The sequence below is a fragment of the Mycobacterium sp. PS03-16 genome (assembly GCF_004570325.1).
Taxonomy (GTDB): Bacteria; Actinomycetota; Actinomycetes; order Mycobacteriales; family Mycobacteriaceae; genus Mycobacterium.
In genome coordinates, this window is the sequence record NZ_SPQO01000001.1 from 223233 (window position 1) to 279509 (window position 56277).

54 protein-coding genes, 1 pseudogene and 1 riboswitch (2 of these 56 running past the window's edge) are annotated in these 56277 nt (G+C 69.6%); of the genes and pseudogenes, 20 read left to right on the plus strand and 35 right to left on the minus strand.

What is annotated here, in order from left to right; translation table 11 throughout:
• Positions 1 to 989: pseudogene (locus tag E4P42_RS01060) on the minus strand (ADP-ribosylglycohydrolase family protein); its annotated part reaches 436 nt to the left of the window's first position; the annotation flags it as partial.
• A gap of 69 nt (positions 990 to 1058) precedes the next feature.
• Here E4P42_RS01060 and E4P42_RS01065 point away from each other — a divergent pair.
• Positions 1059 to 1712 (plus strand): NUDIX domain-containing protein, encoded by a 654-nt coding sequence (locus E4P42_RS01065; RefSeq protein ID WP_135122496.1) that lies wholly within the window; start codon positions 1059 to 1061, stop codon positions 1710 to 1712.
• Between the two features lie 2 nt (positions 1713 to 1714).
• On the opposite strand, the gene E4P42_RS01070 is transcribed toward E4P42_RS01065, so the two are convergent.
• Positions 1715 to 2128, minus strand: a complete 414-nt coding sequence (locus E4P42_RS01070) for a hypothetical protein (protein WP_135122497.1) — start codon at positions 2126 to 2128, stop codon at positions 1715 to 1717.
• Positions 2129 to 2160: 32 nt separating this feature from the next.
• Positions 2161 to 2271, minus strand: a riboswitch (SAM riboswitch).
• 86 nt (positions 2272 to 2357) lie between these two features.
• Between E4P42_RS01070 and E4P42_RS01075 the strand changes: the two genes are divergently transcribed.
• The gene (locus tag E4P42_RS01075; protein ID WP_135122498.1) at positions 2358 to 3878 is read left to right on the plus strand and encodes an SIR2 family protein; all 1521 of its coding nucleotides are present in this window, start codon (positions 2358 to 2360) and stop codon (positions 3876 to 3878) included.
• 150 nt (positions 3879 to 4028) lie between these two features.
• On the opposite strand, the gene E4P42_RS01080 is transcribed toward E4P42_RS01075, so the two are convergent.
• A complete protein-coding gene (locus E4P42_RS01080) occupies positions 4029 to 6353 on the minus strand; it encodes an AAA family ATPase (protein WP_135122499.1) in 2325 nt (774 codons plus the stop codon).
• A gap of 105 nt (positions 6354 to 6458) precedes the next feature.
• Here E4P42_RS01080 and E4P42_RS01085 point away from each other — a divergent pair, with 105 nt between their 5' ends.
• From E4P42_RS01085 to E4P42_RS01095, 3 genes are all read left to right on the plus strand, one after another.
• Positions 6459 to 7139, plus strand: coding sequence for a DUF6766 family protein (locus E4P42_RS01085; protein WP_245233833.1), 681 nt, complete (start codon positions 6459 to 6461; stop codon positions 7137 to 7139).
• A 252-nt stretch (positions 7140 to 7391) separates the two neighbouring features.
• On the plus strand, positions 7392 to 8729 hold the full coding sequence (locus E4P42_RS01090; RefSeq protein WP_135122501.1) for an MFS transporter: 1338 nt from the start codon (positions 7392 to 7394) through the stop codon (positions 8727 to 8729).
• Positions 8730 to 8905: 176 nt separating this feature from the next.
• Positions 8906 to 9397, plus strand: coding sequence for a RidA family protein (locus E4P42_RS01095; RefSeq protein WP_135122502.1), 492 nt, complete (start codon positions 8906 to 8908; stop codon positions 9395 to 9397).
• A gap of 70 nt (positions 9398 to 9467) precedes the next feature.
• Here E4P42_RS01095 and npdG read toward each other — a convergent pair whose 3' ends face one another.
• The gene (npdG, locus tag E4P42_RS01100; RefSeq protein ID WP_135122503.1) at positions 9468 to 10208 is read right to left on the minus strand and encodes an NADPH-dependent F420 reductase; all 741 of its coding nucleotides are present in this window, start codon (positions 10206 to 10208) and stop codon (positions 9468 to 9470) included.
• A 143-nt stretch (positions 10209 to 10351) separates the two neighbouring features.
• Between npdG and E4P42_RS01105 the strand changes: the two genes are divergently transcribed.
• Positions 10352 to 12010: a PucR family transcriptional regulator gene (locus E4P42_RS01105; protein ID WP_135122504.1), complete on the plus strand. Its 1659-nt coding sequence runs from the start codon at positions 10352 to 10354 to the stop codon at positions 12008 to 12010.
• Between the two features lie 5 nt (positions 12011 to 12015).
• Here E4P42_RS01105 and E4P42_RS01110 read toward each other — a convergent pair whose 3' ends face one another.
• The 13 genes from E4P42_RS01110 to E4P42_RS01170 form a co-directional block, all read right to left on the minus strand.
• The gene (locus E4P42_RS01110) at positions 12016 to 15399 is read right to left on the minus strand and encodes a pyruvate carboxylase (protein ID WP_135122505.1); all 3384 of its coding nucleotides are present in this window, start codon (positions 15397 to 15399) and stop codon (positions 12016 to 12018) included.
• Positions 15400 to 15429: 30 nt separating this feature from the next.
• Entirely contained in the window at positions 15430 to 16590 is a 1161-nt protein-coding gene (locus tag E4P42_RS01115) for an XdhC family protein (RefSeq protein ID WP_135122506.1), read from the minus strand.
• A 100-nt stretch (positions 16591 to 16690) separates the two neighbouring features.
• The gene (locus E4P42_RS01120; protein WP_135122507.1) at positions 16691 to 17362 is read right to left on the minus strand and encodes an SRPBCC family protein; all 672 of its coding nucleotides are present in this window, start codon (positions 17360 to 17362) and stop codon (positions 16691 to 16693) included.
• Positions 17359 to 19755: a xanthine dehydrogenase family protein molybdopterin-binding subunit gene (locus tag E4P42_RS01125; RefSeq protein WP_135122508.1), complete on the minus strand. Its 2397-nt coding sequence runs from the start codon at positions 19753 to 19755 to the stop codon at positions 17359 to 17361. Before E4P42_RS01125 ends, E4P42_RS01120 begins: the two co-directional genes overlap by 4 nt.
• A complete protein-coding gene (locus E4P42_RS01130; protein ID WP_135122509.1) occupies positions 19752 to 20255 on the minus strand; it encodes a (2Fe-2S)-binding protein in 504 nt (167 codons plus the stop codon). Before E4P42_RS01130 ends, E4P42_RS01125 begins: the two co-directional genes overlap by 4 nt.
• On the minus strand, positions 20252 to 21145 hold the full coding sequence (locus E4P42_RS01135) for a xanthine dehydrogenase family protein subunit M (RefSeq protein ID WP_245233847.1): 894 nt from the start codon (positions 21143 to 21145) through the stop codon (positions 20252 to 20254). Before E4P42_RS01135 ends, E4P42_RS01130 begins: the two co-directional genes overlap by 4 nt.
• A gap of 2 nt (positions 21146 to 21147) precedes the next feature.
• Positions 21148 to 21978: a CoA-transferase subunit beta gene (locus E4P42_RS01140; RefSeq protein WP_209305660.1), complete on the minus strand. Its 831-nt coding sequence runs from the start codon at positions 21976 to 21978 to the stop codon at positions 21148 to 21150.
• Positions 21975 to 22940 carry a CoA transferase subunit A gene (locus E4P42_RS01145; protein WP_135122511.1) on the minus strand — a complete coding sequence of 322 codons (966 nt, stop codon included), beginning with the start codon at positions 22938 to 22940 and terminating at the stop codon, positions 21975 to 21977. Before E4P42_RS01145 ends, E4P42_RS01140 begins: the two co-directional genes overlap by 4 nt.
• Entirely contained in the window at positions 22937 to 23890 is a 954-nt protein-coding gene (locus E4P42_RS01150) for an LLM class flavin-dependent oxidoreductase (protein WP_135122512.1), read from the minus strand. The genes E4P42_RS01145 and E4P42_RS01150 overlap by 4 nt, the downstream gene beginning before the upstream one ends.
• Positions 23891 to 24011: 121 nt before the next feature.
• Positions 24012 to 24875 (minus strand): biotin-dependent carboxyltransferase family protein, encoded by an 864-nt coding sequence (locus tag E4P42_RS01155; protein ID WP_135122513.1) that lies wholly within the window; start codon positions 24873 to 24875, stop codon positions 24012 to 24014.
• Complete coding sequence (locus E4P42_RS01160; RefSeq protein ID WP_245233834.1) at positions 24872 to 25510, minus strand: allophanate hydrolase subunit 1; 639 nt, start codon at positions 25508 to 25510, stop codon at positions 24872 to 24874. Before E4P42_RS01160 ends, E4P42_RS01155 begins: the two co-directional genes overlap by 4 nt.
• A complete protein-coding gene (locus tag E4P42_RS01165; RefSeq protein WP_135122514.1) occupies positions 25507 to 26268 on the minus strand; it encodes a LamB/YcsF family protein in 762 nt (253 codons plus the stop codon). The genes E4P42_RS01160 and E4P42_RS01165 overlap by 4 nt, the downstream gene beginning before the upstream one ends.
• A gap of 71 nt (positions 26269 to 26339) precedes the next feature.
• The gene (locus E4P42_RS01170) at positions 26340 to 27254 is read right to left on the minus strand and encodes a LysR family transcriptional regulator (protein WP_135122515.1); all 915 of its coding nucleotides are present in this window, start codon (positions 27252 to 27254) and stop codon (positions 26340 to 26342) included.
• A gap of 105 nt (positions 27255 to 27359) precedes the next feature.
• On the opposite strand from E4P42_RS01170, the gene E4P42_RS01175 reads away from it, so the two are divergent.
• On the plus strand, positions 27360 to 28412 hold the full coding sequence (locus E4P42_RS01175; RefSeq protein ID WP_245233835.1) for a pyridoxal-phosphate dependent enzyme: 1053 nt from the start codon (positions 27360 to 27362) through the stop codon (positions 28410 to 28412).
• A 9-nt stretch (positions 28413 to 28421) separates the two neighbouring features.
• On the opposite strand, the gene E4P42_RS01180 is transcribed toward E4P42_RS01175, so the two are convergent.
• The 5 genes from E4P42_RS01180 to E4P42_RS01200 all read right to left on the minus strand — a co-directional run bounded on the left by E4P42_RS01180 (position 28422) and on the right by E4P42_RS01200 (position 33589).
• The gene (locus E4P42_RS01180) at positions 28422 to 29108 is read right to left on the minus strand and encodes an HAD family hydrolase (protein ID WP_135122516.1); all 687 of its coding nucleotides are present in this window, start codon (positions 29106 to 29108) and stop codon (positions 28422 to 28424) included.
• Positions 29109 to 29251: 143 nt separating this feature from the next.
• A complete protein-coding gene (locus E4P42_RS01185) occupies positions 29252 to 30070 on the minus strand; it encodes a mycofactocin-coupled SDR family oxidoreductase (RefSeq protein WP_135122517.1) in 819 nt (272 codons plus the stop codon).
• A gap of 111 nt (positions 30071 to 30181) precedes the next feature.
• Positions 30182 to 31162 (minus strand): DUF2293 domain-containing protein, encoded by a 981-nt coding sequence (locus E4P42_RS01190; protein ID WP_135122518.1) that lies wholly within the window; start codon positions 31160 to 31162, stop codon positions 30182 to 30184.
• Between the two features lie 59 nt (positions 31163 to 31221).
• Positions 31222 to 32460, minus strand: coding sequence for an NRAMP family divalent metal transporter (locus E4P42_RS01195; RefSeq protein WP_135122519.1), 1239 nt, complete (start codon positions 32458 to 32460; stop codon positions 31222 to 31224).
• Positions 32461 to 32617: 157 nt separating this feature from the next.
• On the minus strand, positions 32618 to 33589 hold the full coding sequence (locus tag E4P42_RS01200) for a hypothetical protein (protein WP_135122520.1): 972 nt from the start codon (positions 33587 to 33589) through the stop codon (positions 32618 to 32620).
• Between the two features lie 122 nt (positions 33590 to 33711).
• On the opposite strand from E4P42_RS01200, the gene E4P42_RS27290 reads away from it, so the two are divergent.
• The 3 genes from E4P42_RS27290 to E4P42_RS01210 all read left to right on the plus strand — a co-directional run bounded on the left by E4P42_RS27290 (position 33712) and on the right by E4P42_RS01210 (position 35910).
• Positions 33712 to 34554 (plus strand): hypothetical protein, encoded by an 843-nt coding sequence (locus E4P42_RS27290; protein ID WP_245233836.1) that lies wholly within the window; start codon positions 33712 to 33714, stop codon positions 34552 to 34554.
• A gap of 5 nt (positions 34555 to 34559) precedes the next feature.
• Entirely contained in the window at positions 34560 to 34694 is a 135-nt protein-coding gene (locus tag E4P42_RS27555) for a hypothetical protein (RefSeq protein ID WP_256371139.1), read from the plus strand.
• Positions 34695 to 34770: 76 nt separating this feature from the next.
• Positions 34771 to 35910 carry a hypothetical protein gene (locus E4P42_RS01210; protein WP_209305661.1) on the plus strand — a complete coding sequence of 380 codons (1140 nt, stop codon included), beginning with the start codon at positions 34771 to 34773 and terminating at the stop codon, positions 35908 to 35910.
• A gap of 27 nt (positions 35911 to 35937) precedes the next feature.
• Here the strand turns inward: E4P42_RS01210 and E4P42_RS01215 are convergent, their stop codons facing one another.
• Complete coding sequence (locus E4P42_RS01215) at positions 35938 to 37098, minus strand: MalY/PatB family protein (protein WP_209305662.1); 1161 nt, start codon at positions 37096 to 37098, stop codon at positions 35938 to 35940.
• A complete protein-coding gene (locus E4P42_RS01220) occupies positions 37098 to 37574 on the minus strand; it encodes a DinB family protein (protein WP_135122521.1) in 477 nt (158 codons plus the stop codon). The genes E4P42_RS01215 and E4P42_RS01220 overlap by 1 nt, the downstream gene beginning before the upstream one ends.
• 73 nt (positions 37575 to 37647) lie before the next feature.
• Here E4P42_RS01220 and E4P42_RS01225 point away from each other — a divergent pair, with 73 nt between their 5' ends.
• Positions 37648 to 38193 (plus strand): ABATE domain-containing protein, encoded by a 546-nt coding sequence (locus E4P42_RS01225; protein WP_245233837.1) that lies wholly within the window; start codon positions 37648 to 37650, stop codon positions 38191 to 38193.
• A 179-nt stretch (positions 38194 to 38372) separates the two neighbouring features.
• Positions 38373 to 39746 (plus strand): MFS transporter, encoded by a 1374-nt coding sequence (locus E4P42_RS01230; protein ID WP_135122523.1) that lies wholly within the window; start codon positions 38373 to 38375, stop codon positions 39744 to 39746.
• A 25-nt stretch (positions 39747 to 39771) separates the two neighbouring features.
• On the opposite strand, the gene E4P42_RS01235 is transcribed toward E4P42_RS01230, so the two are convergent.
• Positions 39772 to 40146, minus strand: a complete 375-nt coding sequence (locus E4P42_RS01235) for a hypothetical protein (RefSeq protein ID WP_135122524.1) — start codon at positions 40144 to 40146, stop codon at positions 39772 to 39774.
• Between the two features lie 100 nt (positions 40147 to 40246).
• Between E4P42_RS01235 and E4P42_RS01240 the strand changes: the two genes are divergently transcribed.
• Positions 40247 to 40831 (plus strand): TetR/AcrR family transcriptional regulator, encoded by a 585-nt coding sequence (locus E4P42_RS01240; protein ID WP_135122525.1) that lies wholly within the window; start codon positions 40247 to 40249, stop codon positions 40829 to 40831.
• Between the two features lie 169 nt (positions 40832 to 41000).
• Complete coding sequence (locus E4P42_RS01245) at positions 41001 to 41249, plus strand: hypothetical protein (protein ID WP_135122526.1); 249 nt, start codon at positions 41001 to 41003, stop codon at positions 41247 to 41249.
• Between the two features lie 115 nt (positions 41250 to 41364).
• Here E4P42_RS01245 and E4P42_RS01250 read toward each other — a convergent pair whose 3' ends face one another.
• From E4P42_RS01250 to E4P42_RS01270, 5 genes are all read right to left on the minus strand, one after another.
• Positions 41365 to 44751, minus strand: coding sequence for an ATP-binding protein (locus E4P42_RS01250; RefSeq protein ID WP_135122527.1), 3387 nt, complete (start codon positions 44749 to 44751; stop codon positions 41365 to 41367).
• The gene (locus tag E4P42_RS01255; protein ID WP_135122528.1) at positions 44744 to 45436 is read right to left on the minus strand and encodes a DUF4194 domain-containing protein; all 693 of its coding nucleotides are present in this window, start codon (positions 45434 to 45436) and stop codon (positions 44744 to 44746) included. The genes E4P42_RS01250 and E4P42_RS01255 overlap by 8 nt, the downstream gene beginning before the upstream one ends.
• On the minus strand, positions 45433 to 46902 hold the full coding sequence (locus E4P42_RS01260; RefSeq protein ID WP_135122529.1) for a DUF3375 domain-containing protein: 1470 nt from the start codon (positions 46900 to 46902) through the stop codon (positions 45433 to 45435). The genes E4P42_RS01255 and E4P42_RS01260 overlap by 4 nt, the downstream gene beginning before the upstream one ends.
• Before the next feature lie 71 nt (positions 46903 to 46973).
• Complete coding sequence (locus tag E4P42_RS01265) at positions 46974 to 47381, minus strand: hypothetical protein (RefSeq protein ID WP_135122530.1); 408 nt, start codon at positions 47379 to 47381, stop codon at positions 46974 to 46976.
• Between the two features lie 155 nt (positions 47382 to 47536).
• Positions 47537 to 48406, minus strand: a complete 870-nt coding sequence (locus tag E4P42_RS01270) for an LLM class F420-dependent oxidoreductase (RefSeq protein WP_135122531.1) — start codon at positions 48404 to 48406, stop codon at positions 47537 to 47539.
• Between the two features lie 107 nt (positions 48407 to 48513).
• Between E4P42_RS01270 and E4P42_RS01275 the strand changes: the two genes are divergently transcribed.
• The 3 genes from E4P42_RS01275 to E4P42_RS01285 all read left to right on the plus strand — a co-directional run bounded on the left by E4P42_RS01275 (position 48514) and on the right by E4P42_RS01285 (position 50758).
• Positions 48514 to 49386, plus strand: a complete 873-nt coding sequence (locus tag E4P42_RS01275; RefSeq protein WP_135122532.1) for an alpha/beta fold hydrolase — start codon at positions 48514 to 48516, stop codon at positions 49384 to 49386.
• A 65-nt stretch (positions 49387 to 49451) separates the two neighbouring features.
• Positions 49452 to 50138, plus strand: coding sequence for a TetR/AcrR family transcriptional regulator (locus E4P42_RS01280; RefSeq protein ID WP_135122533.1), 687 nt, complete (start codon positions 49452 to 49454; stop codon positions 50136 to 50138).
• On the plus strand, positions 50135 to 50758 hold the full coding sequence (locus E4P42_RS01285) for a TetR/AcrR family transcriptional regulator (RefSeq protein WP_135122534.1): 624 nt from the start codon (positions 50135 to 50137) through the stop codon (positions 50756 to 50758). The genes E4P42_RS01280 and E4P42_RS01285 overlap by 4 nt, the downstream gene beginning before the upstream one ends.
• 8 nt (positions 50759 to 50766) lie before the next feature.
• Here E4P42_RS01285 and E4P42_RS01290 read toward each other — a convergent pair whose 3' ends face one another.
• Complete coding sequence (locus E4P42_RS01290; RefSeq protein WP_135122535.1) at positions 50767 to 51756, minus strand: SDR family NAD(P)-dependent oxidoreductase; 990 nt, start codon at positions 51754 to 51756, stop codon at positions 50767 to 50769.
• An 82-nt stretch (positions 51757 to 51838) separates the two neighbouring features.
• On the opposite strand from E4P42_RS01290, the gene E4P42_RS01295 reads away from it, so the two are divergent.
• The gene (locus tag E4P42_RS01295) at positions 51839 to 52525 is read left to right on the plus strand and encodes a haloacid dehalogenase type II (protein ID WP_135122536.1); all 687 of its coding nucleotides are present in this window, start codon (positions 51839 to 51841) and stop codon (positions 52523 to 52525) included.
• On the opposite strand, the gene E4P42_RS01300 is transcribed toward E4P42_RS01295, so the two are convergent.
• The 3 genes from E4P42_RS01300 to E4P42_RS01310 form a co-directional block, all read right to left on the minus strand.
• Positions 52509 to 53087, minus strand: a complete 579-nt coding sequence (locus E4P42_RS01300) for a YdcF family protein (RefSeq protein WP_135122537.1) — start codon at positions 53085 to 53087, stop codon at positions 52509 to 52511. The genes E4P42_RS01295 and E4P42_RS01300 overlap by 17 nt on opposite strands.
• Positions 53088 to 53169: 82 nt before the next feature.
• Positions 53170 to 53898, minus strand: coding sequence for a DUF3060 domain-containing protein (locus E4P42_RS01305; protein ID WP_209305663.1), 729 nt, complete (start codon positions 53896 to 53898; stop codon positions 53170 to 53172).
• 39 nt (positions 53899 to 53937) lie between these two features.
• Positions 53938 to 54708 (minus strand): hypothetical protein, encoded by a 771-nt coding sequence (locus E4P42_RS01310; protein ID WP_135122539.1) that lies wholly within the window; start codon positions 54706 to 54708, stop codon positions 53938 to 53940.
• Between the two features lie 85 nt (positions 54709 to 54793).
• On the opposite strand from E4P42_RS01310, the gene E4P42_RS01315 reads away from it, so the two are divergent.
• Both E4P42_RS01315 and E4P42_RS01320 read left to right on the plus strand, forming a co-directional pair.
• Positions 54794 to 55042, plus strand: a complete 249-nt coding sequence (locus tag E4P42_RS01315) for a hypothetical protein (RefSeq protein WP_245233838.1) — start codon at positions 54794 to 54796, stop codon at positions 55040 to 55042.
• Between the two features lie 36 nt (positions 55043 to 55078).
• Positions 55079 to 55534 (plus strand): carboxymuconolactone decarboxylase family protein, encoded by a 456-nt coding sequence (locus E4P42_RS01320; RefSeq protein ID WP_135122540.1) that lies wholly within the window; start codon positions 55079 to 55081, stop codon positions 55532 to 55534.
• Between the two features lie 80 nt (positions 55535 to 55614).
• Here E4P42_RS01320 and E4P42_RS01325 read toward each other — a convergent pair whose 3' ends face one another.
• Positions 55615 to 56277: the 3' portion of a serine/threonine protein kinase gene (locus E4P42_RS01325; protein ID WP_135122541.1), read on the minus strand. Its footprint extends 603 nt past the window's final position; the window shows 663 of its 1266 coding nt (coding positions 604-1266); its start codon lies beyond the right edge, outside the window; the stop codon is at positions 55615 to 55617.

Consider the following 56277-nt stretch of genomic DNA (forward strand, 5'->3'; position numbering starts at 1 on the left):
GCGAAGTCGAAGGGATCCGGTTCACCCTTGCGGTGGATCGCCGACGCCAGGTCGATCAGCCCGCGCGCGGTCATCCCCGGCCACCCGTGCAGCAGCGCCCGCCACTGCACCGGCACCGCCGACGCCCCGTACGCCGCGCCGAGCAGCCCGCCGGCGATCGCCGCGACGGTGTCGGTGTCGTTGCCCGCCCGCACCGCCGCCTCCAGCGCCCGCCGCAGATGGTCCGCGCGGAACACCCCGCGGACCGGATCGTCAACGGGCACCGGCGTGGCGGCGATCGCCGACCACGCGGCCTGCAGCGCGGCCACCACCCAGCCGTTGTTCGCGAACGACGACGGACGACCCGACTCGGCCGCGTCCAGCCGTTCCGACCACAACTTGCGGCGACTCCAGTCGATGTGGCGCAACCCGATTCGTACATCGAGCTCAGAAGCCAGCACCGCGTGGCGGATTGCGCTGCACCACAGCACGCAGGCGTCGCCGGCATCGGGATCGTGGTGGGTCAGCTCGCTCACCGCGCGGGCGGCGTCGACCATGCCGTCCTCGTCGTCAAGGTAGGCGAGCGCCACCGGTGCGGTGCGCATCAGCGAGCCGTTCCCGGCCGTGCGCCCGGTGCGCTCATGCAGCCGGGCCGACTCCGCGCGGGCGCGCGTCGCCGAAATCCCACCCGCGCGGGCGGCGGCGGTGAGCACCGATCGGGTCTGGATTCCGACGTCCTTGGCGCGCAGCGACCACTCGTGCCAACGCGCGACGATCGCGTCCTGGGCGGCCGAGTCGCGCAGGTCGGCGCCGGTCGCGGCGACCTCGGCGATCGCGACCGCCATGGCCGTGTCGTCGGTCCATTCGCCGGGCTCCCACACGCCCCCGCCGACCATCTCCACCGGCAGCTCCGGACCGCGAGCCGGGCCGAACTCATACGGCGCGCCGAGTGCGTCGCCGGCCGCCGTCGCCAGCAGCACGCCTTCGATGCGGTCATTCATCGATGTCATGACATCCCCCTCCGAGCATTTAGCGCGTTTCTGCGCTAATCGAGTATCACTGTACGCTGAGGCACCGACATGAGTCACGAATCGTTCCGGGACGGCAGCGGGCGGACGCTCGCCGACTACCCGCGCCCGTCGGTCGCGGTGGACACCGCGGTGCTGACGTTGGACGCCGACCTCGGGCTGATGGTGCTGCAGGTGCGCCGCAACGAGGGGCCGGGGTGGGCGCTGCCCGGCACGTTCCTGCACGAGGGGGAGCGGCTGGCCGACGCGGTCGACCGATCGCTGCGGGTAAAGGCGAACGTGCGGGGGCTGCGGCCGCGCCAGCTGCAGGTGTTCGACGACCCGGCGCGCGACGACCGTGGGTGGGTGCTGTCGGTCGCGCACGTGCAGGTGGTCCAGAGCGAGCAGCTGGCGTCGCGGTTCGCCGAGACGACGCGGCTGATGCCGGTCGGGCGGCCGGGGCGGCTGCCCTACGACCACGCCGACATCATCGTGCGCGCCGTCGAGCACCTGCGCGCCCGCTACGCCGACGCACCCGATCCGGACCGCCTGCTCGGCGAGGAGTTCACGCTGCGCGAGCTGAGGAGGGCGCACGAGGCGGTGGCCGGCGAGGCGCCGCAGCGCGACACCTTCCGCCGCGCGATGGGGCCGAAGCTCGTCCCGACCGGTGTCACGACGAGCGGCGGCCGGGGCCGTCCCGCCGAGTTGTTCCGACGCGCGGACTGAAATCAGCGTGACGCTTGGTGGCGCGACGCCTGGGCCTGCGCCTCGTCGCGCCAGCCGTCGGCGCGCATGCTGACGCCGGGCCGGTCGATCCACGCGCAGCGCAGGCATGCGGCATGGGCCACCCACTGCACCGCGTCGAGGACGACGCCGGGATGCTGCTCGGGCCAGTGCGCCGGGTCGGGTCCGTAGTACGACTCGTAGAGCTCGCGGAGTGCTTCACGCTGATCCCACAGTCGGCGGACGACGTTGACGCCGGTGGTCATGCGCTTCCAGTACACCCACGACGTGACGCGGCGGGGCGGGAAGAACGCTGCGTAGTAGGGCCCCCACGAGTCGGCGTAGCCGGCGCCCGGTTGCCAGCTGTCCCGGAGGTGAGTTGAAGGGGTGTTCGGGTCGATCGGTCCTGCGTCGGTCATCGGTCTGACGTCTTCCGTCGGCCTCCGCCGTGGAGGCGCTCTTGCCGCACCGGTCGGTGTCGGCCGCTTCGTCATCCGAGCCACCCACGAGCGTGGGGTTGGCGCACCGCCGAGTCGGAGCTTGGCGACGGTGTCTCGTGAAGCGGTTCCAGCCTATCCGCGACGCCCGACAGGTACGCCCGGGCGCGAACCGGCCCGGCGTCACGGCGAACGCGGATACCGTGGACCGGTGACGACCGGGCACCTGTTCGTTGCGCAGGGCGACCTCACGAGGCTGGCCTGCGACAGCATCCTGATCCCGTGCGATTCCGAAGGTAACGTGAATGCGGTCTGGCGGCCGCTGCTGCCGCCGAGCCTCCGGCCGTCGCGGCGCAATCCAGGATGGCTGGTGCTCGACAGCGACCTCGACGACGCGGGCATGGCCAAGCTTCCCGCGGCCGACGGTCGAGCGGTATTCGCTTTCGCCACAGTCGATGTGGACCGCGACGCCACACCGGAGCAGGTTGCCCAGCGGACGTGGGCGGCAGTGGGTCGCGCCGCCACGCGGGTCGAAGCGCATGGCAGGCGGGTCAGGCCGTTGGTGGGGTTGCCCTTGCCCGGCACCGGCCACGGCGGCCTGAGTTCGCATCGCGGGAAGGTCATCGGCGCCCTCCTGGAGCGCTTCCGCAGTTCGCCGGTGAGCGCGGACGTCGCCCTGGTGCTGTCCGACCGGCGCGACTTCGCGGCCGTCCAGGAGCGCCGGAACGACGACGACTGGAGTGACCTGACGGAGGACCTCCGCGGGCACGCCGATCGCCTCGGCGGCTTGGCGGCGCGGCAGGAGCTCGCGCTGTTCATCGGCGCCGGGGTGTCCGTCCCCGTGGGCCTGCCGGACTGGTGGCGCCTCCTCAATGCACTGGCTGAAGAGGCCGGGTTGGAAATTCCGGCCGATGAGAAGGATCAGTACCGGGCGGCGAAGCCGATCGTGGACAAGCTGGGCGCGCGATATCACGAGGCCGTTCGGCGGCAACTGGATACGGACAAGCACGCGGCCGGTCACGCGCTGCTCGCCAACCTGGGTGTCCGCCGGATGGTGACCACGAACTTCGACTGCTGCATGGAGAACGCTCTGGCTCGACCCGTCGGCGAGTTCCGCGTGCTCACTCGCCGGCTGGCGATCGGCGGGGCACCGTGGCTGTTGAAGATCAACGGCGACATTCAGCAACCCGATTCGATCGTGCTGACGAGAGACCAGCTGGGCAAGGATCCGGAAGAGCGGCGCGCCCTGGAGGGTGTCGTGCAGAGTCTGCTGTTGACCAATCACCTGTTGTTCGTCGGCTTCAGCCTCACCGACGACAATTTCCTCGCCCTCGCCAAAGCGGTCTCGAAGGTGCGTCAGCGAGCTCAGGACGAGGCGCCGTCGCTCCCGGGCACAGCCCTGGCTCTCACGGCAGACGGGCTGGAACGGGCAGGCTACAAAGAGCTTCACATGGTGGCGATGAACAAGACGTCACGCGAGGACGGCGCTCGGACGTTGGAAATCTTCCTCGACCGCCTGGTGTGGGCGGCTGCGACTCGAAGTGACCGGGCCAGTGAGTATCTGCTCGACGACCGCTACGCCAGCGGCCTCTCCGATCCCGACTCGAGATTGCGAGACCTGCTCATCGGGCTGGTCAAGAACGCTGGGCCGGAAGTGAGGTCGAGCAGCGGGTGGCAGCAGGTGGCCGACTGCCTGCGTGCGTTGGGAGCCGACGACGAGTTGCTCGGTTAGCGGCGCTCAAACGGGCGCAAGCCGCGCCTGTCGCGAGTGGACTCGGTGGGCGATGGAGCCGAAACTCGTCCCGACGCACCTCGCGAGTGAGCGCTCATGGCTGCGGCGAGTCGCCGATCACGACCATGGCTGCTCTTTCGCGCGCAGCCCTCACCGCCCCGCCAGCCACGCGAAGAACTCCTCCGCGCAGAACACCGGCTTCCCGTACTCCAAAGCCTTGCGCGCCTTGCCCGACTGCGTGCCCACCTCCGCGGTCACCAGCACATCGCAGCGCGTCTTCGACACCGTCTTGACCGGCGTCAGCCCCGCTGCAGCGGCCAGCCGCTCCATCTCCGGCCGCTCCACGATCCGGCCCGAGCTGTCCTGCGCCGTGCCGGTAAAGCAGATCCGCATCCCCGGCGTCAGCGTCGCCGCGATGTCCTCCTCGCCGGAGCACAGCCCCGCCGTGTCTATCGGAACCCCCAGCAGCCGCGACGCCTCCTCCAACCGCGCCGCCACCTCCTTCGGCAGCTGCACTCGCGCCGCCGCGGCCTGCAGCTGATCCGCCACCGACTGCCGCACAGACGCATCCGCGTCCAAGTCCAATGCCACCGACGCCCCCAACAGCACCGCGCCCACGTCACGGCTGATCCGCAGCAGCGCCGACAAGCCCGGCAGGTGGTCGGCCACCGGCGTCGGCTCGTCGGGATCGCGACTCACCAACAATCCGAAAGTCTCAACGGAATCCGGCTCCTCGAACGGCGACGACCCGTCCTCGGCAGGCAGGCCGGACAACGCCGACAACGCCGACCGCGCCCGCTCCAACGCGGTACGCCCCGACACCCGCGCCCGGCGCAGCTCCACACCCAGCGGCATCGCCGTCACGAAACCCAGGCGCTTCAACTCGAAGTCGATCAGCCCCAGCTGCTCGTCGACGTCGCGACCGACCGGAATGCAGCCGGCCAGCATCGGCGCGATCACCGCCCACGCCTCGCGCAGCGTCGGCGCCAGCAGCACATCGGACACCGTGATGCCGAACGCCGTTCGGGCGTCCGCGAGGTCGCGCTGCGGGTTGATCAGCGTCGACACCGCGGTGCCGTCGTCGAACGCCACCGCCAGCTCGACCGGCCGCGGCCGCGACATCCGCCCCTCGTCGCCGACCGCCAACATGCCGATCGCGCAGTACCGCCGCGCGCCGGAACCCCCGGCAGACACCCGCAGGAACCGGGCGATGCGCCGGTCCGTCTTCAGATCCTTCGGCAGCACAGGGCGTTTCAGCACCAACCCGGCCAGCGACGTGCAGCGGCTTAGCGCGACGTAGAGCTGACCGGTGGAGAACATGCCGCCGGTGAGGTCGACGATCACCCGGTCCAGCGTCTGGCCCTGGCTCTTGTGGATCGTGATCGCCCACGCCAGCTTGAACGGCAACTGGGTGTAGGAGCCGATGACCTCGCGGCTCAGCGACGAACCGGACACCACCGGCCGCGTCGCGTCCCACGTGAACGGGGCAACCTCGGCGACCGAGCCGTCGGGGAACTCCACCTCCACCACCGCGCCGTAGCGGTCGTACCCGACGCCGACCACGCGGCCGATGCTGCCGTTGACCCAGCGGTCGCCCTGGTCGTTGTTGAGCATCATCACCTGCGCGCCGACCTTGAACCGCAGCGTCTCCTCGACGGGCGGCTCGAACAGCGACAGGTCCCCGGACGCGCGGGCCTCATGCACCATCTCGTCGCCGGGTAGCCGTTCGAGGTGCTGGCGGTTGCGGGCGGTGACCAGCCGATTAGTCGGCGCCAGCGTCAGCCAGAACTCGTCGTCGGGCGGGACGAACTCGGCGTCGGCGCGGGCATTGAGCTGCTGCTGCGCATGGCCGAGCAGCACACCTTCGCGAATCTCGTTCAGAATCGCGGTCATCCGGTCGTCGCCGAGCTGCCGGAACACCGTCGTCAGTGAGACGGTCGGGAAGTCCTCGCGCCGGAACGACCGGGCGGAGAAGAAGTACGGCGTCTCATACGCAGACGTGAAAAAGCCGGCCTCATGTTCGCTGACCACCGGCGGCAGCTGGTACAGGTCACCGACCAGGACGATCTGCACCCCGCCGAACGGTGCGTCGGGCACGGGGCCGAACCGCTCGAGCGCGGCGGCCACCATATCGAAGACGTCCGCGCGCACCATCGAGGTCTCGTCGATGATCAGCGTCTGCAGCGACGCCAGCGTCTTGGTGAACCGTCCCGGCCGATACGCGCCGTTGCGGATGTCGTCGAGCGTCGTCGTGGTGCGGAACCCGAACAGTCGGTGGATGGTGTAGCCGTCGACGTTGAGCGCGGCGATGCCGGTCGGCGCGACCACCACGACGTTGCGGTCGGTGGCGGCCATGAACCGCCGGATCAGCGTGGACTTGCCGGTGCCTGCCTTACCGGTCAGGAACAGGTGGCGGCCACCGGCCAGGAGGTCCAGCGCGTGGCGGAACTCGTCGGTGAGGACGATGCCGGCCATTGCCGCACTGTAGCGCGGCGCCGGCTCGACACGGCCAGACCGGCGGCACACTCCCGCCGGCCCGAGGTCCCGGCTCACCGCGATCCGGCGGTGAATACTTGGTCGGTGACGCGCGAACCGCCCCGCAACTGGATTCGTGACAACGGCCTGCTGCTTGCCTGCCTCGGCCTGTTCGCGGTGTTCTTCGCCGGCATGATCGTGTCGGGTGCGGCCACCTACAACCAGGAACAGCACGACCACGGGTCACGCGACACCATCTCGGTCGTCGCGTACGTCACGACCGGCCATTTCCTCGAGGCGACGTTCGAGAACTGGGAGTCGGAGTTCCTGCAGATGGGGATGTACGTCGTGTTGACGGCGTTCCTCTACCAGCGGGGCTCGGCCGAGTCCAAGCCGACGGGCAAGCCGGCGCCGCAGGACGCGAATCCGCTCGATGCGCACGTCACCGCGACGACGCCGTGGCCCGTCCGCCGGGGCGGATGGATACTCAAGGTGTACGAGAACTCCTTGGCCATCGCGTTTTTCGCGTTGTTCTTCGCATCCTGGGCGCTGCACGCCATCGGCGGTGTCGCGGCGTACAACGAGGAGGGGGCGCAGCACGGCCAGGCGCCGATCTCGCTGTGGCGGTACCTCACCACCTCGCAGTTCTGGTTCGAGTCGATGCAGAACTGGCAGAGCGAGTTCATCGCGGTGGCGGCGATCGTCGGCCTGTCGATCTTCCTGCGCCAGCGCAGCTCGGCGGAGTCCAAGCCGGTCGCCGATCCGCACCGCGAGACCAGCGCGTGACACTTCAGCGTGCCGATGTGCATGAGCCACGCCAGCAAACCCAGCAGCCACCCGAACCTGCGCGGCTCATCGATCTGGCAAGTTAATCGGACGATGGCGTGTGCCGGATCGGTTGGCATTGTGTGCCAAAGAGATCGCGACGACCTTGTCTCCTCGATACGTGTGCTTACTCACGCGCCGAACCTAGCGTGATGTGTCTCACATCCTCGTCCACTGACATAGCCCCCGAGTCGAGGGACAAGAAAGGTTCCGATGCTCACGCCCGCAAAGAAGGCCACGCTCGGCAGTTTCGTCGGCACGACCATCGAATGGTACGACTTCTTCATCTACGGCACGGCCAGCGCACTGGTCTTCCGCCACGTCTTCTTCCCCGCCCAGGACCCGCTGGTCGGCACCCTGCTCTCATTCGCGACGTTCGGTGTCGCGTTCCTCGCCCGGCCGCTCGGCGGGCTGATCGTCGGCCACTTCGGGGACAAAGTCGGCCGCCGGCCCATGCTCGTCATGACGCTCGTCGTCATGGGCTGCGCCACCGGCGCGATCGGCCTCCTGCCGACCTATGACTCGATCGGCGTCGCGGCGCCACTGATCCTCGTGGCGCTCCGCTTCATCCAGGGACTCTCGGTGGGCGGCGAATACGGCGGCGCCGTCCTCATGACCGTCGAGCATGCGCCCAAACACCGGCGCGGCCTGTACGGCAGCTGGGTGCAGGCGGGCTCGCCGGCCGGACAGATCATCGCCAACGGCGTCTTCTTGATCACCACAGCCGTGATGTCGCAGGAGGCCCTCCTCGCATGGGGCTGGCGCATCCCGTTCCTGGGCAGCTTCCTGCTCGTGGTCGTCGGACTCATCATCCGCCTGAAGGTCGAGGAGAGCCCGGAGTTCAAGAAGATCGAGCGGGGAAACAAGAAGGAGACCAGTCCGCTGGTCAGCGTGCTCCGCAAGTACCGCAAGCAGGTGATCCTGATGGCCGGTGCGTACCTCGTCCACGGCGTGGTCATCTACGGCGCCGCGGTGTACAGCCTCAGCTACGGCACCAACACCCTCGACTTCAGCTACAGCCAGATGCTGCTCCTGATCCTGCTCTGCCAGATCGCCGTGCTGATCATGATCCCGACCTTCGCCCACATCGGGGACAAGGTGGGCATCAAGAAGGTGTTCCTGATCGGCAACGTCGGCATGGGCCTCATGGGCATCCCCTGGGTCATGCTGCTCGACACCGGCAGCTTCGGCCTCGCCCTGCTGGGCTACCTGCTGATCTTCATCCCGTACGCGGCGACCTACGGAACCATGGCGGCCTTCTTCGCCAGCATCTACGACACCCGGGTCGGATACTCCGGTATCTCGATGGGCTACCAGCTCGGCTCCATCTTCGGCAGCGGCCTGACCCCGCTGGCGGCGGCCGCGCTCATCGCGTCGACCGGGACCGTGGTGACGTTCGGTGTCTACATCGGCGTGGCGGCAGTGCTGTCGGTCGCGGCCACCATCTTCCTGACCGCGCACCAGGGTGAGGAGCCTGACACGGTCAAGGCGCCGACCGACGCCGAGGTACCCGTGCCGGTGGCGCAGACGGCGGTGAACCCCAGGACCTGACAGGGCGGGCGCCTCAGCCGCCGGACTGGTCGATCCAGTCCGGCGGCTGACGCGTTTCCAGACCCTGCGCGACAACGGGATTGCTCACTGACACTGCTCAACACGCCGCAGAACTGACTACTGGACCGCCCGGCAGGGTCGCGGGAACCATGGGGGTACCCGACGAAAGGATGACGATGGCTGACGCCTCCGCGACCACTGTTGACCGACACACCAGAACAGTGCAGCGACTCAACGACATCGGGCTGGCGCTGCCGGCGCTCGCGGCGCCGGTCGCCAGCTATGTCCCGGCGGTGCGCACGGCGAACCTCATCTACACCTCGGGTCAGCTTCCGCTCGTGTCGGGGACGTTGGCCCATCGGGGCAAGGTGGGCGCGGACGTGTCCCCGGAGGACGCGGTCGACGCCGCGCGTATCTGTACGTTGAACGCGCTGGCCGCGCTCGCCGCCCTGACCGATCTCGACTCCATCGTCCGCGTGGTGAAGGTCGTCGGATTCGTCGCCTCGGCACCGGGTTTCACCGGACAGCCGGCGGTGATCAACGGGGCCAGCGACCTGCTGGTGTCGGTGTTCGGTGACGCGGGGCAGCACGCGCGCTCAGCAGTGGGCGTCGCGGAACTGCCGCTGAACGCCCCCGTCGAGGTGGAGCTGATCGTCGAAGTAGCGTGACGACATGGAAAGCGCCCCGTGTCGGAACGACACGGGGCGCAGTCCGGCGAGGGTCAGGATGACCCGCGCTTCAGGCAGTGGCCGCCTCGGGCATCGCACGGGCATGCAGATGCGTCACCTGGATCCCGGCGTGGGTCTTGTTGCGGATGTTGATGCCGATCAGCACGGGCGTGAGGCCTTCCAGCAGGCGGCTCATCTCCAAGGGGCCGGCATCGACGACCCGGAGCCCCTCGATACCGTCCAGAGCCTCGGTGACAACGGTTTTCGCGGCCCGATCGCCGCAGATCAGCGTGTCCTGATCGAGCGGGCGGCCCGTATCCCGCAGCACCGCAGCGCTGATGGTGTGCAGTCCGGCGGCCAGCGCGACATGATCGGGGATGGCCGCGCGTGCCTGCTGGGCCGCCGACCCGTGCCACGGCTCGACCAGGTGGGTGGGTCGACCGCCCACCGCGGTGGCGAGCGGAACGGTGGTGTCCAGCAGCACCTGACCGGGCCGCCAGCGGTCCGCCACGCTGCGCAGCACGGGCACGTGGCTGACAAACGGCACGGCGGCGATCACCAGGCGGTCCGCCGCGGTGACGGCGTCCTCGTTCAGACCGCCGATGATCGAGCCGTTGCCGACGAGTTCGCAGGCGTTCGCGGCCGCCCGCCGCGCGCGCTCGGCGTCACGCGAACCGATGCACACGGTGTAGCCGGCGCCGCCCAACCGCAGCGCGAGCCCGAAGCCCAGGTGGCCGGTGCCGCCCAGGATGGAAACCGTCTCGCGCACAGCGCTGTCGATTGCTACGGGGGATGTCAAGCTGTGCGTCACGGCGCGCTCCTCATGCGAATCAGCCCTTACTGATTAAGTGGCCGGGTACAGCCACCGTAGGGTCCACCGACCGCACAAACCCATGGCGAACTCTGCCAAGTATCGCCCCGATTGTTGGCAATAAGCGCTAGGATGGGGAGGTCATGGAAACTCCGAATGCGGTGACGCCGAACGCGAGTGAGGTCCTGACCCTCGGCGAGCTGCTCAACGACGAGGTGCTGGCCGGCGCCGAGCTGGTGGCGGGCGGATCGGGCCTGGACCGGGCGATCAGCGCGGTGAACGTGATGACCGTGCCCGACATCGGCCGATGGGTCCGCAAGGACGAATTCCTCTTGGCCACCGGCTATCCGCTGCCCCGCGACGGTGGGGACCAGGGAAAGCTGCTGGTTGATCTGCACCGCCTCGGAGTCGCGGGGTTCGGCGTCAAACTCGACCGCTACATGCCCGAGCTCAGTCAGGGGATGATCGACGCGGCCGATCAGATCGGGCTCCCGCTGGTCGTGATCCCCGAGTCCATCCGCTTCGATGACATTCTCACCCGGGCGTTCGGCATCATCGTCAACCGCCAGGCCTCGGCGTTGGCGAAAGCCCAAGAGCTGCATCACACTTTCCTGGCCATCACGCTGTCCGGAGGTGGTCTCCTCGAACTCGCCAGCAGCCTGTCCAGCTTCCTCGGCGACGCCTGTGTCGCGATCACCGACCGCCACGGCGCCGTGCTGGCGCACGCCGGTGACCAGACCCTGCTGGCCGGTGTGGAGCTGCTGGAAGCGCAGTCCGCGGACGTGCTGCGGCTGGGGCCGACCGGCTCGCACACCCACGAGGGCACCGGCAGGCGCTGGGCCTCGCGTGAGATCCGCGCCGGCCGTCTGCATCACGGCTTCGTCGTGGCCGTCGAAGCCGATCGGCCGTTCGGCGAGTTCAGCATGGTCGCGGTCGGTCAGGCCGCCATCGTCGCGGCGCTGGAGGTGACCCGTGACCTCGCGGTGCAGGCGGTGGAGCGGCGCTTCTCCTCCAACGCCCTGTTCGAGTTGATCTCCGGCACCGACACCCAGCCGGATGACTACGCGTCACTGGGATCGGGCTTCGGGTGGAATCTGGAGCGCGACATCGTCGTGCTGGTGGGGCGGCGCGAGGGCGCCACCGATGACGCCCAGCCGACCAAACGACGGTCCCGGCTGGCCGACGACCGCGCCATCGAGTTCTGGGCCTCGGCGGTCCGCAGCAGAGACCGCATGGCCGCGGCGGCCGGCCTGGGCTCCGAACTGGTCGCCGTCATCGGCGCCGGTCAGGACACGCTCGCCGTGGCGCGCGCCGTGCAGGACGAGGTCGCGCGGTTCACGCACAGCCAGTACGCCATCGGGATCAGCCGACCGTATCCGGGACCGGCCGGCGTCTCGACCGCCTACCAGGAGGCGCGTACCGCGCTGCGGCTGGGACCTCGCGTGTCGGGGACCGGTGCGGTCACCGCGTACGGCGAGCTCGGTCTGTTCCGGCTGCTCGCCCAGGTCGGTGACGACGAACTGCTGACCTTCGCCGAAGAGACGCTCGGACCCGTGCTGAGCATGAGCGAGCCGGAGCGGTCGGAGATGTTCCAGACTCTGGAGACGTTGATCCAGCACAACATGAACATGGCCGAGGCGGCGCGCAACCTGCACTTCCACTACAACACCCTGCGCTACCGGCTGGCCAAGCTCGAACGGCTCCTCGGCCCGTTCAGCACCAGCACCCCGCTGGCGATCCAGATCGGAATCGCGTTGCAGATCACCGAGATGCAGCGGATCCTCACCCAGCGCCCCCGATAAGCCCCTCAGCTGATCAGCATCAGCAGATCGCCGCCCTCCACGTGGGAGACACCGGGAACCGCGATCCGTTCGACCGTGCCGGCGTGGGGCGCGGTGATGGCGGCTTCCATCTTCATGGCTTCGATGGTGGCGACCGTCTGGCCGGCGCGCACCTCGGCGCCCACCGCCACCCCGACGGTGACGACACCGGCGTACGGCGCGGCGATGTGGTCGGGGTTGGTGCGGTCGGCCTTCTCCAAGGGGGGGGCGACGCTGTCGATGCTGCGGTCGCGCACCAGGACCGGGCGCAGCTGGCCGTTGAGGATGCACAGCACCGTGCGCATCCCGTGTTCGTCGGGATCGGAGATCGCCTCGAGCCCGATCAGCAACTGCACGCCGCGTTCGAGTTCGACCCGGTGTTCCTCACCGTGCCGCAGACCGTAGAAGAACTGGTTGGCGCTCAGCCCCGAGGTGTCACCGAACTCCTCGCGGTGCGCCGCGAATTCCGCTGCCGGACCCGGGAACAGGAGCCGGTTGAGGGTGTCGCGCCGGGCCTGCCCCGGGTGCCGCAGCGCCTCATCGTCTTCGGGTGCCAGCGGCTCCTCGGCCCGGGCGGCTCCCCGCCCGGCGAGCGCCTTGGTGCGCAGCGGTTCGGGCCAACCGCCGGGCGGGTCACCGAGCTCGCCGCGCAGGAAACCGATGACACTGTCGGGGATGTCGTGCCGCGCCGGATCGGCGGCGAAATCGTCCGCCGACACCCCGGCGCCGACCAGTGCCAGGGCCAGATCTCCCACCACCTTGCTCGACGGGGTGACCTTCACCAGTCTGCCGAGGATGCGATCGGCGGCGGCGTAGGTGGATTCGATCTGTTCGAACCTGTCGCCCAGACCCAGGGCGGCGGCCTGCTGTCGCAGGTTCGACAGCTGGCCGCCGGGAATCTCGTGGGTGTACACCCGTCCCGTCGGAGCGGGCAGCCCGGACTCGAACGGTGCGTAGCTCTTTCGCAGCGCTTCCCAGTACGGTTCCAGCTCGCACACCGCCTCCAGGCTGAGTCCCGTGTCGAACGGCGTATGGGCCGTCGCGGCCACGATCGAGGACAACGCAGGTTGGCTGGTGGTACCGGCCAGCGGCGCGGCGGCGCCGTCCACCGCGTTCGCCCCGGCCTGCCATGCCGCCAGGTAGGTCGCCAGCTGTCCACCGGGGGTGTCGTGGGTGTGGATGTGCAGGGGCAGGTCGAACCGCGACCGCAGGGCGGTCACCAGGGTGGCGGCAGCCGGCGGCCGCAGTAGGCCGGCCATGTCCTTGATGGCGAGCACGTGGGCGCCCGCGTCGACGATCTGCTCGGCCAGCTTGAGGTAGTAGTCGAGGGTGTAGAGGTTCTCGTCGGGATCGGAGAGATCACCGGTGTAGGACATGGCGACCTCGGCGACCGCGGTACCCGTGTCCAGCACCGCGTCGATCGCCGGGCGCATGTTCTCGACGTTGTTCAGCGCATCGAAGATCCGGAAGATGTCGATGCCCGTCGCGGCGGCCTCGGCCACGAACGCCTGGGCCACGCGCGGCGGGAAGGACGTGTAGCCGACGGTGTTGCGGCCACGCAGCAGCATCTGCAGGCAGATGTTCGGCATCGCCTCCCGCAACGCGGCGAGACGCTCCCACGGATCTTCTTTGAGGAACCGCAGCGCGACGTCGTAGGTGGCGCCGCCCCAGCACTCCACCGACAGCAGCTGCGGCGTCAGTCGCGCCACATGCGGGGCGACCGCCAACAGGCCCGACGTGCGCACCCGGGTGGCCAGCAGCGACTGGTGCGCGTCTCGGAACGTCGTGTCGGTCACCGCGAGCGACGGCGATTCCCGCAGCCATCGCGCGAAGCCGGCGGGGCCCAGGTCGGTCAGGCGTTGCTTGCTTCCCGCAGGCGGCGGCGCGTCGAGGTCGATCGGGGGCAGTTTGTCGTGCGGGTACACCGTTGTGGGGCGCGGGCCGTGGGGCTGGTTGACCGTCACATCGGCGAGGTAGTTCAGGATCCGGGTGCCCCGGTCGGCATGGGTGCGCGCGGTGAGCAGTTCCGGCCGCTCGTCGATGAACGAGGTGGTGACACGTCCGGCGGCGAAGTCGGCGTCGTCGAGGACGGCCTGCAGGAACGGGATGTTCGTCGACACACCGCGGATCCGGAATTCGGCCAGCGCGCGCCGGGATCGGGACAGCGCGGCAGCGAAATCGCCGCCGCGGCACGTCAATTTGACCAGCATCGAATCGAAGTGCCCGGCGATCTCCGCACCGATGTGGGTGCCGCCGTCCAGGCGGATGCCCGCCCCTCCCGGCGACCGGTACCCGGTGATCCGGCCGGTGTCGGGCTGGAACCCGTCGGCGGGGTTCTCGGTGGTGATACGGCACTGCACGGCGGCGCCGCGGATCGTCAGCGTGTCCTGGTGCAGGCCGATGTCGGGCAGGGTCTGCCCGGATGCGAGACGGAGTTGTGCTGCGACCAGGTCGACGTCGGTGATCTCCTCGGTCACCGTGTGTTCGACCTGGATCCGCGGATTGCACTCGATGAAGACGTACTCGCCGGACCCGTCGAGGAGGAACTCCACGGTGCCCGCGCCGGTGTACCCGATGTGACGCGCGAAAGCGACCGCATCCGAACAGATCCGCTGCCGGAGGTCGTCGTCGAGGTTCGGCGCCGGCGCCATCTCGATGACCTTCTGGTGGCGGCGCTGCACGCTGCAGTCCCGTTCGAACAGGTGCACCACGTCGCCGTGGGAATCGGCGAGGATCTGCACTTCGATGTGGCGGGGGTGGACCACCGCCTCTTCCAGGTAGACGCGGGGATCACCGAAGGCGGAGTCCGCTTCACGCGAGGCCGTTTCGACCGCCTCACGCAGCCCGGTGAGGTCGGCGACCCGCCGCATACCCCGGCCGCCACCGCCGGAGACCGCTTTGACGAACAGGGGGAGTCGCATGGTTTCGCCGGCGGCGACCACCTCGTCGGCCGACGCCGACGGCGCCGACGACGCCAGCACGGGTAACCCCGCCTCGCGGGCGGCGGCGATCGCCCGCGCCTTGTTCCCGGTCAGGTCGAGCACCGAGGGGCTCGGCCCGATGAACGTGATCCCCGCCCCCGCACACGCCGACGCCAATCGCGAACTCTCCGAGAGAAATCCGTACCCCGGATACACCGCGTCGGCGCCGGCGTCGCGGGCCACGCGGATGATCTCGTCCACGGACAGATATGCCCGGACCGGATGGCCGATCTCACCGATCTGATAAGACTCGTCGGCCTTGAGCCGGTGCAGCGAATTGCGGTCCTCGAACGCGTACACCGCGACCGTGTCGATCCCCAGCTCGAACGCGGCGCGAAACGCCCGGATCGCGATTTCGCCGCGGTTGGCGACCAACAGTTTCGACAGCATTCGTGCCTCTCCGATCACTCTTGGCGGCGTCTACCGCAGCGCAGCCGACGTCTGGGCGGCCGATTCGTGGATCGGTCCCGTGATGTCCTTCAGATGGCGGCCGCTGCCGCCCCACCGCCTGGCGATGATCTCGGCGACGATGGACACCGCGGTCTCCTCGGGAGTGCGGGCGCCGAGATCCAGCCCGATGGGGCTGTGCAACCGGTCGAGCTCGTCGTCGGTGAGGCCCTCGTCGCGCAGCCGCTCCAGGCGCTGATGATGCGTCCGCCGCGATCCCATGGCGCCGACGTAGGCGATGTCGGGGATCCGCAACGCCAGCTGCAGCAGCGGCACGTCGAACTTGGGGTCGTGGGTCAGCACGGTCACCACCGTGCGGGCGTCGATCCTGCCGGCCTGGTTCTGGTCGCGCAGGTAGCGGTGCGGCCAGTCGACCACCACCTCGTCGGCGTCCGGGAATCGCGCCCGGGTGGCGAACACCGGTCGCGCATCGCACACGGTCACGTGGTAACCGAGGAACGCACCGGCCCGCGCGACCGCGGCGGCGAAGTCGATGGCGCCGAACACCAGCAGGCGCGGCTTGGGCGCGAATGCCGACACGAACACCCGCATGCCCTCACCGCGCCGCTGGCCGTCGACGCCGTAGGTCAACGTCGCGCTGGTGCCCGCGACCAGCAGGCCGAGGGCGTCGGCGCCGACCGCGTCGTCGGCGCGCGCGGAGCCGAGAGTACCCGTCACAACGGGAGATTCATCCCCATCGGGACGAACAAGCAGGCGCCGGCCGAGCCACGCGGGGTCGGGGTGCTCGATCACCGTGGCGATCGCGACCGGGCGGCCGTCCTCGATGTCGGCGGCGACCTCCGCCAGTTCCGGGAACGTGGTGCGGTCGACCTTCTCGACGTAGACGTCGAGGATGCCGCCGCAGGTGAGGCCCACGGCGAAGGCGTCGTCGTCGGAGACGCCGTAGCGCTGCAGCACCGGCCGCCCGGCGGCGACCACGGACTGCGCCAGGTCGTAGACCGCCCCCTCGACACAGCCTCCCGACACCGATCCGACGGCCCGACCGCCGGGGCCGACCAACATCGAGGCGCCCGGCGGGCGCGGCGCAGAGCGGAACGTCGCGACGACCGTCCCCACCCCGACGCTCTCACCCGCGCGCCACCAGCGGAGCAGCTCGGGCAGCACCTCACGCATCGCTGGTCATCCGGCTCTCATTCCGTGGGGTCGAAGGCGTGCGGGCAGCGTCGAGCTGCGCCGGACGCGGTCGGCGCTCGGCGCGGGGGAGGGACGTCGGTCAGTTGGGGCGCACGCGGGCGGCCAGCCGTTCCAGGAAGCCGGCCAGGCGTTCGCGGGTGACTCCCCAGATCAGCGGCAGCACTTTGATCTCGCCACCGCCGGCGGTGGCGGCCGGACGCGGGCGTGGGGTGGCGCGGGGTGGCAGTTCGGTGGATGTCACCGCCGTGACGCGCGCGTGGCCGTTGCCGGCGGGGGCCCCGGTCGCCGGCGCGGCCGCCGACTGGCCGGGCTGCTCGATCCGGTCGGTGAGCTCGTCGGCGAATGCCGTGAACATCTGGTTCGACACGTCGCGGATCCCGCGGCCCAGCGAGGCGATGCGGCCGGTGAGGTCGATGTCGGAGACGACGTCGATGCGGCTGCCCGTGTCGACGGGTTCGATCTGCAGCGCCACCTGCGCGGCGACCGAACCGGATCCGCGCTTGTCCCGGCCGCTGGCGTTGAGCACCATCCGCCGCGACGACGCGTCGCGTTCGACGATCGACGCCCGCCCGGCGTAGTTCATCTTCAGTGGGCCGATCGCCACCTTCAACACGCCTTCGTAGCGGTCGTCGCCGAGGTCGTCGACGAGTTCGGCGCCCGGCATGCATTCCACGACGGCCGCGGTGTCCTGCAGGAAGTCCCACACCTGATCGGGCGAGGACCGGACCTCGGTCTGGTGTTGGAGCTTCATGCGATCTGTCCCTTCGTGAGTTCCTGATGGCTGGGCTGGTCGAGCAGCGCCAACACCCGCTCGGCGGTGATGGGCAGCTGTTGCGGGCGGCGCCCGATGGCGTCCTCGACGGCGCTGGCGATGGTGGCCGCCGGCGGCCCGATGGGCGGTTCCCCGATTCCACGGGCGTTCAACGGTCCTCTGCCGGAGCCGCTTTCGACGATCGCCACGTCGATGTCGGGCAGATCCATCGAGGTGGGGATCAGGTAATCGGCGAACAGCGACGACAGCGGATGGCCTGCGTCGGTGACACAGTCCTCGGTCATCGCGTAGCCGATGCCCTGGGCGGCACCGCCGATGATCTGGCCGCGCACCCGCGTCGGGTTGATGGCGCGGCCGACGTCGTGGCAGGCGACGTACTTCAGCAGCCGGACGTCACCGGATTCCAGGTCGACCTCGACCTCGGCGGCGTGGGTGCCGAACGTGTAGTCCGGGTAGGTGTGCCCCTGGCCCTTCTGCGGATCGAAGCCGCCGGACCGGGCGCGCCACGTGTGCAGCACCGCGGTGTCCACCCGGGCTTCGTTCGCGGCGCGCACCAGTTCGGGCAGGCTCAGGCCGCGGGCGCCGTCCTCGGTGCGCACCATCCCGTCGACCCAGATCAACGCCTCCTCGGGGACGTTGAGCTCCTCGGCCGCAACGGGAGTCAGCTGGTCGCGCAGCGTGCGGGCCGCCCGCAGGATCGCGTTGCCGGACATGTACAGCTGCCGGGTGGCATAGGTGCCGCCGGCCGGCGGGGTCAGCGCGGTGTCGCCGATGTACACGCTGATGTCGGAGAGCGCGACCCCGAGGATCTCGGAGGCGATCTGGCAGAGGCTGGCCGCCTGCCCGGCGCCGAGATCGGTGACACCGCTGCGGATCAGCAATGTGCCGTCGGCCTGCAGCGTGACCCAGGCCGCGGCGTGGTCGCGGAACCAGATCGAGCGACCGTAGGGCTGCATCCCGCACGCGAAACCCTGACCGACCACCTTGTGGGGGTCGCTCGGCGCGCTCGGCTCACCGAGCAGTTCCAGTGCCCGGTCGCGGGTCTCGCGCACGGCGACCGCGGTGGTGATCGGTTCGCCGCCGGCGAGCAGGTCACCGGTCTCGATGTAGTTGCGGTCGCGGACCTCTTCGCGGCTGAGGCCGAGTTCGCGGGCGAGCGCGTCCATCTGGGACTCGTAACCCAGCGTCACCTGCATGGCGCCGAACCCGCGGAACGCGCTCGTGGGGACGTTGTTGGTGAACACCGCCCGCGACCGGATCCGGACGACGGGGACCTTGTAGGGGCCGGGGGACAGGGCGGCCGCGGCGAACAATACCCGGGCACTCAGGCACGGGTAGGCCCCGGCGTCGCCGAGGACGTCGACGTCGACGGCAAGGATCTCACCCTGCCTCGTGGCCGCGGTGCGGTAGTGCATCGTGAACGGGTGGCGCTTGGAGCTGGCCATGATCGACTCCTGCCGCGACCAGACCATCCGCACCGGACGGCGGGTGCGCCAGACCAGCAGCGCCAGGTACGGCTCCACCGTCATGTCTTCCTTGCCGCCGAAGCCGCCACCCATGTAGGAGGCGATGTGGCGGACCTGGCTCTGCGGCAGCCCGAGGATGGAGGCGATCTCGACGGCGTGCTCGATGACCTGCGTCGAGATACGCAGAGTGACAACGTCGTTCTCGATCCACCCCACACCGGCCTCGGTCTCCAGGTAGGCGTGCTCGACGGGCTGGCTGCGGTAGGTGTGGTCGACGACGACATCGGCGGCGTCGAATGCGGCGTCGATGTCACCGCGGTCCAGATGCCAGTTGACCAGCACGTTGCCCTCGTCGTGCACCAGGGGCGCACCGTCGGCCAGGGCGTCCTGTGGGGTGAACACGCCGGGCAGCGGTTCGTACTCGACCTCGACGAGATCGGCGGCCTCCGCCGCGGTCTCGGGATCGACGGCGGCCACCACCGCGATCGGCTCACCGACGTAGCGCACCCGGTCGGCGGCCAGCACGGGTTGTTCGACGGTCAGCTCACCCAGGCCGCCGCTGGCGTGCTCGACGACGGCGTTGTGCGGCACGTCGGCCGCGGTGAGCACCGCCTCGACACCTTCGAGGCGCTCGGCGGCCGAGGTGTCGATCCGCACGATTCTCGCCGAGGCCATATCGGACCGGACGATCTTGCCGTGCAGCATGCCCGGCAGGCTCCAGTCCGCGGCGTAGAGCAGGGTGCCGCGGACCTTGTTGATGAAGTCGTGATGGGCGGGCGACTGCCCGACGGTCCGGAAGTTGCGTTCCCGGTCCTGGGGGCCGGAGTCGGCGTCGGGATCGAAATCGGCCGGCGCCCGCGGCGGTTCGGTGGTGTCGGGCGTGGTTCCCGGTTCGACGGTCGTCACTGAGCACCTTCCTTCTCCGGCGATGGTTGTGCCGACCCGTGCAGGTAGTCCTCCACCGCGTCGACGATGGCCTGGTAGCCCGTGCAGCGGCACAGATTGCCGACCAATTCGTGCCGGATCTCCTCACGGGAGGCGTCGGGATTGCGTTCGGCGAGCGTGGCCGCGGTGAGCAGCATTCCCGGAGTGCAGAATCCGCACTGGGAGGCGCCGCGCTCGAGGAAGCACTTCTGCAACGGGTGGGCCTCCTCCTGGGGGTCCGACCAGCCGCGCAGCGTGACGATGTCGTGGCCTTCGGCCTGGACGGCGTAGACGGTGCAGGCGCTGACCGGATCGTCGTCCATCAACACGGTGCACGTGCCGCACACGCCTTCCGCACAGCCGTACCGCACGTCGGGCATGCCGAGGTCGTCGTGCAGCACATCGAGCAGGGTGCGGTCGTTGCGCACCCACACCTCGTGTTCGCGGCCGTTGACCCGAAGCAGTACCTGGGTCCGGATCATGCGGCACCTCCCTGTTCGGTGAGGACCTGCTGCAGCAGGCGGCGGGTGTGGATTGCGACGAGACGGCGCCGATACTCGGCGGTGCCGTGCAGATCGCTGTCGGGGTCCAGGGAGTCGGCGATCGCCTGGGCGCTCTCCCGGGCGCGGTCCGGGTTGCCGGGGTCGGCGAGCGCCGGGGCGAGCATCGCCGGGTCGACGAGCACCGGCCGGTCGGCGACGCCGCCGAGCACGACCCGCACCCCCTCGTCCCCGGGACGCGCCATGACGGCGACACTGACCGTGGCGAAATCCGAATAGCGCCGCGCCACTTCGTGGAACGCCCACCGCGCGGTGCCGCCGACGGGGATGCGCCCGCCGATCACGACCTCGTTGGGTTCGGTCGCGGTGGTCAGATAGGTGATGAAGAAGGAGTCGGCGGGCACAGACCGGACCCCCGCCGGGCCCTGCACGAGGACCTCGCCGCCCATGGCCATGACGGCCGCGGCGATCTCGGCCGTCGGGTCCGCGTGCGACAGCGTCCCACCGAAGGTGCCGCGGTTGCGGACCCGCACGTTGCCGATGAACGGCATGACGTGGGCCAGCAGCGGTGCGTGGGTGCGCACCACCTCAGACGTCATCAGCGTGCGGTGACGGGTGTTCGCGTCGAGGACGAGGTGACCGTCCTCCACGCGCGGGTCGGCGGCCGCGATGGGATTGATGTCGATCAGTGCGGCGGGGAAGGCCAACCGCAGGTTGAGCATCGGGATCAGGCTCTGCCCGCCCGCGAGGATCTTCGCCTCACCGTCCCAGAGCTCGAGGAGTTCGACGGCCTCGGACCATGATTCGGCCCGCTGGTACTCGAAGCAGGTGGCCGCGGTGCGGCCCGGCGGTGTCGGCAGCGTCTCCTGCACGGTCAACTCGTTACCTCCCTCTCTGGTGTCCCGCCGTCGACGAGGTACCGCAGCACCTGCAGTTCCTCGGTCTCGACCGCAGGCAGTTCGTAGGTGTCGTCAGCGACGAGCACCTCGAACCCGGTCGCGTCCTGGACCTGGTCGACGGTGACCCCGGCCTGCAGGGCCCGGATCCTCATCCGGTGCGAGTCCGGGGCGAAGTCGAGCAGCGCGAGATCGGTGACCACCCAGGCGGGCCCGCCGTAGATGAGTCCGCTGTCGCGGCGGCTGGTGCCGCCGCTGAGAAACCCTGGGCTGGTGACGAAGTCGACCTTCTCGACGAAGCGGCGCGGCTCGTGCTGGGTGACCACGACCACCTGGTTGCACATCGAGGCGATGTCGTTGGCGCCGCCGGGGCCCGGGAGGCGCACCGACGGGTGTCGCGGGTCACCGACGATGCTGGTGTTGACGTTGCCGTACTGGTCGATCTGGGCGACCCCGATGAAGCCGTAGTCGAAGAACCCGCGCTGGGCCATCAGGAAGATGTCGGTGGCGCTGGTCAGCATCTGGGCGCCGACGGCCGCGCGGACCTCGTTGGTCGACGCCGGCAGGTGGCCGGGGCGCAGTTCGATGCCGATCATCCCGCCTTCGAGGAGCACGGTCAGGTTCGGCGCCTGGCGGCGCTTGGCGATCGCCGCGGCCACCAGGGGTTGCCCGATGCCGGCGAACAGCACCTTGCCGTCCTCGAGCAGCCGGCTGGCGGCGATCGTCATGATCTCGTCGGGCCGGGCGTCGGGATGCTGTTGCCCGCGCGGCATGTCGAGCCCGACGGCGCGGGTGAGGGAGTCGGTCATCGCGGCAGCATCTCCTCTGCGGTACGTCGTAGCGCCGACAGCCGGGTCGGCTCGATCGCGGCGCAGAAGGCGTCGTGGTCGGGATAGGCGGTCAGTGTCGCCACGTACGCCCGGGCACCGTCGATGCCGCCGGACTTCACCGCCTGCATGTAGGCGGTGAACTCGTCGAGGTCGGCTTCATAGTGCCCGTAGCACTCGTGCGGGTAGGCGCCCATCGGTTGGTGCACCACCGCGTCGACCGCGAAGCCCGGGATCGCCGTCCGCGCGGGGTCGCTGCGGAACTGTTCGGTGTCGACGATCTCCTCGGCGGTGAGGATGACGCGGCGGGCGGCCAGGGCCAGATCGGCGTCCATCAGCTGGTACCCGTCGATCTGGGCGTTGCCCTGCCGATCGGCCCGCTGCACATGGATGAGCGCCACGTCGGGGTTGAGGCTGGGGACGGCGTTGAGCAGCTGCCCGGTGTAGGGGCAGGTGACCTTCGCCAGGTCGAGCTTCTGGTCGATGTCGGAACCCAGCATGCTGACCGTGGGCAGGTAGGGCACTCCCATCGCTCCGGCCTTGTAGCGCAACCCGATTCCGAGGTGGCTCCACTCCTCGAACACCGGCCGGCCCGCTTCGACCAGGCGGCGAACGACCGGGGCCAGGCCCCAGCCGTGACCGACACCGACCCAGCTGGTCATGATCCGTTCGGCGGTGTCGGTGGCCAGCATGAACTCGGCCTCGATGCACGACAGCGGGCGGGCCATCGTCAGCCCGGACCGGCCTTGCCGCAGGATCTCGATCAGCAGCGCCATCGGGGTGCGGGCGTGATTGGTGCCGCCGACCCCGATGACCGCGTCATCGGGAACCAACCGCCGCACCGCCTCGGCCGCGGTGGTCAGCTTGTCCGGCGTCGCCCGGCTCAGCGTCTCGAGTTCCGCGCGGGCATCCGTCACCCCGGGCGTCGTCAACCGTGCACTCATGCGGCCCCCACCATAGTTCCGAGCAGCGGGCGGACCTCGGCAGCGAAACGCTCGACCTGTTCGGGATCGTAGGCGTGCGGCACCAGACAGATCTCCTGCACGCCGGCGTCGAGGTGCGCGGCGATCTGCTCTGCGCAGTCGTCCGGGGTGCCGCAGATCGCGCTCTCCGGGGTCGCGCTGCTCCAGTCCGGGGTGTCGAAGTACGACGCCAGCCACGGGCCCGTCAGGGCTTGGGCCTGCTCCTTGGACGAGCCGATGCAGATCGGCACCTGGTTGAGCGAGTGCAGCTCGGCCGGGTCCCGGCCGGCCTCTTCGGCGAACCGGCAGATCTTGGTCCACGACTCGGTGAAGGCCTCAGCGGTGTAGAAGTAGGTCAGCCAGCCGTCGCCCAGCGTGGCCACCCGCTTGAGCACCCGGTCGACGTACCCGCCGATGAGGACCTGCGGGCGCGGCTGCGGAAGCGGCAGCATCTTGACGCGGCGGAAGGACAGGTCATCCCACGTGCCGGTCACCTCGGGCTGGGTCCACAGGTTCATGCAGATCTCGAGGTTGCGTTCGAAGAGCTTTCCACGGCCCTTGAATGACGTTCCCGTGGCTTCGAATTCGCGTTCATACCAGCCTGCCGCGACGCCGAGCCGCAACCGGCCGTTGGAGATCGCCTGGATGGTCGCGGCGGTCTTGGCGAGCAGCGCCGGGTCGCGGATCGGCAGGACGAGGACGCCCGTCCCCAGGGTGATGTCCTTCGTGTGGCTCGCCAGCACCGCCAGCGTGGTGAGGACCTCCAACTGCGGGAAGGGCTGGCGGCTGCCGAGGAAGAGGTGATCCCACCCCCACAGCGAGGTGAATCCGAGTTGTTCGGCGCGGCGAGCCGTCTTGAGCAGTTCGTCGATCTGGGGGGTCTTCTGTGCCGAGGTGAAGTTCTCCACGGCCAGCCCGAAGGTGGCGGGCATCGGTGACCGTCCTCTCTGTCATATCGCTGTGAGGTACGCCACGTTAGGTCACGGAGCCGGGGCCATCCATGTCACGAGTAGCCAACCAGCCGCCTGGTCTTTGTCAGTCATTGCCAGTGAACTATCGGCCGGCGACGGTAAAGCGGATGCGGGTGCCGGGCACCGCCTGGGCGGCCCGGTGGACGTCCGCTTCCGGCACCACGCCGATCACCGGATAACCGCCGGTCACCGGCCGATCGGCGAGAAACAGCGTCGGTCGACCCCTGGTCGGGACCTGGAGCGCGCCGAGCACCACGCCCTCGCTGCCGAGCTCACCGCTGCGCCGACGCGGCAGCTCGGGACCGGCGAGCCGGATCCCGACCCGGTCGGCATCGGACGTCACGGTGAATTCGGCGCTGCCCAACCGGTCCAGGGCCTCGTCGCTGAACCAGTCGTCGCGGGGCCCGAGCCGCAGCGGCAGCGCCAACGGTTCGGTGTGGAATGTCGCGACGGGGGCGAAGTCGAGTGCGGGCCAGTCGGCGGCGGCACCGCCCACGGGCAGCACGTCGCCGGCTCGCAGCGGAGGCGTTCCGAGCCCGGCCATGGTGTCCCACGACATGGATCCGAGTACGTCTTGGCCGACGAGGCCACCGCGGACCGCGACATAGGTGCGCAGTCCGGCGGTCGGCGCGCCGAGCGTGACGCGCTGTCCGGCCTGCGCCGCGAACGCGGCGTTCATCGCATGTGGGCGGCCGTCGCACGTAATGGGGACCGGGGCGCCGGTCACCGCGATCAACGTCGGCGCGTCGACGCTGAATGTCATGCGGCCCAACGCCACTTCGATACACGGCGCGCCCGGCAGATTGCCGACGAGCCGATTCGCCAGGTCGTACGAGGGTCGGTCGGCGGCGCCGGACTCGCCCACCCCGAGGTGGGCCAGGCCGTGCCTGCCGGAATCCTCCAGCAGTGCCAGCATGCCGACCGACTCGACCGTGAGTTTCCTCATCGGTCGGCATCCCGGAATCGCACCACCGCGCCGGGGCGCAGGACGGCGGGCGGGTCGGCATCGGGATCCCACAGCACGGCGTCGGTGTGGCCGAGCAGTTGCCAACCGCCGGGAGACACCCGGGGATACACCGCCGAGAAGGCGCCCGCGATGGCGACGGCGCCGGCAGGCACCCGGACGCGCGCCTCGTCGCGCCGGGGGACGTGGAGCCGGGGGTCGCCGCCGACCAGGTACGAGAAGCCCGGCGCGAAGCCGCAGAACGCGACGGTCCAGACACTGCCGGTGTGCGCGGCGATCACCTCGGCGACGGTGAGGCCGGTCAGCGCCGACACGGCGTCCAGATCCTCGCCGTCGTAGTGCACATCGATGACATGCTCGTCGCTCTCGCCGAGCTCCTCGGCGCCGGGTCGAATCCGGCCCAGCGCGGCGCGCACCGCGGACGCGGTCGTCACGTGGGGATCGACGGTGACGAGCAGCGTGGTCAGGCCCGGCACCACCTCGCGCACACCTGGCAGTTCGGCGACGCGGATCGCGGCGGCCCAGCGGTGCACCGTCCGGTTGTCGTCGAGGTCGAGGAGCCAGGCGTGCTCGCCGCAGGCCCGTAACGCGGGTCGCACGTCAACGCGGGAGGTCACCGAATGGGAACGAGTTCGACCCCGGCGGCTTCGAGCGCGGCGCGGGTCTTGCGTGCGATGTCGACGGCGCCGGGGGTGTCGCAGTGCACGAGCAGCGCCTCCGCGGTGACGTTGACCTCGCTGCCGTCATTGGCGGTGAGATGACCCTCCTTGACCATCTGCACAGCCCGCGCCGACGCGGCGTCGGCATCGGTCAGCAACGCGTTCGGCTCGAGGCGGGACTGCAGCAGACCCTCCGGCGTGTAGGCCCGGTCGACGAACGCCTCGGCCACCATCCGCAGGCCGGCCTCCTGGCCGAGCCGCCAGACCTCGGTGCCCGGCGACGCGAGAAGTGGCAGATTCCCGCCGTATTCGACCGCGGCGTCCACGAGTGCCTGCGCGTGTTCGGTGTTCTTGGTGACGACGGTCCACAGCGCGCCGTGGGCGCGGATGAAATCGACCTTGCCGCCTGCCAGTCGGGCGAACACCTCGAGCGCCCCGATCTGGTAGAGCAGGTCGTCGCGCAGTTCGTCCCCGGGCATCGCGATGTAGCGGCGGCCGAAGCCGTGCAGGTCGCGGTAGCTCACCTGGGCGCCGATGGCCACCCCGTTCTTGACCGAGATCGCACACGTGCGTCGCATGATGCCCGGGTCGCCGCCGTGGAAGCCGCAGGCGATGTTCGCGCTGGTGACGATCTCGAGCAGGGCATCGTCGTCACCCAGGCTCCAACGGCCCAGTCCCTCACCGATATCCGTCGTCAACGCTACTTGCGGCGCCATGGGCCTCCTGCCCTCCTAGGGTCGATGTGCTCCGAGTATCCACCCGCCGGCACGGCCAGGAACAGCACCGGTCACTGCAGACGATCGTTCACTGATACTGCCGATTCTCGGAACTGTGCCTGCAGCGACCGCCGGACCGTGGCGACGGACGGGTCGTCGGCCCGCGCGTGGCGGGTCAGGGTGACCAGCCTGCGCGACCAGCCGGTCTCCCACCGGACCAGCGACGCGGTCTCGCGCTGCGGGGGCAGTACCAACCGGGGCAGGATGCTGGCGGCGGCGCCCTGGTGGACCACGAGCAGGAGCAGATTCAGGTCGTGGGACTCGTACTGCACGGCGGGTGTGAAGCCCAAGCCCTGGCAGTGCTGCACCGCCCAGGACCGCGAGGCCGCCCCCACCGGTTCCAGCGCCCAGGACAGCGTGCGTGCGGTTCTCGCGAACTCACGACTGCCCAGTAAGGACGACGCCACCACGATCTCCAGCGGATCCTCGGTGAGGATCTCCCGGTGCACATGGCGTGGCACCGCTGGTGTGGCACCGGGATACTCCTCGCTGACCACGAGGTCGAAGTCCCCGGTGAGCAAGGCGGGGACCGCCACCTCGGGCTCGGATTCGACGAGTTCGACTCGCAGCCCGGGGTGGCGGCGCTGGCAGTCGAGCAGCGCCGGGATGAGTGCGCGGGCGGCGCTCGCGAACGCCGCCACCCGGCAGGTGCCCGTGGGTGAGTCCTCCGGTGACCGCAGTTCGGACTGGGCCAGTTCGAGGGCGGCCAGGATGTCGGCGCCCCGCTCCGCGAGTCGCTGACCCGCTTCGGTGAGCCGCACACCGCGCCCGATGCGCTCGAGCAGCGCGGCGCCGGCCTCCCGTTCCAGGAGGGCGAGCTGCTGGGAGATGCCCGAGGGGCTCATGTGCAGGGCGGTGGCCACCGCCGCGATGGTGCCGCGCTGGCTCAGCTCGACGAGGAAGCGCAATCGGCGGACGTCTAGCATCGCCCGATTCTAGGGACACTTCAGCATTGCTGCCGGATCGACGGCAGGAATCGGTGGTTTTCCGCCGCGCTGCGCCGTGCCTACTCTCCCTTCAGGAGGTGAGTCGTGCTGACGACCGAACCGTTTCTGCTCAACCCCCACCGGACTCCCGCCCGGACCGCCGTACCGCGGCAGACCGACGAGATCCGGCGATTCCACGAGACTCTGCCCGGCTACGCGGTGACCCCGCTGCTGACGCTGCCTGCGGTCGCCGAGACGCTCGGACTGGGTGCCGTGCTGGTCAAGGACGAGTCGCTGCGACTCGGGTTGCCGGCGTTCAAGATGCTCGGCGCGTCCTGGGCGGTTCACCGCGCGCTGCAGGGCAGCGATCGCAAGTCGCCCCGCCTCGTCACCGCCACCGACGGCAACCACGGACGTGCCGTGGCGCGGATGGCGGCGCTGATGAAGCTGCCGGCCACGATCGTCATTCCCCGGGGTGTCTCCGAGCGGGCCATCGACCTGATCCGGGCCGAAGGCGCCGAGGTCCGCGTCCTCGACGTGTCGTACGACGACGCCGTCCGGGAGGCCGCCGCGCTGGCCGAGACCGACCCGAATGCGATTCTCGTGCAGGACACCTCGTGGCCGGGATACGAGGACGTCCCGCAGTGGATCGTCGACGGATACGCAACGCTCTTCGACGAGGCGGCCGAACAGGCCGTGGAACTGGGGGCGGGGATCGACCTCATCATCGTCCCCGCCGGGGTCGGGTCGCTCGCCCACGCTGCGGTGACGTTCGCCCGGTCCCGGTCCGACTGCCGGGTCGTCACCGTCGAACCCGACGTCGCGGACTGCATTCGGGCCAGCCTGGCGGCCGGGGCGCTGACCACCGTGCCGACGGGCGAAACCAGCATGGCCGGGCTGAACTGCGGCACCCCCGCCTATCTCGCCTGGCCGGACCTACAGGAGCACCTCGCCGGCGCTGTCGTCGTCGACGATGAGGCGACCGCGAAGGCCGTCGCCGAACTCGCCGCGCTGGGGCTCGATGCCGGCCCCTGCGGTGCGGCGAGCCTGGCCGCGCTGAAAATCCTGGCCGGGTTCCCGGCGCGTTCGCAGTTCGGGCTGGGTCCGAGTTCGCGGATCCTGCTGCTCAACACCGAAGGGGCGAGTGCCAGCGGGTAGCGGCCCTACTCAGCCGAGTGACCTGACGATCGCCGGCAGTTGTTCGAACGAGACCGCTTGTCGGTCGTGGCTGGGCCGTCCCACATAGATCGCCGCCATCCCCACCCGGCGAGGGCCCTCGACGTCGGCCGCCCAGTTGTCGCCCACGAAAACCGCGTTGGACGGCTCGATTTCGTACTCCCGGAGCGCGGCGTGGAAGATCTCCCGATGGGGTTTCCGCCAGCCGACGTCGACCGAGGTGACGACACGGCTGATGGCGTGGTGGAACCCGAACTGCCGGGACATACGCGGAACCAACCGCGGATCGTGGGTGTTGCTGACGATCGCCAGCGTGTGGTCGGCCGCCAGATCGAAGACGCACTCCACGGCGCCCGCGGCGGCGGCCACATCTGCGGTCCACGCGTCGAAATACTCGTTGATCAACGTGTCGAAGGCGTCCGAGGTCAGCGGGGGAGATCCGATGGAGCGCCAATAGTGTTGTGCGACATCCTGCATCGAGTATTCGCGGCCGGTCCGATGGGCATCGGCGTCGAGATCGTCCCAAACCTTCTGCCACTTCGCAATTGACGTGTCCTCGGAGATGTCCACACCCGCGCGCCGCGCGAAAGCCAAGGGCGCATTGTGGATTGCCGGATGTATCGATGGGTCGTAGTCGACCAGTGTGCCGAAGAAATCGAAGAACACGTGCGTGACCACAGCTCGCCTCTCTCTAGCTGTGCTCAACAGTACCCAGCAGCATCGCGATCAACCTGAGACCGCTGTGCCCCGAGGGCACCGGCAGAGACCCCCTCACATCACGATCGGTGACGTCGCCTCCAGCGGGAAGCTGTGACGACATCTCAGAACTGTGAGATGCCCAGGTCGACTGCGATGGCGGCGGCCGTGACGAATCTCGACTGGTCCGAGGCCAGCCAGCACACGGCGTCTGAGATGTCCTCCGGTTCGGCGATGCCCTCCGGCAGGAACGGCGTGATCATGTTCATCAGGACCGGATTGGTCTCTGCGGATCTCGTCAGCGCCGTGACCATGTCGCCGCTGCCCATCGGCGTGTTCACGGCACCGGGATGCAGGCTGTTCACCCGGACGTGGTGGCGGCCGAGTTCCGCGGCGAACGCTCGCGCCATCCCCGTGACCGCATGCTTGCTCGCGGTGTAGTGCACCATGAACGGCTGCATGTTGATGCCTGCGGCGGAGCTGATGAGAATCACCGATCCGCCGCCGCTGTCGATGACGTGCTGGGCGCCCGCCATCACCGTGTTCCATGTCCCGGTCACGTTGATGTCCATGACGTCGCGAAATGCGGTCGGAGTGATTTCGTTCCAGGCCGCTGGAATGGTGATGCCGGCATTCGCCACGATGACGTTCAGGCCGCCGAGACGAGCGACGCCGTCGTCGACGACCGCGCGCAGGCCGTCCAGGTCTCGAGTGTCCACCGCGGCCGATACCACACGGCGGCCGTTCTTTTCGATCAGACGGACGGTCTCCGCCAGATCGTCCGGGGTCGGCGAGTCGTACGGCACCTCGGCGGGCAGAGGGCCGGCGAGGTCGACAGCGATGATGTCGGCGCCCTCGGCGCTGAGTCTGTCGGCATGGGCGCGACCCTGGCCGCGCGCCGCCCCGGTGATGAGTGCGACCTTGCCGGTGAGTAGCCCTGTCACTGGGTCAGCGTCCTTTCGTCGGCAGCCTGCCCAGGTAGTTATATCAGCTAGCTAACCGCTCACGCCGAGGCGAGTCCTCAGGTGGTGTCCCGGGTGGTTTGCGGGCGCATCTCACGTATCGAGGTCGGTGATCCCGCCACGCCAGGCGGCGAGGATGTCGTCGACGTGCGCACTTATCTGCTGCCGCGCCTCGTCGCGATCCATCCCGGACATGAGCAGATCGTCGTAGTCCGTGTCGACATGGCGGACCGAGGCGGCGACGGCTTGGCGGACGGCGTCCGGAGTCGACGCCCGGCGGGCGCGCCTGCTCCCGCGCACCGCGGCGTGGTAGGCGATCGCCTCGGCGCGGGCGGTGGGGCAGCCGGGGAACTGCTCGCGGATGGCGTCGGCGAATTCGCCGCGGATCTGTTGGTCGACGGCGGCCCGGCGGTGCGTGCGTGCGCCGGTGTCCTCGAGGCACTGCCGGGCGGCCGACTCGATGGCGTCCGCTTCCAGCAGCGTGCCCTGACGCTCGAAGTGACCGCGGCGCAGGTTCCGTTGGAAGACGACGGCGCACAACCGGCTCGCGGCGGTGGCGCGACGGGTCAGGGCGGCATCGCCGGAGGGCAGGAACACGAGGTGGCCGAGGTCGGCACAGTCCAGGCAGCGGGCGCCGTTCTTGGTCTCGAGGTACAGCTCGCCGTCGCTGTCGCCGCACGCCGCGCACTCCCAGGCACGGGCGGACATCAGCTGAAGCGGACGTTGTTTCGGCACGTCGGGGGCGGGATGCTCGCCGGCAGCCCAGCGGGTACGGAACATGCGCTCGGCGGCGGGCTCGCCGGTGGTGAACCGGCGGCCGCCGTAGTCGGTGTCCCACGGCTGCAGGTTCTGGCTTCGGGCCCAGCTTTGCAGGGCGTCCAGTGCCGCGGCGACCTGCGCTGGCTCGACGGACACGCAGAGGGACAGGGCGGTGACATGGCCGTAGAACCAGCGGGGGACGTTGGCCTCGGTGAGCCACCCGAGACCGATCAGGACGTCGAGGGGCGTGACGAACTGCCGCTCGGCCAGTGCGGCTTCGGCGATGCGTGCGACCCGGGTGTCCAGTCCTGCCATGATGTGCCCGAGACTAATCCGACCCTCCGACACGTCGGATGCGCGTCAAGGCCGAGGGGTCAGCTCCACAGTTCGCCCAAGCCGCTCAACGACATCCAGCCGAGATAGAGCGTGAGGAGCCACACCGCCAGGCCGACGATCTTGAGCCAGAGTGGGTAGCGATACCCGCCCATCAGGTCCCGGCGCATCCACGCCACCCACACCACCACGGTGAAACCGATCGGCAGGATGAGCCCGTTGAAGGCGCCCGCGAACACGAGCAGCGTCACCGGGGCCGCGCCGAGAACAAGGAAGAGGACGGCGCTGATCGCGATGAAACCGACCGTCAGCAGGTTCTGCCGGCGGCGCGGGGTGGTGGACTTCGTCAGGAACGACACCGACGTGTAGGCGGCGCCGATCACCGAGGTGATCGCGGCCGCCCACAGGATGACCCCGAAGAGCACCGTGCCGACGGTGCCCAACGCGGCCTCGAACGCCGACGCGGTGGGGTTGTCCTCGGCGAGTGCGACACCGCCTGCGGTCACGCCGAGGATCGCCAGGAAGAGCAGTGCCCGCATCACGCCCGTGACGGCGATCCCGTACACCGAGGCGCGGGTGATCCGCCCGACGTTCGCCGGCCCGGTGATGCCGGTGTCGAGCAGGCGGTGGGCGCCCGCATAGGTGATGTAGCCGCCCACGGTCCCGCCGACGATCGTGGTGATGGCGAGGAAGTCGATGGTGTCGGGCAGCACCGCATTGCGCAGTGCCTCACCGAGCGGCGGCCGCGACACGATCGCCGTGTAGGCGGTCATCGCGATCATCCCGGCGCCCAGCACGACGACGATCCGGTCCAGCGCGACGCCCGCTCGTTTGCTCAGGAAGATGGCGACCGCGATCAGTGCGGAGACCGCGCCGCCAATCCGGGGGTCGAGCCCGAACATCGCGTCGGTGCCGAGCCCGGCGCCGCTGACGTTGCCGATGTTGAAGACCAGTCCGCCCACGACCACCAGGCCGGCCAGCGCGTACCCGACGCCGGGCAGGACCCGGTTGCCGAGTTCGTGGGCGCGGACCTCCGACACGCCGATCACCCGCCACACGTTCATCTGGACGGCGAAGTCGATGAGGATCGAGGCGAGGATCGCGAAAGCGAAGGCAGCGCCGAGTTTGACGGTGAAGTCCGTTGTCTGCGTGATGAATCCGGGGCCGATCGCGCTGGTGGCCATGAGGAACATCGCGCCGAGCAGTGCCGTCCGCGCCGATTCTGGCTTTGCGGTGTCCTTGGCGGTCAGTTCCTGCGCGGGGTCCCCGGACTTGTCCATGTGTCGTGTCCTCACGCGTCGTTACTCGGCTGGAGGTGCGGCAACGATCACCCCCATCGCGTGGAGTCGATGATCATTCGCGCACATCAGTGTGACACCGGATGCCCGGTATTTCGTTGGTTACTCAGCCGCACGCGGCCCGCCCATCCACAGCAAGTCAGTACGCAGAGAGCGCCTTCGCCCGCCGGACGATCCGGTCGATCAGCCGGTCGTCGATGTCGAAGTCGAGGATCACCGGATCGGCCTTCACGGTCCCACGGGCATGCCGCATCATCTCCGGCATCTCGCCGACCCGTTCGACGAACTCGTCGATGAAGGCGCCGTAGCTCTGCAGCGGCATGTCGGCCAGCCGGGCGCAGTCGCGGATGACGTCGGCGTACGGTCCGGACGTGGTGGCGCCGCGACACATCTCGGACACCCCCAGGAAACGGTCGTGATAGTCCATCAGCCGGTTGGCGACCTGCAGAACCGCATCGGCATCGACCACGCTCTCGTCCTCGCCGCGGTAGTCGAACGTGGCGGCGAACGCCGGCGCCGACAGGAAGCTCTCGACCTCCTCGGCGAGTCGCATCATGTCGTCCATCCGGTCGACGACGAAGTGACCCACCGCCCGGCCACTGCACAGGTGCGGACCCGTCGCGGTCATGAAGCCGAGCGCACTGTCACGCAACCGTGCCATCAGCGGCCGCCGCCGCTGGACGAGCACGGACGCGAATGCCGCCCACCGCCAGCATGGCGGCTTCTCGGTCACCAACCGTTGCAGGTCCGCCGGGGTGGACGCGACGGTGGCCACCTCCGACGGGTCGACCGGCGGATCGTCAGCAGCCCCGTCGGCCACCGCCAACGACTCCATCGCGGTCGCGCCGTCCGGCCCGTAGACGCCGCGGCTGTCCCCCCGCAACGTCCACCGGTGCTGTTGCTCGGCCCGCTGCGCCACCTCGGCGTCACGCTCGGCCGCGGCGAGGCTGCGCTCGTGCATGCGCCGCGACACCGCCACCACGGCAACAACACTCGCCACCACGGCGGCGCCGGCGACGATCCACCAGAAGTACTCGACCACCAGACCGAGCAACACCAGCGCGGCGAAGACGCTGCCGAATCCGGCGCCGCCACTTCGACGATCCCCCATGGCGACACGGTAGGAGACGGCACCGACAACTCCTCGCCGACCGACATGTCGGACCCCCGGTTCAGACTCCGATCAACCGACGCGGCGCAGCGGAGTTTCGCGTCCGACGAATTGGGGGCGGTATGGGAAACAGGGCGAACTTCGTCATCGTCGAGAACGGCGATTGGCGGCTGTACTACTCGCACTGGGGCGGCTGCCGGATGCTCGACGCGCTCGTCGGTGGGCCCGAGCTGGCGGTGCGGTACGTCGAGTCGCTGCGACGGTGCCCGAAGGACGAGTGGGTGTCGCCGATGTGGGCCGACGGCGGCGCGGTCGTGGACCTGGATCGCCGTCGGCTGCTGTTCTTCGGCGATTCGGTGATGACCGAGATGAACGAGCGTCGCGCCGTGCTGCAGGCGCTGTCGGTGGTATGGCCCGGCTACGAGATCGGCTGGGCGTACGACGGCACCGTCGAGATCGCCGGCTACGTCGGCGCCGAGCTGCGGCCGGAAGTGTGGGACCGGAAACCGAAGGTAAAGCTGGCCCGAGGCCGCGGTCACCTGTGCCACGTGGTGTCCGTCATCGACGCCGCCGGGCAGTTGCGATTCTGGCCGCTGTGGTGGCACCTCAGTAAGGCCTGGCGCGGGCCAACGCTGATCGACGACCTGCCGGGAAACGGAGTCAGCCGGCTGCGGTTGCGGAAGATCCCCGAAGGGGGCTGCCACATCGACATTCCGCGAAAGACGATGAGCGCGTGGCAGACCGCGGACACGATGGGCATCTTCCAGGCCCTGCCCGAGCTGTCGCCGGGCTGGCAGACCGAGGTCTGGAGGACCGGTTCGAAGAGCACGTCGCCCGATGCGGGGGAGCGCTGCGGGTGGCGGAGCTCGATGTCGCCGCCGGTGCGGCGAACGCAACGGCGTGGATACGCGAGCGGGTCTACCAGAGCTTCGAGGACAGCCCGCTGGGCCAGATCGCGAGTCTGATGCAGGTGCTGGCACCGGTAGGGCCGGGCTCGGAGGTGAGCGCAGACGCCGTCTTCGACGACGGTGTGCGACCGCGGGCCGACGAATGGGCGCGCTTCGCCGCGGCGTGCGAGGCGTTGCAGCGCCGTGAGGCCGCCTGATGACGCGCCGGCTCCAGCCCGATCGGGAACACGCTGGGACGGCGGGCTGTCCCGCGCGGAGAGTAGCGTCCGCGTCATGAGCGAGGGGCGCCGGCGTCGCAGCGCCAAGCAGGCGCGTCGTGATGCCAAACGGTCGAAGGTGCGGGAGCCGGACACACCAGAGGAATCCTCGCTGGTCGACGAGGTTCGTCAGGCGCTGGCCGGGCATCCGCTGGACCTGCTGGGCATGGTCAGCATGCTCATCGAATCCACCGTCCCCGACCCGCTGGCGTGGCTGCCGAATCGTCCGCAGCGCGAGACCGTCGACCTCGACAGGCTGCTCGACGGCCTCATCGGCACACCGATCCCGGAGACCTCCGCGCTGCTCGCCGTCCTGGCCGAATTCCTCGAGGACGCAGACCTGCGGCAGCGATGCCGCCACGAGGTCGCCGCCCGAGACGACGAGCTGCCGGACTGGCTCGCCGACCTCGCGCACGTCGACGTGTTCCGGGCGGCGCGCATGACGCACGTGCTCGGCGACAACGACGAGGTGCTGCTCGGAGCCGCACTCGCCGGCGGTGACGAACTGACGTGTGTCGCGTTCATCGACCACAACCAGCTCTCCGCGGTCAAAGACGCGTTCCCGGTGCCCGATTCGGTGGACAACGTGATCCGCATCGCTGCGGAGAACAACACCGATCCCGACATCACGTTCGTCGAGATGAGTCTGGCCGACGCGCGGGCGTGGATCGACCACGGCCTGCAGCAGCATGCCGTCTTCATGGATCAGACGGACACCTGGCCGGCGTGCCGCCCGCTTCTGCGTTGGCTGATCCGTCACCTCCCCGAGGGCGGCGCCAAATACCGGGCGCCCATGTCGGATGGCGCATCGTTGGAAACGCTCTGCGACGACTTCTTCGCCTCGGCGTCCGGTGCCCCGTTCAGCCAACGGCTGCATGGGGACATGTTGTTAGGGCTGCTGTCGGACGGAGATCCGGTGCGGTGGAGTGTGCCGCGGGTGAGGCGCGCGCTCAGGGACTCGTGGTACGACGAATTCAGCACCCCGGTCGAGGTGGCGATCGACGCCCCGGAACTCCTGAAGAGCTTCATCCCATTTGCGCACGCGCAGAGCGGGATTCGGGAGGCGCTCACCGCAGAAGCGCTCGCTGCCGTCGACGCCGCAGCCCCGGCCTACCGGGAGGCGGTGTGGCGAGACACCGAGGAGGAATTCGACTAGATACGGCAGGCGACCGCTTACCCACGGTCACACGCGCGCCAGCACGTCGCTGATCCGCGTCAGCACCTTCTCCAGCGTTTCGGGCGTGGTGGCGAAGTTCACGCGGGCGAAGGAGGTGGTGTCGACATCGGTGTGCTGGGAGAAGTCCGCGCCGGGGCTGAGCTGCACACGCCCTCTCGAGAGGATCTGCGCCGTCGGATCGTCTCCCAACGCGGTTCGGCTGAAGTCGATCCAACTCAGGTAGGTCGCCTCCGGAGCGTGCGCGGTGAGGTCGGGATGGGACGCCACCCACTCGCTGATACGCGCGCGGTTGGCGGTCAGGAGCGCCTGCACGTCGCGCTGCCAGTCACCGCCGTGCCGCCACGCGGCGACCGTCGCCACCCGGCTGAGCGCACTGGGCGTCCCGAAATAGTCCAGCGGCGCCCGGTCGAGGGCCGCGGCGGTCGGGTCATGCCCGATATGCGCGACGGCGCAACGGGTTCCGGCCAGGTTGAACGCCTTGGTCGCCGACGTGGCGGTGATGGTCAGCGCTTCGACGTCGGCCCCCAGCGACGCGAACGGGGTGTGCGCGTGCGGCGCGTACATCACCTCGGCGTGGATCTCATCTGCCAGCACCGGGATCCGGTGGTCGAGCGCGAGTGCCGCCAGGCCGTCCAGCTCGGCGCGGGTGAACACCCGTCCGGTCGGGTTGTGCGGATTCACCAGCACGAACAACGCCGGCCGGTACTGCTCGAACAGCTGACGGTAATGCGCCAGGTCGAAAGTCCAGCCGTCGACGGACTCGTCCAACGGCAGGGCCAGCGGCCGGCGTCCGGCCCGTGCGATCGCGGCCAGGAACGGCGGATAGTTCGGCACCTGCAGCGCGATCCAGTCGCCGGGGCCGGTGGTGTCCTCGATGACGATCTGCAGGATCTGGATCAGGTCGCTGAAGACGCGCGTCCGCTCCGGACGGGGCGCCCACCCGTAACGAGTACGCATGCGGTCCTCGAACGCCGCGATCACCGGATCACCGTCGGGCCAGTAGGGATAGCCGAGGTCCTGCCGATCGATCGTCTCGCGCAGGGCCGCCGCGACCTCGGGCGGGAAGCCGAGGTCCATGTCGGCGACCCAGGCGGGAATGACGTCGTCGGGCACCGCCGTCCACTTGGCGCCGTGGCCGTCGCGCAGCCGCTCCGGGGGAGGGAACATCAGCGGGCGGGCACGGGTGCCGGCATCAGCATGAGGACGTCGCGCAGGCTCTCCATCTGACCATGATGCTGCGCCAGCTCCTCGAAGACGTGCTGCAGGGCGGCGCCCTGGGTCAGCGCCCGCTGCGGCCCGAGGAAGGCCGCCGGGGGCTCACGGCGCAGCGGCGCCTCGGGGGAGGCGTCGGCCACGTCGCGGCGCATCTGATCGGCGACCACCGCGGCACGCGCGACCAGGTCCTCGACGCGTCCCTGCGCGTCGAACTCTGCGTCCCGGTCGCGCTCGACGACCCGCCCGCTGACGAACCCGCCCACCCAGGCGTCGATCACGGCCAGGCAGTGGTGCAGCAGCGCATACGGGGTGTTGGCGCCCGGGTAGGCCTGGGCATTGGCGCGATCGTCACCGAGGTCGGTCACGATCTGCACCATCCCCGCCAGGGCGCGGTCGGTGTAGTACAGGTAGTCGTCGCGCGTCAGCATCGCTCTCCAAAAGTCACCGGTTCAGATGGTGACGGAGTTTGCCTTATCGAGTGTCACCGGTCAAGATGGTGACGTGAGTTTCGTGTTTGTCAGCGGGAACCTGGCGCTGGATCTGGCCGGCACCCGTAAGTGGCGACGGACGGAACCCGAGGAACTGCTCGCGACTCCGGGCGACCTGTCGCGCTGGTTCGCCGAGACAGGCGAACTGACCGACGGAATCGCCGTCGGCGACGACGCCTTCCGCAGCGCGCTGACGCTCCGCGAGGCGGTGTACCGACTCGCGTCGGCGCGGCTGGCCGGCGACCGCTTCGCGAAATCCGACCTGGCGGTGGTCAACGACCTGGCGGCTCGGCCGGGCATGCGCATTGAACTGTCGGCCCGCGGAGTGGCCAAATCCGGCGACGCGCACGCGGCGCTCGCCGACGTCGCCCGGTCGGCGATCGAGGTGCTCGCCGACGACTCCGTCGCGATGAAGGAGTGCGGCCGCCCGACGTGCACGCGGATCTACCTCGACCGCTCGCGCGGGGCCCGTCGCACCTGGTGCGGCATGGACGAATGCGGCAACCGCGTGAAGGCGGCCGCCTATCGCGCGCGCAAACGCGCCGCCGCCGACAGCTGACCCTGCCGTTCAACATCGCTGCGGCGCGACGCTTCTCGAGTGTCACCCGCCGGGAACCGACAAGCCGCGTAACACGAGATTTACCGTCACCACCTTGACAGGTGACGCACGGCTGCGCAGGATCTCTTCAACGTCACCCGTCTAGACGGTGACGACGGAGAGAATCGCGGAGGAACCCGATGGACCCCACCACAGTGGCCACCAACCGTCTGACGACCAGTGAGGTATCCGCACGGCTGGAGCGGTTGCCGTGGACGCGGTATCAGCGCGGGCTCTTCCTGATGATCGCCACCGCGTGGCTGTTCGACTCGATCGACCTCGGCGCGCTGACCTTTCTCCTCGCTCCGATCAGCCAGGAGTTCGGCCTCACCCCGACGCAGAGCGGTCTGGTCGGCAGCGCCACGTTCGCCGGGATGTTCATCGGGGCGGTCGGCGCCGGGATGCTGGCCGACCGCTTCGGCCGCCTGACCGTGTTCAAGTACAGCATCCTGATCTGGGGCAGTGCGAGCCTGCTACTGGCGTTCTCGTGGGACTTCGCCAGCCTCACCTCGTTCCGGCTGCTGCTCGGCATCGGGATGGGCGCCGAATTCCCCGTCGCCGCAGCGCTTCTCTCCGAGTTCATGCCGACCGCCAAACGCGGCCGCTACGTCGCGCTCATGGAGGGCACCTGGCCGGTGGGCTTCATCCTCGCCGGCGTGCTGTCGTTCATCCTGCTGTCGACGACGCTGGGCTGGCGCGGCTTCTTCGTGATGCAGGCGCTGCTCGCGGTGGTCGCGCTGATCGCGCGGCGCAACCTGCCGGAATCGCCACGCTGGTTGACCTCCCGCGGGCGCTACGACGACGCCCGAGCGACGCTCGAGAGGCTCGAGCGCAACACCGAACGGGCCAGTGGCCGAGAGCTTCCCGAGCCGCAGCCCCACCTGTCTCTCGACGCGTCGACCGATTCCGCGGGCTGGCGGACCCTGTTCTCCCCGGACTACCGCACGCGCACCGTCGCCAGCTGGGCGATGTGGTTCTGCCTGCTCGGCGGCTACTACGGGCTGACGACGTGGCTGGGCAAGCTGCTCGCCGACTCCGGCTTCGACGTGGTCAAGTCCGTCGGTTACATCGTGGTCATGGCGCTGTGGGGCATCCCGGGATTCCTGACGGCCGCGTACCTCATCGAGCGGATCGGGCGGAGGCTGTGTCTCGTGGGATTCGCGCTCTCCGCCGCGGTGGCGGCGTTCCTCTACGGCAACGCCGCGACGCTGCCCGAGTTGATCATCACCGGATCGTTCCTGCAGTTCTTCTTCTTCGGTATGTTCTCGTCGATCTTCGCGTTCACGCCCGAACTGTTCCCGACGCGGGCCCGCGCACTGGGGATGGGCAGCTCGACGGCGGCGGGCCGGCTCGGCTCGATCTTCGGCCCGCTGGTCGTGCCCATGGTCATCGCCTCGCACGGGCCCACGGTCGTATTCGCCGCCAGTGCAGTGTTGTTCGTCGTCGGATCGGCCATCGCCCTGTTCTTCCTCCCCGAGACGCGGCAGTCGGTCCTGGAGGAGATCTCCGCCTGAGGCCGCGATCCCGATCTGGCCGCCGTCACGCGGCCAGTCGGTCGGCAGCCTCGCCAACGCTCGTCGTCCGCCGTGGCAGCTTCGCGGTGGACGGCGAGCGCTCCTGTCCGCGGTAGCGCAGCAGATACCGGTCGATCTGCTCCTGGCGTACCGGTTGCGCCCAGATGTTCGCGCCGTTGACCGGGTTGCCGCTCTCGTCGGACTCCGCCACTTTCCGCGCGCCGATCCGGAAGCCCACGACCGCCGCGCTCATCATGACCACCAGGCACAACCCGATCCCACCGGCCAGGTAGCTTCCCGCGGCCAGCGCATAGACGAACGTCCCGAGCGCCACGAACCCGAGCAACAGGCAGACGTACGCGACGTTGGTCGCCGACACACGTCCCCACGCTCTCACCATGATGTCCTCCTCGCTTCCTGACCAACACGCTACGCGTATCGTAGCGATACGTCTAGTGTAGCGTTTCAGGCGGAGGGGAAATTCCATCCAGGGAGAGGCCATGCCGCAGCGCCGCGCCGTCGACGACGACATCGTCGACACCGCAATGGAGTTGCTGCGCACCCGCGGCCCGCGTGCCGTGACCGTTGAAGCCGTGACGGCGAAGTCCGGCATCGCCAAGACCACGATCTACCGGCGCCACCGCGACCGCCGCGACATGCTCACCGCCGCGCTGTCCCGGCTCGCCGATCCGGATCCGCCCCCGCCGCAGGCCGACGCGCAGGAGCGGCTCCGCTGGCTGATCGCCCACGCGGTCGCGATGGTCGAAGACGGTATCGGCTACGGCGGATTCGCCGCGCTCCTCACCGACGAGGATCCGGAGTACGCCACCGCCTTCCGCCAGATCCTCGTCGATCGGCGGGGGCGTCTCGAGGCCGTGGTGCACGTCGGCAAGGCCGACGGCGACTTCCGCGCCGACGTCCACCCCGCCACCCTCATCGACGGCATGGTCGGCGCCTACATTGCTGAGCGCGCCAGGACCGGCGGCGTCGCCGACGGCTGGGAAGAGCGCCTGTTCGAGCTGTACTGGCCCGCCGTGCGCGTTGACTCTGCGCCTCGTCTCGCACGAGCGCCGAGACTGCGGTGAGATCGCGAAACCGGCGGGTTTCGTGATCTGACAGCAGTCTCGGCGAGCAGTTCCTGCCACGCGCCGGTCAATCACTGCCAGCGGGATGAATGCCGCTGACCTGCCGGTTGTGCAGATCAGACCGGCCAGGAACACCTCCCGACCGAGAGACACAGAAGAGGTAAGGGACATGACCAAGTTCGGAATCGCCACCCTGTTCGCCGGCGCCACCACCGCCGCCTTCCTGGGCCTGGCCGCCCCGGCCGCCGCCGCCCCCGCCGGCCCCGGCAACGCCGCCGACACCATCAGCTCGCTCGACGATCGCGGCTACGAGGTCCGGGTCACCCAGCAGGGCATGACCAAGTCACTCGACGACTCCAGCATCGTGTCGGTGCGCTACGACAACGACGACCGCGTCGTCTACGTCACCACCCGCTGACACCACCCACATACCAAGGGCGCCCCGCATGCGGGGCGCCCTTTTCGTTGACTCTGTACTCAGGGCGGACATTTCTTGCGTTTCGACGCGCCGAGTGCAGAGTCAATGCCCGAAACTAGACCCCCGCGGGCACCTTTGCGCCCATCGACGACCGCAGCGCGGTGAACTCCGAGATGGTGCGCGTTGCCACCGACGCCACCGGCCGGGCGTTGCGGCCCGTCGCCTCGGTCTTCGACACCATCACCACGCTGTCGATGTAGGGCTGGATGGTCGTCGCGTTCTGCACCGTCGCCACGATCACCAACTGGAACCCGAACTTGCGGAACGCCTGCAGCGCCTGCGATGCGAACTGCGGGTCGGACTTCGAGAACGCCTCGTCGAGCATCAGCTGCGCGAACACCGGCCGGTTGTCCACACTGCCGGGTGCGGCCAGGTTGAAGCTCAACGCGCCCGCCAGGCAGAACGCCATCAGCTTCTCCTGCTCACCGCCCGAGTTGTCGCCCGCATTGCTGTGCGTGCGGATCAACTCCTCCGAGGCGATGTCCCACTCCGCGCAGTCGAACGTGAACCGGTTGCGCACATCCAGCGCATCGCGTGTCCACGCCTTATCCTCCGGCGCCGTCGACGCCAACCGGTTGCGCAGCCGCAGGATGTCGGCGTACTGGTCGAGGATCGCCTGCTTGTCCCCGAGGCCGACCTCGGCGATCCGCCGCGAGATGGCCCGCACAATCTCCGTCAGCTCCGACACCGCCGCCAGCGACCGCGGGGTCGCCCGCAGCGTCAGCCGCGTCCCGCGGTTGAACTCCACCGCGCCGAGCCCGGTGTTGACCCGCTCGATCTGCTCGGCGATCCGCCGCGCTTCCTGCTCGGCCACCCGGTGCAGCGTCAGGATCGCGTCCGGCGCCTGCTCGGTCACCAGTCTCATCATCCGCTCGTAGGCCTCGGGCAGCTCGCGCTCGTCGATGTGCCGGCACAGCGCCACGTAGTCGTGCACCCGCTCGTCGAACACATCGCTGTCATTGGGGATTGCGTCCGGGAACGTCGTGTCGAACGTGTTGAGGATCCGCGCCAGCTCGTCGTACGACCGGCGACGGCTCTCCCGCAGCTGTTCGCGCTCCCGCTTGATCGCCGCGAACAGCGCATCGCGGTGCGGCTCCGGGTTCAGCAGCTCCAACGCCACCGGCACCTGCGCGGCGTAGCGCCGCAGCAACTCCGTCAACGGCTCCGACACGAATCTATGCTCTTCGCGCAGGCGCTCATCGGCCGCCGGCGACAACCGCTCCGCCAACTCCAGCAACTGCGTGCGCCGCGCGTCGAGATCGTCGCGGCGGGTCTGCACCGCGCCCCGGCGCGTCATCAATGTCTGGATCTGCGACCAGCATTCGTCGGCGCGGGCGGTCAACGCCTCGATGTCGGGGTTGTCGGCGAGCAGCAGCTCGTACTGTTCGCGCAGCCGGTCGGCGTGCCCGTCGGCGGTCTCGGTGTCGATCTGGCTCCACTGCGGGAACTGCTCACAGATCGCCTTGCCCGCCGCGGCGCGGTCCCGCCACTGCTGGCGCTGGGCGGCGATCTCGTCGGCCACCCGCCGCGCCCGCGCGTACGCCTCCTCGGCCGCCGCCAGGTCCACGGTCAACGCATTGATCTTCGCCGACACGTCGCCCTGGTAGAGATACTCCGACTGCTTGACCGGCCGCCGGTCGTCCTTGACCGCCAACCGGTCGGAGTCCTTGTACAGACCGGTGTCGGTGACCGCCCGGCGGAACCGCGCGAACACGTCCGGGGTGTCGACGCAGATGTGGTCACCGACGGAGGTCACGATGTCGACCGCCTCGGCCGCGCACGGATGCGTCGCATCGACGGCGAACAGCTTGCCGGCCAACGTGTTCGGCTCCGGCTCGGCCGGCGCCGCGCCCAGCGACCGCACCCGCACGTGGTGCAGCTGCAGCCGGCCGCGCATGTTGGTCTCGTTGACGAAGCGCAGCACCGCCGCCCAGTGCGCGTCGGGTACCAGCAGCCGCAGCCCCGCACCGCGCAGCACCTTCTCCACCGCGGTCCGCCACCGCGTCTGGTCCGGCCGCAGATCCATCAGCTCCGCGACATACGGCAACTCGGACGCGTCGAGCCCGAGCGCGCCGCAGATCTGCTCGCGCATCGTCAGCGCGAACTCCGGCAGCGCCGAACCGACCTGCTCGACGCGGCGGAGCTCCTTGGCGGCCTCGTCGCGTTCCAGCCGCGCCGCCTTCTGCGCGTACTCGGCGTCGGTGGACGCCTCGCGCTGCAGCTCGACCTTGGCCAGCAGCTCGTTGGCCTCGGCGAGCAGCTCCTCGCGCAGGTTCCAGAACTCCTCGGCGGTGTCCGGGACGTCGAGCCCGTGCGCGGTCAGCAGATCCTCGTAGGCGGCGCGGCGGCGCGACACCTGTTCGGCCGCGGCCTCCGCCGCGGTGACCTGCGACTGCAGCGGCGCCAGGTTCGCGCTCGACCCGTTGATCTGTGCGTTGAGCGAATCCGCCTCGGACTTGGCGAGATTCAGCGACCGGGTGACGTCCTCGACCTCGTTGTCGAGCTGCTCGATGGTCGAGTCCAGCTGCGCGATCTGCGCCGGGCACTGCGCCAGCCGCACGTGGTCGGTGTAGGCCCGCACCATCGGCAGGTCCACCAGGTCGATGATGCCCAGATCCGACGACTCCGACGCATACCGCTGTTGGATCTTCTCGATGTCGCCGAGGATCTTGCGTTTGCGCTGCGCGACCGCGAGCAGTTCGCGGGCCTCCACCAGCGGGTCGATCTGCTTGAGCGCCTCCGGCAGCCGGGCCAGGCTGTCGGGCTCGTCGAGCATGAACTCCCGCACGAACTGTTCCAGCCCGCCCACGCTCTTGAGCGACTTCGCCTTGCCCAGCAGCTGCTGCGCGGCGTCGGAGGCGCGGATGCCGATGGTCGCGTACAGCTGCGCGAGATACTGCGACTCCACCTTGGTGGTGAACCGCCAGCCGTGCTCCTTGAACACGCCGGTGTCGAAACGCCCCGCCGCCCAACGGTTGCAGACGTCCTCGATGTCGAGGTCGCCGTCGCCGATCACGAACCGGCTCGACGAATCCGCGCGGGACTCGCCGGTCAGCCACTTGAGCACCAGCCCGGTGACGGTGCGGCCCGAGTCGCCGGCGTAGGTGACCGCGATCGCCGACCAGACGGTGCCCTCACCGCGCAGGTACATCACCCGGCTGGTGCCGCCGTCGCTGCGCTGACCCCACGCGCCGCGCACGTACTTGTCGACGGTGCGCCGGCCCGCGCTCGACCCGGCGGCGGTGTGGTCGCCCGAGGCGTTGAAATTGCGCCGGTTGAACGGCAGGAACCCGAGCGAGATCGCGTCCAGCAGAGACGATTTGCCGCTGCCCGAGCCGCCGGCGATCAGTGCCCCGCCGGGACTGAACGGAATCGAGTGGTAGCCGTCGAACACGCCCCAGTTGATGACCTGCAGGCGGGACAGGTGGAACTGCTCAGTCATCGAGGGCCACCTCCTCGGCGGGTGCGCCGCCGCGCTGCAGCTGCTCGAACTGCTGCTGCAGTTCGGTGATCACGCTGGCCGTCATGACGGCGGTGATGACGGGGGAGATCGTGTAGCTGTCCTCGTCGTCCCGGCTGCGACGCAGGATCTCCAGCCCGGTGAGCCGCGCGATCGCGGCGTCGACGCGCCCGGCGAACGTGACGGCGTCGCGGTCGGTGTCGTTGAGCACCCCGGAGAACAGGCCGTGGATCTCCTCGCGGCTGATCAGCACGCTCTGCCCGCCCGACGCGCGCATCATCAGCGCCAGGTGCAGCGAAAGGATCGAGTCGTAGGTGCCCAGCGGCTCGCGGCGCAGAAGCTTGACGCCCCTTGCCGATTCGTACCGCGCCTGCTCGACGAACGCGACGTCGGTCCCGTCCACGATGCGCAGCAGTAGATCCAGTTCGGACAGCCGCACGCTGAGCTGGTCGCGGTACTCGAGCACCCAGGCGTACAGGTCGCTGTCGGCCTCGGCGCTGATGTAGCGGCGGGTCAGCAGGTGCTGCAGCGCCCAGCAGGCCCGGTCGGGCAGTTCGGAGACGTCGCCGTCGAAGCGCGGGCGGCGCTGGTGCGGGGGACGGGCGTGCTGGTCGACCTGGGGCAGGTCCGAGAACGCCGCGAAGTCGGCCTCGTGCTCGGTGGTCACTGTGCGGCTCCGACCGTGATGGGTTCGCTGAACGTCAGCTCGGGCACGGCGATCTCGCGGTCGACGCCGTCGAGGGACCGGAACCGCACCGTCCGCGACGCGGCGGGTGCCTCGCCGGGCTGCTTGAGCGCCCAGGACCACAGCACGATGACGTGGCCGAGGTAGGCGTTCTCGAGCAGGCCGACCGCATCGGGCAGCGACACCGGCCCGGTGGTGATCGCGGCGTTGAGCATGTCGGACATCGCCGGGGCGTCGACCTGCGTGGTGAGCGCCGCGAAGCCGGTCAGATCCACCTCGCCGGCGGCGGGCCGGGCCGGCTTCGGTGCGGACAGGTCGCCGATCTTGAAGCTGAGCGCGCCGACGCTGCTGATCGCGTGGCGCGCCAGCGGCAGTTCGAGGTCGAGCCGCGAATCGGTCAGCGATGTCTTGAGCAGCGCGCGGGCCGCGCCGATTGCGTCGTTCAGCTGGCGGGCCACGCCGCGGCTCTGCTCGAGCGTGCCGAACGCGGTGAACCGCTTGACCCGCTGGGCGCAGCGCTGCTGGATGCGCTCCACCTCGTCGATCTGGTGGCCGACCAGCTCGAAGAACCCGGCCATCACCTTGCGCAGCGCCGGGTCGAGCAGGGGGAGCGCCTCGGCCACCGCGGCGACGTCGGCCTCGAACTCGGCGCGCTGATCGGGATCGTTGATCATCCGCAGGAACGCGCGGTGGGAGTCGCGGCCCTGGGAGTCCCAGGCGGCCTGGTAGTCGGCGTACATCTGCCGCTGGCGGTCGCGGTAGGCGACGTTGCTGTCGATCGGCTCGTCGAGGGCGGCGGTGGCCTGCTCGATCATCGTGCCGTACTGGCCGATGTCGGTGATGAGCCGTTCCATCTGCAGCGCGATGGCGCGGGCCTCGTCGTAGCAGTCGGTGGCATCGGGGGCGGGACGGTGCCCGGCCTCGAGCTCGTCGAGCTCGGCCTGCAGCGCCGCGATCTCGGCCTCGATGCTCTTGCGGATCGGCGCCGGGTCGGTGCCGACGCGGATCGCGACCTGCTTGAGCCGCGACGCGATGCCGTTGATCGAGCCGCCGGTGGCGATGGTGTCCTGGCGGCGCATCCCGCGCAGGAAGTCCAGCGCGCGGCGGGCGTCCTGCGTGAGGTAGCACACGTTGCGGTCGCTGCGCTCGTCGACGACGCGGTGCAGCCAGCCCTGCCCGGCCCACGTCTTGATCAGCGCCAGCCCGGTCTGCCCGTCAGGGTGGTTCAGCTCGACGAGGTCGCGTTCCAGCGCCACCACCAGCTCGGTCTCCCCGACGACGCCGTCGGACAGGTGGCGCTCCATCAGCGTGGCGTACAGCCCCAGGTTGTGGGCGGCCAGCAGCCGGATGGCCAGCGATCCCTGCACGTCGCGGTTGTGTTCGAGCAGGTCAGCAACCGGCAGCGCCGCGTTGTCGTCCACCTGCGTTCCTCGGTCCAGTCGTCTCATGTCGGATGCCCCAACATAGGCGACGCCACCGACGGCTCCAATCCGAGCCGACGTCGTCGGCGGCCCGAGGGTCAGTCCTTTTTGCGCGGACCCTTCTTACCGCTGGTCTTGCCCTCCGGCGGCTTCTGCGGGCCGAGCCCGGTGAGGCGTCCGACCGTCCCGACGCCCGGGAGTGCGCCGACGGCCCGGAACGCCGCGTCACCGTGGGCGGCCAGGGCCTCGAGCTGCGGCAGGATCCGGTCCATCGCCTGCAGGGTCGGGTCCGCGAGCGCGATGTAGCGCTCGAACCGGTCCAGGGTGGTGTTCAGCCGTTCGGTGGCCGTGGCGAGGTTCTCGATGAGCCCGGGCAGCTCGGCGAGGAGTTGGGCGGACGCCGTCGGTACGCGCAGCGCGCCGGCGGCCGCCTCCTGCGCGGCGGCCAGCGCGGCCTGTGCCGCGGATCGGATGTCGCCGGGTTTCGGGGTCTCCGAGTCACTCATGCGTCAACTGTGCCCGGACCGCGGCCGGCACACAGGATGATTCGGCGATTCGACCGCCGCCACGTCCACAACACGGCGGTCCGCCACGTCGACTAGGGGAACAAGACTGACCCAATGATCGGTAGCGCAGGCGTCGCGTCGGCTGCGCTGGTCGACTACCCCAGCTCGGCGAGCTGCGGCACCGCAGGCGCGATCCCGTCGATCCAGGCCGCCGGCGAGCCGCCGGGCGGCATGACGATCGCGGTGTGCACCCCGACCTTGGCGTAATCGGCCATGGCGCGGACGAAGTCGTCCGTCGACCCGGGTTGCGGCCCCTGGTGGGCGAGGATGGTCACGCGGATGTCGTTGACGTCGCGGCCGACGTCGTCGCAGTGCCGGCGCAGCACGTCGAGCTTGTGCGCGACCTCCTCCGGCGAGCCGAACAGGTTGCACGCGTCGCCGTACTGGGCGACCAGACGCAGCGTCTTGCGCTCGCCGCTGCCGCCGATCATCACCTTCGGGCGGTTGATCGGCTGCGGCGCGCACAGCGTCTCGGCCAGCTGGTAGTGCTTGCCCTGATACGGCCCGTCACTGGCGGGATCCCACATCTGCGCACAGATTTGCAGCGTCTCCTCGAGCCGCTCGAAACGCTCGGCCAGCGGCGGATACGGCACGCCCAGCCCGACGTGCTCACGCTCGAACCACGCGGCGCCGATCCCCAGCCAGGCCCGTCCGCCCGACAGCACGTCCACCGTCGTCACCGTCTTGGCGAGCAGCCCGGGATGCCGGTACGTCACGCCGGTCACCAGCAGGCCGAGCTCGACCCGCTTCGTGTGCGCAGCCATGAAGCCCAGCGCGGTGTAGCCCTCGAGCATGTTCGACTCGGCCGGCAGGCCGGTCGGCTCGATCTGAAAGAAGTGGTCCATGAACGACAGCCAGGTCGCCCCCGACGCGTCGGCCGCCTCGCCGACGCGGGCGAGCTCACCGGCGATGGCGGTGGTCCCGCCGTCGATCTCGAAAATCGGCACGTGAAATCCAAGGTCCATGATCGGGGATAACCCCTGTGACGGACGCCGCATTCCCGCCTGGGGAATGGGCCGAACCGCCCGTCGGTTGGTAATGGGTTGTACGACCCAAAAATGAGAGGATCGCCATGCCCGCCGTGCACCACCGTTACGCCACGATCGACGGCCACCGCCTGTTCTACCGCGAGGCCGGGGATCCGGACGCCCCGACAGTCGTGCTGCTGCACGGGTATCCGACGAGTTCGTACATGTTCCGGCGCCTGGTGCCTGCGCTGGCCGACCGCTATCACGTCATCGCCCCCGATCATCTGGGCTTCGGCCTGTCCGACGCGCCCGGTGCCGACGAGTTCGACTACACCTTCGACGCGCTGAGCAGTCTGACCGCCGGTCTGCTGTCCCACCTCGGCGTCACGCGCTATGCGATCTACGTGCAGGACTACGGCGCGCCCATCGGGTGGCGGCTGGCGCTCGCCGACCCGGCTGCGATCACGGCGATCATCACCCAGAACGGCAACGGTTACGAAGCCGGCTTCGTCGAGAGCTTCTGGAAGACCGTGTGGGCGTATCAGAGTGCGCAGACGCCCGAGACCGAGGCGGCCGTGCGCGAATTCCTCACCCTCGAGGCGACGCGCTGGCAGTATGTCACCGGGGTGGCCGACGAGACCCTGCTCGACCCCGAGGCATGGCACCACGACCACGCGCTGATCTCACGGCCGGGCAACGACCGGGTGCAACTCGACCTCTTCCTCGACTACGAGACCAACGCGATGCTCTACCCGCGCCTGCACGAGTACTTCCGCGCCGGCCGCGTGCCGCTGCTGGCGGTGTGGGGCCGCGGTGACGAGATCTTCGGTCCCGCAGGTGCGCAGGCCTTCGCCGACGATCTGCCCGAGGCGGAGATCCACCTGATCGACGGTGGTCACTTCCTGCTGGAGTCCGCGTTCGACGAGACCACGGCCCTGATTCGCGACTTCCTGGACCGCACGGTGGCGCGGGACTGAGCGGTGCGCGCGGTGACTGGGCCGCGCATCCCATAACCGCAGGTGGCGCGCGGTAATCTGGGGGCATGGTCGAACCGGCGCCTCCGGAGCCGCGGCGGCTCACCGCCAAGGGGCGGGCCACCCGCGACCGCATCCTCGCCGCAGCCGCGGAACTCATTGTCGCTCGCGGGCTGTCGGCGCTGAACATGGTCGGCCTCCGCACGGCCGCGTCCGTGAGCGGATCGCAACTCGCGCACTACTTCACCGATAAGCAGGTGCTGGTCCGGGCGCTGATCGAGCGGCAGATTCAGGGCGTCCTGGATTTCCACCAGCAGCCCGTACTCGGCGGGTTGGACACGTTCGACGACTTCGAACGCTGGCTCGACCTCACCATGCGCGACCTGCGGCGGATCGGTTTCTCCGGCACGCCCACCTACCACGGCCTGGTGGGGCAGCTCGCCAAGACCGACGACGCGACCCGCGCCACCCTCGCCGACGGCTACCGACGCTGGATTTCGGTGCTCGAGGGGGCCATCGGCCGGATGAAGACGTCGGGGCTTCTGGTCGACGACGCCGATCCGCGGCAGCTGGCGCTGGTCATCGTGGGCGCTCACCAAGCCGGCGGCACCATGGCCTCCGTGTACCAAGAGGAGTGGCCGCAGGCGGATGCGCTGCGGTTCGCGGTGAACCGGCTGCGGATGTTCGCCGCCGATCCCGCCGAACGCGCCCCACGCCCGCCGCGCCGGCCGCGCACTCGACGGAGGACCGCATGACCGCGCCGGGCTTCACCCGCAAGGGGCAGGCGACGCGTGGTCGCATCGTCGACGCCACCGCCGAGTTGATGTTCGAACACGGTGTGGAAAGCACGACGATGGAGCGAGTGCGGGAGGCCGCCGACGTCAGCGGATCCCAGCTGTCGCACTACTTCCGCGGGAAGATCGACCTGACCCGCGAAGTCGTCGCCATGCGGCGGCGCAACCTCACGCAGTTCCACAACCAGCCCGATCTCGGCGCCCTCGACACCATCGACGGGATCCGGGCGTGGGCGCGAGCCTGCATCGCCGACATCGACACGGTTTACCGCCGCGGCGGGTGTGTCTACGGATCGCTGGTCGGTGAACTGATCGACGGCGAACCGGAGGTCCGCGACGACCTCGCCGCGGGACACGACGAGTGGATCGGGCTGTTCCGGGCGGGGCTGGCCGCGATGAAGAAGCGCGGGGAACTGCGCGCCGACGCCGATCCGCGCCATCTGGCGGTCTCACTCGTGGTCGCGCACCAGGGCGGAGCCATGCTCACGTTCGTCACCGGCGATCCGGAGTCGTTCCGCGCCAACATCACCGCCGCGGTGGAGTATGTGGAGTCGTTCCTGGCCGACGATGCCGGTCGATAGCGTGTCCGCTACAGCCGGCCCACGGCACGCAACCCTACGACGGTGTCGGCGATCGTCTCCGCGGGCTCGCGCAGCGTGATGCCGAGGTCGCGTTCGGCGGGGGAGTCGTCCGACGGCGGCATCTGCGTGTAGTACTGCATCGCAGCGGAATTGATAGGCGTCTCGAACGGCAGCTGGTCGCCGATCACGTCGAACACCCGCCCGACGGTGCGCAGCGCGATGTCCGGGACCGGGTAGACCAGCACCGTGCTGTCGGCGCCGGAGCCGATCAGCGCCGCCAATTCGTCGACGGCCACGCGCTGCCCGCCGGCCATGTAGCGCCGCGGGCCGCGGCCCGGCTCGAGCAGCGCGACATGCAGCGTGGCGAGGTCGCGCACGTCGACCACGATCCACGCCGCGCCGCGGCCCGGCACCCCGCGCATCTTGACCGCGGCCTCCACGCCCTCGGCGGCCTCACCGAACTGATCTCCGGCGGGCGGCCCGAGCACCATCCCGGGATAGGTGATGTTCACCGGAGCGCCGGCATCCTGCAGGCCGCGTGCGTACGCCTCGACGGCCGCCTTGGAGCGGCCGTAGCCGTCCGAGCCGCCGGTGACGGGCAGGTCGGCGTGCAACATCTCCAGGCCCGGCCGGAACAGTGCGGTGAAACTCGAGACGTGGATGATCGGATCGATGCCGGCCTTCGCGGCGCCGCCAAGCACGTACCGCGCGCCCTCGAGGTTGGTGCGCAGCATCTCGTCAGCCATGGCCGGATCGGTGGAGACCATGGCGGCGCAATGGATTACCGCGTCGCAGCCGGCCAGCGCCTCGGCCGTCGAGTCAGGGTCGGCGATGTCACCCACGACGTAATCGCCGATGTCGGCGCCGATCTTCGCGGCGCTGGTCTCGAGCCGCTCCGGCTTGCGCACCAGGAACCGGGTCCGGTGTCCGGCGTCCTGCACGGCCTTGGCGGTCCACGCGCCGACGAAGCCGGTGCCGCCGGTGATCAGAACCTTCATCGGATCCTCACTGTCGCGGGGACGGGAACGCTTCCGGACACTACCGGCCGGTGAGTCGTACGGTGTGGGGAAGGAGGCACCCATGCCCGAGACCGCTGAAGTCCTCGTCTTCGACGTCAACGAGACACTGCTCGACATCGAATCGCTGACCCCGTACTTCGCGCAGACCCTGTCCGACCCCGGGGCCATGCGCGAATGGTTCGGTCAGCTGGTCATGCACTCGATGGCCGTCACCCTGTCCGGGAACTACGTCGATTTCTCCACACTCGGCCGCGCCGTCCTTGCGATGCTCGCCGACGTCCGCGGCGTCACCGTGACCGAGGCCGACCTCGAGGGTCTGACGACCGCGATCGCGTCGATGCCCGCCCACCCCGACGTCGCCGAAGGCCTCGAGATGTTGCGCACCAACGGCTTCCGTCTCGTCACGCTGACGAATTCACCGCCGCATCCCAGCGGCCGCAGCGGGGTCGACCGAGCCGGGATGGGTGAGTTCTTCGAGCGGCAGTTCAGCGTCGACTCCTGCCGGGCGTTCAAACCCGATCAGGCGGTCTACCGACAGGTGCTGCGCTCGCTCGATGTGCCGCCCGAGCGCTGCCTCATGGTCGCCGCCCACATGTGGGACACGATCGGCGCGCAAGCGGTCGGCATGCGGGGCGCATTCATCCGCCGCCCCGGCAACGCCGTCCTCGACCTCGCGCCGGTGCCCCACCCCGACATGGTGGCCACCGACCTGATCGACCTGGCCCGCCAGCTCAGCTCTGCGCGATGAGCGGGCTGATGACGTCGCGCGCGAACTGCGCCGCGTTCACCTGCGGGCTGCCGTCGGGGTAACTCACCGTCGCCAGCACGTTCGCCCCGGCATCGATGAAGTTGCCGTCGGCGCGGTCCTGATGGGTCGACGACGTCACCAGAATGATGCCCGACGTCCCGGCCTCCTCGGCCAGCGGCACCGAGAACCGGGCGTTCTGCACGGTGCTGTTCGCCCTGTCCTCCACGATGATCCGGTGCGCCGGGAAGCCGAACAGCAGCAGCATCCGGCGCATCGCCGCGGCCTCGGTCACGCCGTTGCGGGGGTTGCCGCCCGTCACGATGATCGGCGACTGCGGGAAGAACTGCGCCACCGTCAGTCCGGTCAGCACCCGCCGCCGCAGGATCGCCCGCATGCTCCCGTCCGGTTGCAGCCCGTAGCCCAGAATCACGATGGCCGGCTTCGAGAAGTCCTTGACCGCGACCGCCGGCTGGGCCTGCGCCACCGCGGGGGTGAGGTCACCGACCGCGAAGCCCAGCGCCAGCACCATGGCCACGACGGCCGTCTTCCATCGACTGCGCATGTGCCCTCCGAGGCGGGTGGGGTCGCTGTTGCTGTCGATGTGATCGTGAACTGATGTTGATTCGTTACGCGGACAGACCGGCTCAGCCGCGCTCGACGATGTTGTCGCCGCTGTTGTTGATCTGTGGCTCACCCGAGCGGAACGTCACCCGGTTCTCGAAGCCCGAGGCGCTGATGACGTCGGCGTTGTCGACGATCACCTCGTTGTCCATGCCCGACACCGTCACGCTCACGCAGTGCCCGGTGATGGTCACCGTGTTGGACACCCCGCTGACACTGATCACGCTGTCATTGCAGGCGACCCGCTTGTCGCCCTCCACACCCGCGATGCTCAGCTGCCCGCCCGCAGGCGCCTGCTCGACGACGTTCGGGTCGCCGGTCGGCAGGCCCGGCGCGACGACGATGGGCAGGTCGTCGGTCGGGCCGACCTCCCGGGTCTGGTCCAGTGCGCCGCCGCCGCCGGCGATCGTCGGCCGCCCGGTCACCCCGTCACTGCCGGAACCGAGATTCGCGAAGTAGATCGCCACCCCGGCGCCCACCACCAGCAGCGCCAGCACCACGACCACCAGCACGATGACCCCGGCCTGCGACGGGCCGCCCGAGGGCGGTGCGCCCGAATATGGCGGCGGCGCAGGGGGATACGGCTGCGGTGCGCCGGGGTACGGCGCATGGGCGTCCGGATGGGGCGGAGGCGGCGGGTACGACCCGGCGACCGTGTAGGGCTGCGTGCCCAACTCGGAGGCCTGCGCCCGGTCGGCCAGCGGGCGTTCGAGGTCCCGGATACGCGCCTCAGGGTCGTCCTGCGGGTTCATGCGCAGATAGTCGCACACGCATCACACCTGCTCAATGGGTCAATTGCGGACCTGCGCCACCACCGCCGCGCCGGCCACGAGCACCGCCGCGACCGCGGCCGTCACCGACAGCGCCGCACTGTCCCGCTGCGCCGCGCCGAGGGCGATCGCGATCAGCGCCCACAGCACTCCCGCGACGTAACCGATCGTCCCGCGCAGCACCACCGTCACCGACAGTGCCGCAACGGCCGCGGCGGCCAGCACCACGAACTGCCACATCACCGACGAGGCCGACCATCCGGTGTAGATCAGCGCCGCCGCGACATTGGCGAACACCGCGATGCTGCTCCACCCGAGGTACAGCCCGAACGACACCGTAGCCAGCACGCGCAGCCACCGAGGACACGTCAGCTCCGCGGCCCGCCGAACCAGCAGCCACATGATGTGCAGTAGCGCGCCGGCCATCACGACGAACACCCCGACACTGACCCACAACCAGTCCTGCGCCGCCACCACCAGCCACACGCTGAACCCGACGAACACCACGCCGGCGTCGACCAGCACGTCGGTCTCCCATGACGACCCGAGCCCGTAGCGCACGACGCACACCGCCGTCACCGCACTCAGCAGCGTGATGAGACCCCACAGGCTGAACGCGTAACCGGCCGGCGTGACCAGCGCCTGATTCGTTGCGCCCGAGGACAAGAAGTCACCGGCCAGCGCCCGCGACACGGCCGGGGCGGCGAGCTGGCTCACCGCCAGCACGGCGGCGACCCACCGCCAGACGGTCACCGACGGAGCGCTGGACCGGGCCACGGGTGCGGTGCTCATATCCGGTATTCGCGGCCGCGGCCCGCACGGATGACAACGCGCGTTGCCGATTTGCTTGTGATCGGACTCACTCTCGCGCTAGATTGTGTCCGCCACCACAACGAAAGGGCCGATCATGGATGCGGTAAACGACGGTTCGCTTGCCCCCGTTCAGCCCGTCGCGGCGCGGCGCCCGAAGCCCGCCGACCACAAGACCATCCAGTCGGTGCTGCTGACCGTGGTGTTTCTGCTCGGCGTCGTCGGCGTCGTGGGCGCCCTGGTTCTCGGTGCGCAGACGGCGGCCATCATCATCGCGTTGATCTCCAGCGCAATCATCATGGGCACGGTGTGCTGACGCCCTGATCCCCAGCGTGCCGCATACCATCACGCGATGGACTCTCGGCACGTACACATCGACAAGCAATCGCCCGCGGCCTACAAGGCCCTGATCGGCGTGTCGACCAGCGTGACAACGCTGGCCCGCGAGTCCGGGCTGCCGCGCACGCTCGTCGAACTGGTCAACGTGCGGGTGTCCCAGCTCAACGGCTGCCCGTCGTGCCTCGACGTCCACCACCGCCGCGCCGACGAGGCCGGCGTGACGGCCAAGCAACTCGCGACGCTGTCGGTGTGGCGCGACACCGAACTGTTCGACGAACGCGAGCAGGCCGCGCTGCGGCTGGCCGAGATCACCACCACGCTGCCCGACCACGACACCGCCGAGCGCGAGTACGCCCGCGCCCGTGAGGTGCTCAACGAGGACGAGGTCTCGGCCGTGATCTGGGTTGCGACGGCGATCAACGCGTTCAACCGCGTCTCGATCCTCAGCCGGCACACCGTCCGGCCCTGAGGCCTGTCGTTTGCGCTCAGGGCTGTGCCGGCGCGCGCTTCACGACACCGCGTGCAATAACGGCGGGCAACCCGACGGCGTCACCGACCCGCGAGTCCCGCCGCGCACGCGATCGCCCACGCCACCTGCGGGTGCCGGATGTCGCTGTGCGCGCCACTGAAGGCTGACTGGTTCTCGTTGATCACCGCGTTGCCGTCGAGTGCATAGAAGTGGCCCGGTTGAAACGCGTAGGCGGTTCCGGCGTCGGTCAGCGGCGCTGTGTGCGCGTTGGGCACGTGCTGATATCCGTCGTGCCCCACCGCGCCCCAGCGGTACGTCACCGCCTCCGCCGCCTCGGCGTCCTGCCGTGCCAGCAGGCTGGCCGTCGGGTACCACCACCCCACCGCGCGGTCGGCTTCGGTGAAGGTGGCGAGAAGCGGCCCGTCCACCCGGTTGGCCATCTGCGCCAGGGCGCCCGCCCGATCCCGATCGAACGGAAGCGACGGTGAGAACGCGAAGTGTGAGAACGCACCCTGGATGAGCGTCAGAGATTTCACCGGGGTGCGGTCCGACGTCGGCAACCCGGCCAGCGCGTAGGACACCAGGCGCGCGCCGAAGCTGTGCCCCACGAGGTGGATTCGGGGCGCGCCGCCGAGGCCCCGCAGGCTCGCCAGCAGCGGCCCCAGGCCGTCCTTGCCCACCACTCCTGCCCGGTTCTTCATCTCGTAGTAACTCAGCGTGCGCAGGACCTCCTTGGCGCCCTT

Excerpts from the sequence above, each read along its gene's own strand:
- E4P42_RS01065 (WP_135122496.1), top strand. The coding sequence starts at position 1,059 with ATGAGTCACGAATCGTTCCGGGACGGCAGCGGGCGGACGCTCGCCGAC.
- E4P42_RS01070 (WP_135122497.1), bottom strand. The coding sequence starts at position 2,128 with ATGACCGACGCAGGACCGATCGACCCGAACACCCCTTCAACTCACCTC.
- E4P42_RS01080 (WP_135122499.1), bottom strand. The coding sequence starts at position 6,353 with ATGGCCGGCATCGTCCTCACCGACGAGTTCCGCCACGCGCTGGACCTC.
- E4P42_RS01090 (WP_135122501.1), top strand. The coding sequence starts at position 7,392 with ATGCTCACGCCCGCAAAGAAGGCCACGCTCGGCAGTTTCGTCGGCACG.
- E4P42_RS01095 (WP_135122502.1), top strand. The coding sequence starts at position 8,906 with ATGGCTGACGCCTCCGCGACCACTGTTGACCGACACACCAGAACAGTG.
- E4P42_RS01105 (WP_135122504.1), top strand. The coding sequence starts at position 10,352 with ATGGAAACTCCGAATGCGGTGACGCCGAACGCGAGTGAGGTCCTGACC.
- E4P42_RS01110 (WP_135122505.1), bottom strand. The coding sequence starts at position 15,399 with ATGCTGTCGAAACTGTTGGTCGCCAACCGCGGCGAAATCGCGATCCGG.
- E4P42_RS01115 (WP_135122506.1), bottom strand. The coding sequence starts at position 16,590 with ATGCGTGAGGTGCTGCCCGAGCTGCTCCGCTGGTGGCGCGCGGGTGAG.
- E4P42_RS01120 (WP_135122507.1), bottom strand. The coding sequence starts at position 17,362 with ATGAAGCTCCAACACCAGACCGAGGTCCGGTCCTCGCCCGATCAGGTG.
- E4P42_RS01130 (WP_135122509.1), bottom strand. The coding sequence starts at position 20,255 with ATGATCCGGACCCAGGTACTGCTTCGGGTCAACGGCCGCGAACACGAG.
- E4P42_RS01140 (WP_209305660.1), bottom strand. The coding sequence starts at position 21,978 with ATGACCGACTCCCTCACCCGCGCCGTCGGGCTCGACATGCCGCGCGGG.
- E4P42_RS01145 (WP_135122511.1), bottom strand. The coding sequence starts at position 22,940 with ATGAGTGCACGGTTGACGACGCCCGGGGTGACGGATGCCCGCGCGGAA.
- E4P42_RS01150 (WP_135122512.1), bottom strand. The coding sequence starts at position 23,890 with ATGCCCGCCACCTTCGGGCTGGCCGTGGAGAACTTCACCTCGGCACAG.
- E4P42_RS01155 (WP_135122513.1), bottom strand. The coding sequence starts at position 24,875 with ATGAGGAAACTCACGGTCGAGTCGGTCGGCATGCTGGCACTGCTGGAG.
- E4P42_RS01165 (WP_135122514.1), bottom strand. The coding sequence starts at position 26,268 with ATGGCGCCGCAAGTAGCGTTGACGACGGATATCGGTGAGGGACTGGGC.
- E4P42_RS01170 (WP_135122515.1), bottom strand. The coding sequence starts at position 27,254 with ATGCTAGACGTCCGCCGATTGCGCTTCCTCGTCGAGCTGAGCCAGCGC.
- E4P42_RS01190 (WP_135122518.1), bottom strand. The coding sequence starts at position 31,162 with ATGGCAGGACTGGACACCCGGGTCGCACGCATCGCCGAAGCCGCACTG.
- E4P42_RS01195 (WP_135122519.1), bottom strand. The coding sequence starts at position 32,460 with ATGGACAAGTCCGGGGACCCCGCGCAGGAACTGACCGCCAAGGACACC.
- E4P42_RS01200 (WP_135122520.1), bottom strand. The coding sequence starts at position 33,589 with ATGGGGGATCGTCGAAGTGGCGGCGCCGGATTCGGCAGCGTCTTCGCC.
- E4P42_RS27290 (WP_245233836.1), top strand. The coding sequence starts at position 33,712 with ATGGGAAACAGGGCGAACTTCGTCATCGTCGAGAACGGCGATTGGCGG.
- E4P42_RS01210 (WP_209305661.1), top strand. The coding sequence starts at position 34,771 with ATGAGCGAGGGGCGCCGGCGTCGCAGCGCCAAGCAGGCGCGTCGTGAT.
- E4P42_RS01215 (WP_209305662.1), bottom strand. The coding sequence starts at position 37,098 with ATGTTCCCTCCCCCGGAGCGGCTGCGCGACGGCCACGGCGCCAAGTGG.
- E4P42_RS01220 (WP_135122521.1), bottom strand. The coding sequence starts at position 37,574 with ATGCTGACGCGCGACGACTACCTGTACTACACCGACCGCGCCCTGGCG.
- E4P42_RS01230 (WP_135122523.1), top strand. The coding sequence starts at position 38,373 with ATGGACCCCACCACAGTGGCCACCAACCGTCTGACGACCAGTGAGGTA.
- E4P42_RS01235 (WP_135122524.1), bottom strand. The coding sequence starts at position 40,146 with ATGGTGAGAGCGTGGGGACGTGTGTCGGCGACCAACGTCGCGTACGTC.
- E4P42_RS01240 (WP_135122525.1), top strand. The coding sequence starts at position 40,247 with ATGCCGCAGCGCCGCGCCGTCGACGACGACATCGTCGACACCGCAATG.
- E4P42_RS01245 (WP_135122526.1), top strand. The coding sequence starts at position 41,001 with ATGACCAAGTTCGGAATCGCCACCCTGTTCGCCGGCGCCACCACCGCC.
- E4P42_RS01250 (WP_135122527.1), bottom strand. The coding sequence starts at position 44,751 with ATGACTGAGCAGTTCCACCTGTCCCGCCTGCAGGTCATCAACTGGGGC.
- E4P42_RS01260 (WP_135122529.1), bottom strand. The coding sequence starts at position 46,902 with ATGAGACGACTGGACCGAGGAACGCAGGTGGACGACAACGCGGCGCTG.
- E4P42_RS01265 (WP_135122530.1), bottom strand. The coding sequence starts at position 47,381 with ATGAGTGACTCGGAGACCCCGAAACCCGGCGACATCCGATCCGCGGCA.
- E4P42_RS01270 (WP_135122531.1), bottom strand. The coding sequence starts at position 48,406 with ATGGACCTTGGATTTCACGTGCCGATTTTCGAGATCGACGGCGGGACC.
- E4P42_RS01275 (WP_135122532.1), top strand. The coding sequence starts at position 48,514 with ATGCCCGCCGTGCACCACCGTTACGCCACGATCGACGGCCACCGCCTG.
- E4P42_RS01280 (WP_135122533.1), top strand. The coding sequence starts at position 49,452 with ATGGTCGAACCGGCGCCTCCGGAGCCGCGGCGGCTCACCGCCAAGGGG.
- E4P42_RS01285 (WP_135122534.1), top strand. The coding sequence starts at position 50,135 with ATGACCGCGCCGGGCTTCACCCGCAAGGGGCAGGCGACGCGTGGTCGC.
- E4P42_RS01290 (WP_135122535.1), bottom strand. The coding sequence starts at position 51,756 with ATGAAGGTTCTGATCACCGGCGGCACCGGCTTCGTCGGCGCGTGGACC.
- E4P42_RS01295 (WP_135122536.1), top strand. The coding sequence starts at position 51,839 with ATGCCCGAGACCGCTGAAGTCCTCGTCTTCGACGTCAACGAGACACTG.
- E4P42_RS01300 (WP_135122537.1), bottom strand. The coding sequence starts at position 53,087 with ATGCGCAGTCGATGGAAGACGGCCGTCGTGGCCATGGTGCTGGCGCTG.
- E4P42_RS01305 (WP_209305663.1), bottom strand. The coding sequence starts at position 53,898 with ATGAACCCGCAGGACGACCCTGAGGCGCGTATCCGGGACCTCGAACGC.
- E4P42_RS01310 (WP_135122539.1), bottom strand. The coding sequence starts at position 54,708 with ATGAGCACCGCACCCGTGGCCCGGTCCAGCGCTCCGTCGGTGACCGTC.
- E4P42_RS01320 (WP_135122540.1), top strand. The coding sequence starts at position 55,079 with ATGGACTCTCGGCACGTACACATCGACAAGCAATCGCCCGCGGCCTAC.